General features: G+C 65.6%; 58 protein-coding genes and 2 tRNA genes (1 of these 60 cut by a window edge). 22 read left to right on the plus strand and 38 right to left on the minus strand.

Going from position 1 to position 55,091, the window contains the following annotated elements:
• Positions 1 to 237 precede the first annotated feature (237 nt).
• Positions 238 to 313 (minus strand) — tRNA-Gln (locus ACED67_RS11490).
• A 590-nt stretch (positions 314 to 903) separates the two neighbouring features.
• Here ACED67_RS11490 and ACED67_RS11495 point away from each other — a divergent pair.
• Positions 904 to 1,161 carry a hypothetical protein gene (locus tag ACED67_RS11495; RefSeq protein WP_395541758.1) on the plus strand — a complete coding sequence of 86 codons (258 nt, stop codon included), beginning with the start codon at positions 904 to 906 and terminating at the stop codon, positions 1,159 to 1,161.
• Here ACED67_RS11495 and ACED67_RS11500 read toward each other — a convergent pair.
• The 3 genes from ACED67_RS11500 to ACED67_RS11510 are packed head-to-tail and all read right to left on the minus strand — an operon-like array spanning position 1,158 to position 6,826.
• Entirely contained in the window at positions 1,158 to 2,396 is a 1,239-nt protein-coding gene (locus tag ACED67_RS11500) for a glycoside hydrolase family 3 N-terminal domain-containing protein (RefSeq protein WP_395541759.1), read from the minus strand. The genes ACED67_RS11495 and ACED67_RS11500 overlap by 4 nt on opposite strands.
• A gap of 1 nt (position 2,397) precedes the next feature.
• Entirely contained in the window at positions 2,398 to 6,270 is a 3,873-nt protein-coding gene (locus tag ACED67_RS11505) for an amino acid adenylation domain-containing protein (RefSeq protein ID WP_395541760.1), read from the minus strand.
• Positions 6,263 to 6,826, minus strand: a complete 564-nt coding sequence (locus ACED67_RS11510) for a YdcF family protein (protein WP_395541761.1) — start codon at positions 6,824 to 6,826, stop codon at positions 6,263 to 6,265. Before ACED67_RS11510 ends, ACED67_RS11505 begins: the two co-directional genes overlap by 8 nt.
• A 258-nt stretch (positions 6,827 to 7,084) precedes the next feature.
• Here ACED67_RS11510 and ACED67_RS11515 point away from each other — a divergent pair, with 258 nt between their 5' ends.
• The 9 genes from ACED67_RS11515 (at position 7,085) to ACED67_RS11555 (ending at position 18,404) form a co-directional block, all read left to right on the plus strand.
• Positions 7,085 to 7,423, plus strand: coding sequence for an STAS domain-containing protein (locus ACED67_RS11515; RefSeq protein WP_395541762.1), 339 nt, complete (start codon positions 7,085 to 7,087; stop codon positions 7,421 to 7,423).
• Between the two features lie 16 nt (positions 7,424 to 7,439).
• Entirely contained in the window at positions 7,440 to 9,011 is a 1,572-nt protein-coding gene (locus ACED67_RS11520; protein WP_395541763.1) for a DUF3131 domain-containing protein, read from the plus strand.
• A 5-nt stretch (positions 9,012 to 9,016) separates the two neighbouring features.
• Positions 9,017 to 10,165, plus strand: coding sequence for an acyltransferase (locus tag ACED67_RS11525; RefSeq protein WP_395541764.1), 1,149 nt, complete (start codon positions 9,017 to 9,019; stop codon positions 10,163 to 10,165).
• Positions 10,166 to 10,168: 3 nt separating this feature from the next.
• On the plus strand, positions 10,169 to 11,983 hold the full coding sequence (locus ACED67_RS11530; RefSeq protein ID WP_395541765.1) for a glycosyltransferase family 2 protein: 1,815 nt from the start codon (positions 10,169 to 10,171) through the stop codon (positions 11,981 to 11,983).
• Position 11,984: 1 nt separating this feature from the next.
• Complete coding sequence (locus ACED67_RS11535) at positions 11,985 to 13,319, plus strand: DUF3131 domain-containing protein (RefSeq protein WP_395541766.1); 1,335 nt, start codon at positions 11,985 to 11,987, stop codon at positions 13,317 to 13,319.
• 1 nt (position 13,320) lies between these two features.
• Positions 13,321 to 14,538 (plus strand): peptidoglycan-binding domain-containing protein, encoded by a 1,218-nt coding sequence (locus tag ACED67_RS11540; protein ID WP_395541767.1) that lies wholly within the window; start codon positions 13,321 to 13,323, stop codon positions 14,536 to 14,538.
• 89 nt (positions 14,539 to 14,627) lie between these two features.
• On the plus strand, positions 14,628 to 15,248 hold the full coding sequence (locus tag ACED67_RS11545; RefSeq protein WP_395541768.1) for a response regulator: 621 nt from the start codon (positions 14,628 to 14,630) through the stop codon (positions 15,246 to 15,248).
• Between the two features lie 117 nt (positions 15,249 to 15,365).
• Positions 15,366 to 15,881, plus strand: a complete 516-nt coding sequence (locus tag ACED67_RS11550; protein WP_395541769.1) for a putative pterin-binding protein — start codon at positions 15,366 to 15,368, stop codon at positions 15,879 to 15,881.
• A gap of 9 nt (positions 15,882 to 15,890) precedes the next feature.
• The gene (locus tag ACED67_RS11555) at positions 15,891 to 18,404 is read left to right on the plus strand and encodes an ATP-binding protein (protein WP_395541770.1); all 2,514 of its coding nucleotides are present in this window, start codon (positions 15,891 to 15,893) and stop codon (positions 18,402 to 18,404) included.
• A gap of 138 nt (positions 18,405 to 18,542) precedes the next feature.
• On the opposite strand, the gene ACED67_RS11560 is transcribed toward ACED67_RS11555, so the two are convergent.
• From ACED67_RS11560 to ACED67_RS11575, 4 genes are all read right to left on the minus strand, one after another.
• Positions 18,543 to 18,619: transfer RNA gene (locus ACED67_RS11560), tRNA-Arg, on the minus strand.
• Positions 18,620 to 18,711: 92 nt separating this feature from the next.
• Positions 18,712 to 20,070, minus strand: a complete 1,359-nt coding sequence (locus ACED67_RS11565; RefSeq protein ID WP_395541771.1) for a sensor histidine kinase — start codon at positions 20,068 to 20,070, stop codon at positions 18,712 to 18,714.
• A gap of 100 nt (positions 20,071 to 20,170) precedes the next feature.
• On the minus strand, positions 20,171 to 21,589 hold the full coding sequence (locus ACED67_RS11570) for a dihydrolipoyl dehydrogenase family protein (RefSeq protein ID WP_395541772.1): 1,419 nt from the start codon (positions 21,587 to 21,589) through the stop codon (positions 20,171 to 20,173).
• Positions 21,586 to 22,284: a TVP38/TMEM64 family protein gene (locus ACED67_RS11575; RefSeq protein WP_395541773.1), complete on the minus strand. Its 699-nt coding sequence runs from the start codon at positions 22,282 to 22,284 to the stop codon at positions 21,586 to 21,588. The genes ACED67_RS11570 and ACED67_RS11575 overlap by 4 nt, the downstream gene beginning before the upstream one ends.
• Positions 22,285 to 22,533: 249 nt before the next feature.
• On the opposite strand from ACED67_RS11575, the gene rpmH reads away from it, so the two are divergent.
• The 11 genes from rpmH to ACED67_RS11630 all read left to right on the plus strand — a co-directional run bounded on the left by rpmH (position 22,534) and on the right by ACED67_RS11630 (position 30,882).
• Positions 22,534 to 22,668, plus strand: a complete 135-nt coding sequence (gene rpmH / locus ACED67_RS11580) for a 50S ribosomal protein L34 (protein ID WP_225027814.1) — start codon at positions 22,534 to 22,536, stop codon at positions 22,666 to 22,668.
• A gap of 32 nt (positions 22,669 to 22,700) precedes the next feature.
• On the plus strand, positions 22,701 to 23,150 hold the full coding sequence (gene rnpA, locus ACED67_RS11585; protein ID WP_395541774.1) for a ribonuclease P protein component: 450 nt from the start codon (positions 22,701 to 22,703) through the stop codon (positions 23,148 to 23,150).
• Positions 23,147 to 23,434, plus strand: coding sequence for a membrane protein insertion efficiency factor YidD (yidD, locus tag ACED67_RS11590; RefSeq protein ID WP_395541775.1), 288 nt, complete (start codon positions 23,147 to 23,149; stop codon positions 23,432 to 23,434). Before rnpA ends, yidD begins: the two co-directional genes overlap by 4 nt.
• 31 nt (positions 23,435 to 23,465) lie before the next feature.
• Positions 23,466 to 23,852: a fluoride efflux transporter CrcB gene (gene crcB / locus ACED67_RS11595; RefSeq protein WP_395541776.1), complete on the plus strand. Its 387-nt coding sequence runs from the start codon at positions 23,466 to 23,468 to the stop codon at positions 23,850 to 23,852.
• Positions 23,849 to 24,895, plus strand: a complete 1,047-nt coding sequence (locus ACED67_RS11600; RefSeq protein WP_395541777.1) for an RluA family pseudouridine synthase — start codon at positions 23,849 to 23,851, stop codon at positions 24,893 to 24,895. The genes crcB and ACED67_RS11600 overlap by 4 nt, the downstream gene beginning before the upstream one ends.
• Positions 24,896 to 24,904: 9 nt before the next feature.
• Positions 24,905 to 25,612, plus strand: a complete 708-nt coding sequence (locus ACED67_RS11605; RefSeq protein WP_395541778.1) for an ATP12 family chaperone protein — start codon at positions 24,905 to 24,907, stop codon at positions 25,610 to 25,612.
• A gap of 248 nt (positions 25,613 to 25,860) precedes the next feature.
• A complete protein-coding gene (locus tag ACED67_RS11610; RefSeq protein ID WP_395541779.1) occupies positions 25,861 to 26,877 on the plus strand; it encodes an amino acid ABC transporter substrate-binding protein in 1,017 nt (338 codons plus the stop codon).
• A 147-nt stretch (positions 26,878 to 27,024) separates the two neighbouring features.
• Positions 27,025 to 28,302 carry an amino acid ABC transporter permease gene (locus ACED67_RS11615; RefSeq protein ID WP_395541780.1) on the plus strand — a complete coding sequence of 426 codons (1,278 nt, stop codon included), beginning with the start codon at positions 27,025 to 27,027 and terminating at the stop codon, positions 28,300 to 28,302.
• 1 nt (position 28,303) lies between these two features.
• Entirely contained in the window at positions 28,304 to 29,761 is a 1,458-nt protein-coding gene (locus ACED67_RS11620) for an amino acid ABC transporter permease (RefSeq protein ID WP_395541781.1), read from the plus strand.
• Between the two features lie 9 nt (positions 29,762 to 29,770).
• Positions 29,771 to 30,538 (plus strand): amino acid ABC transporter ATP-binding protein, encoded by a 768-nt coding sequence (locus ACED67_RS11625; RefSeq protein ID WP_395541782.1) that lies wholly within the window; start codon positions 29,771 to 29,773, stop codon positions 30,536 to 30,538.
• A 2-nt stretch (positions 30,539 to 30,540) separates the two neighbouring features.
• Entirely contained in the window at positions 30,541 to 30,882 is a 342-nt protein-coding gene (locus ACED67_RS11630; RefSeq protein ID WP_395541783.1) for a hypothetical protein, read from the plus strand.
• Between the two features lie 85 nt (positions 30,883 to 30,967).
• Here ACED67_RS11630 and ACED67_RS11635 read toward each other — a convergent pair whose 3' ends face one another.
• From ACED67_RS11635 to argB, 3 genes are read right to left on the minus strand one after another with little or no spacing between them, the layout of a single operon-like run.
• Positions 30,968 to 31,471 carry a SixA phosphatase family protein gene (locus ACED67_RS11635; RefSeq protein WP_395541784.1) on the minus strand — a complete coding sequence of 168 codons (504 nt, stop codon included), beginning with the start codon at positions 31,469 to 31,471 and terminating at the stop codon, positions 30,968 to 30,970.
• Positions 31,468 to 32,118, minus strand: coding sequence for a ferredoxin (locus tag ACED67_RS11640; RefSeq protein ID WP_395541785.1), 651 nt, complete (start codon positions 32,116 to 32,118; stop codon positions 31,468 to 31,470). The genes ACED67_RS11635 and ACED67_RS11640 overlap by 4 nt, the downstream gene beginning before the upstream one ends.
• Before the next feature lie 10 nt (positions 32,119 to 32,128).
• Complete coding sequence (argB, locus tag ACED67_RS11645; protein ID WP_395541878.1) at positions 32,129 to 33,007, minus strand: acetylglutamate kinase; 879 nt, start codon at positions 33,005 to 33,007, stop codon at positions 32,129 to 32,131.
• A 129-nt stretch (positions 33,008 to 33,136) separates the two neighbouring features.
• Between argB and ACED67_RS11650 the strand changes: the two genes are divergently transcribed.
• Positions 33,137 to 33,868 carry an SDR family NAD(P)-dependent oxidoreductase gene (locus ACED67_RS11650; protein ID WP_395541786.1) on the plus strand — a complete coding sequence of 244 codons (732 nt, stop codon included), beginning with the start codon at positions 33,137 to 33,139 and terminating at the stop codon, positions 33,866 to 33,868.
• On the opposite strand, the gene ACED67_RS11655 is transcribed toward ACED67_RS11650, so the two are convergent.
• The 27 genes from ACED67_RS11655 to rplN all read right to left on the minus strand — a co-directional run.
• Positions 33,869 to 35,521, minus strand: coding sequence for an MFS transporter (locus ACED67_RS11655; RefSeq protein WP_395541787.1), 1,653 nt, complete (start codon positions 35,519 to 35,521; stop codon positions 33,869 to 33,871).
• Between the two features lie 67 nt (positions 35,522 to 35,588).
• Positions 35,589 to 36,239 (minus strand): ribosome biogenesis GTP-binding protein YihA/YsxC, encoded by a 651-nt coding sequence (yihA, locus tag ACED67_RS11660; protein ID WP_395541788.1) that lies wholly within the window; start codon positions 36,237 to 36,239, stop codon positions 35,589 to 35,591.
• Positions 36,236 to 36,988, minus strand: a complete 753-nt coding sequence (locus ACED67_RS11665) for an MOSC domain-containing protein (RefSeq protein ID WP_395541789.1) — start codon at positions 36,986 to 36,988, stop codon at positions 36,236 to 36,238. Before ACED67_RS11665 ends, yihA begins: the two co-directional genes overlap by 4 nt.
• Entirely contained in the window at positions 36,985 to 38,826 is a 1,842-nt protein-coding gene (gene yidC / locus ACED67_RS11670; RefSeq protein WP_395541790.1) for a membrane protein insertase YidC, read from the minus strand. Before yidC ends, ACED67_RS11665 begins: the two co-directional genes overlap by 4 nt.
• Before the next feature lie 364 nt (positions 38,827 to 39,190).
• Complete coding sequence (locus tag ACED67_RS11675) at positions 39,191 to 40,720, minus strand: putative bifunctional diguanylate cyclase/phosphodiesterase (RefSeq protein WP_395541791.1); 1,530 nt, start codon at positions 40,718 to 40,720, stop codon at positions 39,191 to 39,193.
• Between the two features lie 85 nt (positions 40,721 to 40,805).
• On the minus strand, positions 40,806 to 41,678 hold the full coding sequence (gene ttcA, locus ACED67_RS11680) for a tRNA 2-thiocytidine(32) synthetase TtcA (RefSeq protein ID WP_395541792.1): 873 nt from the start codon (positions 41,676 to 41,678) through the stop codon (positions 40,806 to 40,808).
• 79 nt (positions 41,679 to 41,757) lie between these two features.
• The gene (locus ACED67_RS11685; protein WP_395541793.1) at positions 41,758 to 43,092 is read right to left on the minus strand and encodes a replication-associated recombination protein A; all 1,335 of its coding nucleotides are present in this window, start codon (positions 43,090 to 43,092) and stop codon (positions 41,758 to 41,760) included.
• Positions 43,093 to 43,225: 133 nt separating this feature from the next.
• A complete protein-coding gene (locus ACED67_RS11690; RefSeq protein ID WP_395541794.1) occupies positions 43,226 to 43,813 on the minus strand; it encodes an acyl-homoserine-lactone synthase in 588 nt (195 codons plus the stop codon).
• A gap of 50 nt (positions 43,814 to 43,863) precedes the next feature.
• On the minus strand, positions 43,864 to 44,457 hold the full coding sequence (locus tag ACED67_RS11695) for a helix-turn-helix transcriptional regulator (RefSeq protein ID WP_395541795.1): 594 nt from the start codon (positions 44,455 to 44,457) through the stop codon (positions 43,864 to 43,866).
• 194 nt (positions 44,458 to 44,651) lie between these two features.
• Positions 44,652 to 45,068 (minus strand): 50S ribosomal protein L17, encoded by a 417-nt coding sequence (gene rplQ / locus ACED67_RS11700; protein WP_395541796.1) that lies wholly within the window; start codon positions 45,066 to 45,068, stop codon positions 44,652 to 44,654.
• 133 nt (positions 45,069 to 45,201) lie between these two features.
• Positions 45,202 to 46,218: a DNA-directed RNA polymerase subunit alpha gene (locus tag ACED67_RS11705; RefSeq protein WP_395541797.1), complete on the minus strand. Its 1,017-nt coding sequence runs from the start codon at positions 46,216 to 46,218 to the stop codon at positions 45,202 to 45,204.
• 121 nt (positions 46,219 to 46,339) lie between these two features.
• Entirely contained in the window at positions 46,340 to 46,738 is a 399-nt protein-coding gene (gene rpsK, locus ACED67_RS11710; RefSeq protein ID WP_395541798.1) for a 30S ribosomal protein S11, read from the minus strand.
• Between the two features lie 15 nt (positions 46,739 to 46,753).
• Positions 46,754 to 47,122: a 30S ribosomal protein S13 gene (rpsM, locus tag ACED67_RS11715; protein WP_395541799.1), complete on the minus strand. Its 369-nt coding sequence runs from the start codon at positions 47,120 to 47,122 to the stop codon at positions 46,754 to 46,756.
• Between the two features lie 178 nt (positions 47,123 to 47,300).
• The gene (locus ACED67_RS11720) at positions 47,301 to 47,888 is read right to left on the minus strand and encodes an adenylate kinase (protein WP_395541800.1); all 588 of its coding nucleotides are present in this window, start codon (positions 47,886 to 47,888) and stop codon (positions 47,301 to 47,303) included.
• 5 nt (positions 47,889 to 47,893) lie between these two features.
• Positions 47,894 to 49,252, minus strand: a complete 1,359-nt coding sequence (secY, locus tag ACED67_RS11725; RefSeq protein ID WP_395541801.1) for a preprotein translocase subunit SecY — start codon at positions 49,250 to 49,252, stop codon at positions 47,894 to 47,896.
• Between the two features lie 113 nt (positions 49,253 to 49,365).
• The gene (gene rplO, locus ACED67_RS11730) at positions 49,366 to 49,836 is read right to left on the minus strand and encodes a 50S ribosomal protein L15 (protein ID WP_395541802.1); all 471 of its coding nucleotides are present in this window, start codon (positions 49,834 to 49,836) and stop codon (positions 49,366 to 49,368) included.
• 133 nt (positions 49,837 to 49,969) lie between these two features.
• Complete coding sequence (locus ACED67_RS11735) at positions 49,970 to 50,674, minus strand: hypothetical protein (protein WP_395541803.1); 705 nt, start codon at positions 50,672 to 50,674, stop codon at positions 49,970 to 49,972.
• A 127-nt stretch (positions 50,675 to 50,801) separates the two neighbouring features.
• Positions 50,802 to 51,245: a GFA family protein gene (locus tag ACED67_RS11740; protein WP_395541804.1), complete on the minus strand. Its 444-nt coding sequence runs from the start codon at positions 51,243 to 51,245 to the stop codon at positions 50,802 to 50,804.
• A 203-nt stretch (positions 51,246 to 51,448) separates the two neighbouring features.
• Positions 51,449 to 51,646, minus strand: a complete 198-nt coding sequence (gene rpmD, locus ACED67_RS11745; protein ID WP_395541805.1) for a 50S ribosomal protein L30 — start codon at positions 51,644 to 51,646, stop codon at positions 51,449 to 51,451.
• A 2-nt stretch (positions 51,647 to 51,648) separates the two neighbouring features.
• Positions 51,649 to 52,218 (minus strand): 30S ribosomal protein S5, encoded by a 570-nt coding sequence (gene rpsE / locus ACED67_RS11750; RefSeq protein WP_395541806.1) that lies wholly within the window; start codon positions 52,216 to 52,218, stop codon positions 51,649 to 51,651.
• 123 nt (positions 52,219 to 52,341) lie between these two features.
• Positions 52,342 to 52,701, minus strand: coding sequence for a 50S ribosomal protein L18 (gene rplR / locus ACED67_RS11755; RefSeq protein ID WP_395541807.1), 360 nt, complete (start codon positions 52,699 to 52,701; stop codon positions 52,342 to 52,344).
• An 11-nt stretch (positions 52,702 to 52,712) separates the two neighbouring features.
• The gene (gene rplF, locus ACED67_RS11760; RefSeq protein ID WP_395541808.1) at positions 52,713 to 53,246 is read right to left on the minus strand and encodes a 50S ribosomal protein L6; all 534 of its coding nucleotides are present in this window, start codon (positions 53,244 to 53,246) and stop codon (positions 52,713 to 52,715) included.
• Positions 53,247 to 53,256: 10 nt separating this feature from the next.
• Positions 53,257 to 53,655 (minus strand): 30S ribosomal protein S8, encoded by a 399-nt coding sequence (gene rpsH / locus ACED67_RS11765; RefSeq protein ID WP_395541809.1) that lies wholly within the window; start codon positions 53,653 to 53,655, stop codon positions 53,257 to 53,259.
• A 13-nt stretch (positions 53,656 to 53,668) separates the two neighbouring features.
• A complete protein-coding gene (rpsN, locus tag ACED67_RS11770; protein WP_395541810.1) occupies positions 53,669 to 53,974 on the minus strand; it encodes a 30S ribosomal protein S14 in 306 nt (101 codons plus the stop codon).
• Positions 53,975 to 53,992: 18 nt separating this feature from the next.
• Positions 53,993 to 54,550, minus strand: coding sequence for a 50S ribosomal protein L5 (gene rplE, locus ACED67_RS11775; RefSeq protein ID WP_395541811.1), 558 nt, complete (start codon positions 54,548 to 54,550; stop codon positions 53,993 to 53,995).
• Positions 54,550 to 54,855 carry a 50S ribosomal protein L24 gene (gene rplX / locus ACED67_RS11780; RefSeq protein WP_395541812.1) on the minus strand — a complete coding sequence of 102 codons (306 nt, stop codon included), beginning with the start codon at positions 54,853 to 54,855 and terminating at the stop codon, positions 54,550 to 54,552. The genes rplE and rplX overlap by 1 nt, the downstream gene beginning before the upstream one ends.
• Positions 54,855 to 55,091: the 3' portion of a 50S ribosomal protein L14 gene (gene rplN, locus ACED67_RS11785; protein WP_091302592.1), read on the minus strand. 132 nt of this gene lie beyond the right edge of the window; only the last 237 of its 369 coding nucleotides appear in the window; its start codon lies beyond the right edge, outside the window; the stop codon is at positions 54,855 to 54,857. The genes rplX and rplN overlap by 1 nt, the downstream gene beginning before the upstream one ends.

Consider the following 55,091-nt stretch of genomic DNA (forward strand, 5'->3'; position numbering starts at 1 on the left):
TCATTCACTCACAATCTGGGCCCCGGCGACAAGGGATTGGCGACACGTCGTGCTCTATCCAGCTGAGCTACGCACCCATAGAAGATGGAGGGTGCGGCGGGACTCGAACCCGCGACCACGAGGGTGACAGCCTGTAGTGCCGCACGGCATTCGCCGGGGTGTTTCGGGTCCGGGGGACAAGGACATGGGCAGACAGTTTCACAGACTGTAGTCCACCCGGCATTCCCCAGGGAAATCTGGCTGGAGGGGAAGGGCTCGAACCCTCGACCCGCGGGACCAAAACCCGCTGCTCTACCGACTGAGCTACCCTCCAATGGATCCCGGCGTCGAGGTTGGGCGACACATCTATCTGCTCTACCGGCTGAGCTACGCGCCAGGGGCGCGGCGGGGCTCGAACCCGCGACCAGATCATTGCTGTAGCGCCGCGGGCATTCGCCGGGAATCAGGCGGGGCGACAAGGGGGAAGAGACAACGGGAACCCCGGCCGCACCGATGGCCGCCTGCAAGGTGGGGGCTTGAACCCCACAGGTTATCCCAGGTTTGATGCTGTAGTCCCTTCGGCATTCGCCCTGGTTTTCAGGATCCGGCGACAAAAATTGCGGGCCATGTTCATTGAGCTACCTGCCAGCGCAGGGCGGGGTTTGAACCCGCAGCACGCGGGGCTTACCCCCGCCGCTCTACCAGTATGCCAGACAGCATTCGCCGGAAAATTCTCCTTTCCGTTGCGTCCCGAAGGACAAGAGGGCGACGAGACGCGCCCGGTCCTGAACCGGGGGCCGGAGTCGAACCGGCTAACCCATGTAGTCTCGTCTTGCATTCCTTGCGGGTTCCCCCCGGCGCGGACGCCGGGGGAAGTCTTACAGGGTCACCGGCTCGATCTGGCCGACCCAATGGGCAGGCCCCATGCGACCGGCGGCGCAATCCGACGAGGGCGCGGCGCTGGTCGGGGCTCTGCTGCCCGAAGCGGCCCTGAACGAGTTCGACCTTGCGCAGCTTGCCTGCGTGCTGCGTGCCTGCCGCGAAAGTGCCTCGCTCGCCGCGGCGGGACGGCGGCTGTTCGCGGTGTCGCGGCAGGAAAAGAACAGTCAGAACGACTCGGATCGCCTGAGGAAATACCTTGCACGGTTTGGGCTTGACTGGGCGAAGGTTACGGGCCGCTAGGTGCGCGGGGCGGGCCGTGTCGGCGTTGCGCTGCCGTGCTGGGCGCCGACCCGCCAGGCCTGCCTGCGCGCCCCGCGCACCCGCTCTGCCGCGGCCAGGACCTGCGCCTCGGTCAGGAGGCCGTGGGCGATGGCACGGCGCACCCAGCGCAGGGCGCGGCGGGGCAGCAACGGATCGTAGCCAAAGAGGTTCCTGATCATGATCAGGTCATTGCCGGCGGCGATTGCCCGCACGAATGCCGCCTGTCGCCCCATCGAGAGGCGCAGCGCGTCCATGTCGAGATCGTCGGTGATCACGACGCCTCGATAGCCCAGGCCCTGCCGCAAAAGGCCTGTCACCATCGCTGCCGAGACCGAGGCGGGCTGCCCGTCAGGCGACAGCCCGTCATGGCGCAAATGTCCGGTCATGATCATGGCCGGGCAATGGGGCGAAGCGATCAGGCGGGCAAAGGGTTTCAGCTCTTCGTCGGTCCAGTTTGCAGTGATATCGGCGACGCCGTGATGGCTGTCGCTCTGCGAGCGACCATGGCCCGGGAAGTGCTTTGCGGCGCAGAGAAGGCCCGCATCGGCGAAACCGCGGGCAAAGGCTTCGGCATATGCGGCGATACGGTCGGGGTCCGTGCCAAAGGATCGCATCGGCCGCCCGATCGCTGCATTCGCCGCGTCATCCAGATCGAGAACGGGACCAAGATTCACGTTGAATCCCAGTGCCGCAAGCTCTTGGCCGGCCCGGAAATAGGCCTGCCGCGCCTCCTCGGGCGTCAGGGTCCGGGCCATGTCGCGCGCGGTCGGCAACCGGGTGAAGCCATGTGCCGGGGTCAGGCGTTGGACCACGCCACCCTCATGGTCGATGGCGATCAGCGGCTGCGCTTTGCCCGCACGAAAGAGACGCAGCAGCGCGGCTGCATCGTCGCGCGTGCCGATGTTCTGGGACACAAGGAAGATCCCGCCCACCTCGCCCCGCTGCAGTTGGCGGGCCAGAAGCCGCGCCGAGAAAGAGCGCGTATTCGCGCCGTGGAAACCCAGCATCAACAGCTCTGCCACCGCCGCAGCAAGATCATCGCGCGGGCGCCAAGGGCCAAACCAAGCGGCAGGATAGGCCAGAAGACCGCGCGCCAAGCCAAGGGCGGCGGTTCCGCCGCGTCTGATCCTCAGCCAGTGGCGACGGGCCGCGCTTGGCCCGTGCTTGTCCCGCGCCAACAGGCGCCGCAGGGTTTGAACCTCAGGCAAGGGCATGTCAGATTCTCTGGAGGACGCCCGGCGCGGGATCAGGGGTCGGAGGCAGGCCCGGCAGATCCGGTCGGGCCTGCGGCAGATCGAGATGGCGCAGGATCGCCGCGGCCAGCGCCTCGACATTGCCCGGCGCGAAATACTGGCCATGGGCGCCGGGAATGATCTTGATCGCGTGGCCCGCGGGATAGGCTGTGCGGAACAGCTTCTCCGGGTCCGCGATCTGGCCGTAGGGGTTGAGATAGCTGCCCGCGCCGAAGATCAGCAATGTTTCAGCCGGATAGTGGAAAAACCGCCCCTGTTCCATGAGAATGGTCAGCGCCACCTCGCGCCCCTGCCGCAGCAGTTCAAGCCCCGCCTCGCGGATCACCAGCCCGCCCTGGCAGTTTCCGCCCAGGAAAAGCGGGCCGGACGGGGCGATGGAGGCGATCTCATCGGCGTAAAGCCGGCCCAGCGCCGCCAGCGTCTCGGGCGTGTAGTCCAGCGCGAGATGGCCCGAGCGAAGACCGTAAAGGCAAAGAGCATCTCCCAGAGCCTCGCTCAGTCGCGCCAGTTCCTGCCCGGACTGGAAGACCCAGAACAGGCTGCGCCGCGATGGGGCGGCGTCGCGGGCAAGGCCGCGCATCAGACCCGCCCTGCCAAAGCGATGGCCGGGCCATGAGGCGAGATGGGGCGCCAGCTGCGCCGCCAGGGTCTTGGCCTGATCGCCCCCTGCCGATGCGGGCCGCGCCGCCCTCTGAGCATCGACCATCAGGGCGAGAACCTCTACCGTATCGAAGCCCGCCTCGAACCCTGCATCCAGCGTGATGGCGAAGGCATCCTCGATCGCGAACAGCAGATTTGCCATGGACAGCGAGTCTATTCCCGCATCGCGCAGGCTGTCGCGCGTGCCGGTGACGGTGCCGACGCCTGCATAGTGGTCGACCAGCGCCATGAGCCGGGCTTCTGTTGCCGTGCCGGTGCGCCGGGCGGCGGCAGGTTGCGCCAGTTGCGGCGGCAGGGGCAAGGCGCTTCGGTCGCGCTTGCCATTTGCGTTGCGCGGAATGTCGGGCACGGGCAGGAAATGCTGCGGCACCATGTAGGAGGGCAGGCGCTGGCGCAGCCGGTCGCGCAGCGCGACCGGATCGGGTGCGCCCGCGCCCGGATGGAGGACCAGATGCGCGATCAGCCGGTCGCGCCCGTCCCCGGCGGCGATCAGCGATACGGCGGCCTCGCTGACATCGGGCAGATCGCAGAGCGCGGCCTCGACCTCGCCCGGTTCGACGCGATGGCCATTGACCTTGAGCTGCGCGTCCATGCGGCCCAGATAGACGAAGCCGCCATCCGCCCCGGCCCTGGCCCGGTCGCCACTGCGGTAGATGCGGGTCGGACCGAGACCGGGAAGGAAAACCGTCGGAAAGCGCTGGGCGGTCAGGGCCGGCTGGTCGCGATAGCCGATGGCCAGCCCCGCGCCGAACAGGCACAGCTCGCCCTCCTCGCCCGGTGCCGCAAGACGCAGATCCTCGGTCATCAGGCAGGCGCCCATATTGTCCATCGGCCAGCCGATGCCTACCGGCTGGCCCGGCAGGCAGGGCGACACGAGCACCTCGACCGTGGCTTCGGTAGGACCATAGGCGTTCAGGAAGCGCCGCCCCCTGACCCAGCGGTCGACCAGCGCGGGCGGGCAGGCCTCGCCCGCGACGATGACATGGGTCAGATGCGGCAGGGGCGCGGCGGGAATGATGGCCAGTGCCGATGGCGTCAGCGACAGATGGGTCAGCCGCGCCTCGGCGACGAACCGTCCGACCGGCGGTCCCGGGACCGCCTGCAGATCGGTCGGGCAGACCAGACAGGCCCCGGCCGCCAGCGTCATGGCCATATCGCCGATCGAGACGTCAAAGCCGAAACCGCTGATCAGCGAGACGCGGGCGCCGGGGCCGATCTCGAACCGGCGCGCCGCCGCGACGGCATAATTGGCCAGGGCGCCGCGCGACACCTCGACCGCCTTGGGCTGTCCGGTCGTGCCCGAAGTGAAGATCATATAGGCGGCGGCCTGCCCGTCGGGCTGCTGCTGCGGCTGGCTTGGTGGCAGATCATCCGTCGGGTCCGGCAGCCGTCCGCAGGAGATAAAGGTCAGCCCCGACCCGGGCAGCGCCGGGCTGGCCGCGTTCACGATCACCCGGCGCATCCCGGCCACGGCCAGCATGGCCGCCAGTCGTTCTTCGGGCAGGGCCGGGTCAAGGGGCACATAGACCGCGCCAAGCTGAAGGCAGGCAAGAAAGGCGGTCACGCGATCCATGGAGCGGCCCAGGCAGACGCCCACGCTTTCGCCTGCAGCGACCCCCGTCGCCCGCAGCGCCCGGCACAGCGCATCGGCCCTGCCAAGCAGCGCGGCATAGCTGAGAACGCGATGACCCATTTCAACGGCGGGCGCGGCGGGGATCTGGCGCGCATGCCGGGCGACCAATGTCGCCAGATCGGGCGGCGGCGGCGTCCGGGCGCCCAGCAGAAGGCTGGCAGCCCCGCTTGCGCGCGGGACCAGCGACGCCGCAAGACGCTGTGCGAGACCGGCCCCGCTGGCGCCCGCCATGACGACCAGCGTGTCGTCCTCCTTCACGTCCCCGGCCAGATCGCGCAGCAGCGCCTCGCCATCGGCGATCGGCATGAAATCAAGCCCCTTGGCCCGGCAGGCCCTGGCCAGCGATGCATCGGCCGGGCCGTCCGGGTGGGCCTCGCCCAGTTCCGCCACGGGCAGAATGTAGCTGCGATCCGCCAGCGCCAGCGCCTGGGCGAATTGCGGGGCGAGGCGTCGAACCCGGCTGTGCAATTGCGGTTCAAGGATCGCGATCAGCCGCCCCGGAGCAGAGTGGCGCAGGGTGTGCAAGGCGGCAGTGACCTCGGCAGGGTGATGGGCGAAATCGTCGAAGAGGCGCAGCTTCGCTTGGGCCTGAACCCTCTGAAGGCGACGGGCAATGCTCGAAAACCTGCCCAGCGCCTTGGCCGCCAGATCGAACCCGATCCCCATCTGAAGCGCCATGCCCAGCGCGCCCAGGGCGTTGCGCAGGTTGTGTTGCCCCGGCACGGCGAGCGCAAGTTCCCCGAGCCTCTTGCCCCGCAGATGGACCGTGCCGCGCGCTTGGCCGGTCAGCACGGCGCGCAGATCGTTGCCGTCGTCGAAGCCATAGGTCAGCGCCGCGCCTTTGCCCTGGCGCAGAAGATCGGCGATCACCGGATCGTCGCCGCAGGCAACCAGACCGCCCCGGGCGGGAATACGGGCAAGGAAGGCCGCGAAAGCCTGACGCAGCCCGTCAATGCCGCCGTAGTGATCGGCATGCTCGTCGTCGAGACTGGTCAGAACCGCCCGCCACGGTTGCCAGGCAGTCAGGGCACCATGGGCCTCGCAAGCCTCGAGCACGAAGGGTGCCCCGGCGTCGCCCAGCCGGGCTGGCGGCTGACGGGGATCGGCAAAGTCAGCGCCCACCATATAGCCGACATCGTGGCGACCCGCCGCTTCGAGGACATGAACCAGCATGGCGGTGGTGGTGGATTTGCCATGGCTGCCGGCGACACAGATGGCGGGCCGCCCGGCAATCACAGCGGAAAGCTCTTCGGCGCGGCCGCGCACCACGATGCCGGCGCGCCGCGCGGCGCGCAAACCCGCATGGCTGCGGGGGATGGCCGGACTGGCCACGACGCGATCCGCCGCGCTCGCACCCGCCGGATCGGCGGCAGAGGTCACGATGATCCCCTGTGCCTCCAGCACAGCCAGCCGCCCCGGGCCGCAATGGTCGTCGCTGCCGCTGACAGCATGGCCCGCCTGCCTGAGCAAAAGCGCCAAGGGCAACATGCCGCTGCCCCCTATGCCGAGCAGATGCAGGTGCGGGCGCAGGGGGTCAGACATCACCCAGATCGCCTTTCAGCGCATATTCGCTGATCTTGCCCAATTCGGAGAAGACGCGTTGCCGGCCCTGCGCGCTTTGCCACCAGTTTGTCGCGGACAGGTCGCCCGGTTCCTCGGGCGGCTGCGCGATCAGGCGGATGCCAGGCGGCACATGGCGACGCAGGGTCATCAGCGCCCGGCGCATGTGAAAGGGCTTGGCGCTAACGGCCAGGCTGCGCAGACCGGCCCAGCCGATATCCCGCGCGATCAGCGCCGCGCCCAGCGCCGCGTTTTCCGCCGTGTTTCGGGCGGTCTTTTCCACCAGAAGCGCGGCTTCGGGCAATCCTGCCTCCAGGGCGTGGCGACGGTAGAAGGACCATTCCTCCGACCCGTCGATGGCCGTGCCCGCACCCGTGATCAGAAGGCGCGAGGTCAGGCCCGCGCGATACAAAGCCAGCGCAGGCTGAAGGCTGCTGATCGTCGGGCTGCAAAAGACAAAGGCCAGGTCAACCGGCTCGGGCGGCGATGTCACGAACAGGAAGGTGCTGATGGCCAAGCGGCTTTCGTACAAGTCCATTCGGCATCCAGAGCAATTCGGCGCGGGTCTGAAGATGCGCGCAAGATGAGGCCTTCTGCGGCGCGTGGCAATCGGAAACGGTGAAGGCGCGGCACGGGGGTAGGGGGCCGCGTTCCGTAACCCTTTGGCATGGCAGACTATCCATCGGGATAGGGGATATGCCCCTTTGCCCATTGGCGCGACGGGCCGGTTCGCTGGCAGATTGCGGGCACGGCGCCGAACCTCCGGCCCCGCCACATTCATGCCAGCAGGTTGGAAATGATTACCCTCGACCAGACCGCAGAACGCGTCACCCTGATCGCCGCCGATTGCGCCGAACTTACCGCGACCAATGCGACCCAGTTCCGCCGCAGCATCCTTGACCTGATCGAAGACGGCCACAGCCGCATCGTGATCGATCTGCATCAAGTGACCGAGGTCGACAGCTCGGGCATCGGCGCGCTGGTCAGCCTGCTCAAGCGGATCGGGATGCGCGGCGAGATGATCCTGTGCGGCATGACCGAGAAGGTCGCCCAGATCTTCCGGCTGACGCGGATGGACCGGATCTTCCCGATCCAGCCCGACAGCGCCGCAGCGCTGCGGGCGCTGGCCGCCTGAGCCCGGGGGACAAGCGATGGTGAATTGGGCGCAAAAGGCGGCGCTGGCCTTGGCCCTTCTGGGTTGCGGGGCGGCTCTTCCGGTCACGGCGGGCTGGCTGACCTCGGGTCCGCTGGCGCAGGTGCCCGATGCCACCGCCCCCGCCAATCCGGGCTTCGATCCCGCCATCCCTTTCGGCCGCCATGGCGCGCTGTCGGCGCAGGAGCGCGCCATGGCGGAAACCGCCTGGTCCTATTTCGTCGAGGCTTACCAGCCCGATACCGGGCTTGTGAACGCGGTGGGCAGCTTTCCGTCGGCGACCATGTGGGACACGGCCTCGTATCTTTCGGCGCTGGTCTCGGCGCATGAGCTGGGCGTGATCGACCGGAGCGAGTTCGACCGCCGCGCGACCAAGATCCTTGCCACCCTGCGCGGGCTGAAACTGTCGCAGGGCAAGCTGCCGAACAAGGCCTACAACACCAAGACCGGCGAGCGGGTGGACTACGCCAACAAACCCGGCGAGCTGGGCACCTCCGCGCTGGATATCGGTCGGCTGCTGATCTGGCTGAAGATCATCAAGGAGCGCTATCCCTATCTGTCCAACGAGGTCGACAATGTCGTGCTGCGCTGGAACTTCTGCGATGCGATTTCTGCCGATGGCCAGTTGTTCGGCACCACGGTCGGCCAAGACGGCAAGGTGACGGCTTTTCAGGAAGGCCGTCTTGGCTATGAGGAATATTCGGCCAAGGGGTTTGGCCTATGGGGCTTTGACACCAGCGAAGCGTCGAAAGCCGAACCCTATCAGTTCGTCCCGATCGAGGGCGTCGACGTGCCCGCCGATGGCCGCGACCCACGCGTCTTCCACAGCCAGAACTATGTCGTCAGCGAGGGCTATATCCTGGACGGGCTGGAACTGGGCTGGGACCTGCCCGGCGACCGCAGCGGCCAGCCCGGCATCGCCTCGGATGGCTGGCGCGCTGATTTCGCGAGCCGCATCTATCAGGTGCAGGAGAACCGCTACAGCGACACCGGCATCCTGACCGCGCGCTCCGAGCATCAGGTCGAAGGCGCGCCCTTCTTTGTCTATGACGCGATCTTCGCCGATGGCTATGCCTGGAACACGCTGGACCCGGCGCAGGGCTATGCGCCCGACCGGGCCGCCGTTTCGTCGAAAGCCGCGATCGGGATGTGGGCGCTGTGGAACACGCCCTATAGCCAGATGCTGTTCGACCATGTCGCGAACCAGAGCGAAGCCGGCAAGGGCTTTGACGAAGGCGTCTACGAGAATGGCAGCGGGCCGATCCCGCTGCAGACCGCCAATAACAACGGCATCATTCTGGCCGCCCTGCTGTACAAGGTGCAGGGGCCGATCCTGCAATATCACAATGACCAGCCGCAGATGTGGGATCTTGCCGGTGCGGGCACCGGCCAGCGCAAGGCGCGCTGCCAGCCCGAGCCGCAGGTCGCGGCCCAGGCCGCACCCGCCCTGCCCGCCCCCGCGAAATGCCCCGAAGGCGGTCTCGACCCCGCCCTGGCGGCGACCGCCTATTGCCGCCCCGCCGCCGCGCCCCGCCTGCGCCGCCGGGGTCCCGTTCTTTCCAAGGAGTGAATTCCGTGTCGGTTTCCGTCAAATCCCGCATGACCTGGTTCGACGCCAACCGCGTCTGCGCCGCGATGGGTGTGGTGCTGATCCACAGCACCGCCGATTTCTCGGGCGGGGCCTTCCCGGACGCGAGCGTGCAGGACCGGATCGTTCCGGTCATCGGCCGGGCGATTTCCGAATTTTCCGGCTCGGAAATGTTCTTCCTGTTCTCGCTGTTCCTTCTGGCCTTCAAGCTGGATCGCCGCCGCCCGGAATATGGCCAGACGCTGGCCGATCAGGCCCGCCGCCTGCTGGTGCCCTTTGCCTTCTGGACGCTGTTCTACGCCGTCTTCCGCCTCGTGAAGGCGCAGGAGTTCCACTATGCCGATGCGATCTTGGCCCAGCTTGGCCAGCCGCAAAGCTGGATCGGCTACGTCCTGCTGGGCGATGCGCAATATCATCTGCATTTCCTGCCAACGCTGTTCCTTCTGGTGCTGTTCTACCCGGTGATGCGGCTGGCGCAGCGCTATCCGCTGTTCGGGTTCCTGCTGCCCGTCTGCCTGACGGTGATGCAGGCGACCCAGGGCTGGATCTGGTCGCTGCCGGTCTCCGAGCTGACCCGCGACCTGATGCTGCGTGGCGCCAAGGTCATGGGCTATGTCGGCTATGGCTTCGCCGCCTTCGCGATCTATGGCCTCTGGAAAGACGGCATCCCGCGGGGCGAAAGCCGCCTGCTGCGCCGGGGGGCGCTGTTCCTGGCCGCCACGGCCTGCCTGGCAACCCTGCCGCATTTCTGGGCCGCCCTGCAGACCGGGAGCTGGGGCGGGCGCGAGGGGGCGCAGTTCTGGGGCCATTTCCTGATGCCGCTGGCGATCTTCGCGATCTTCCTGGGCACGCAACATGCCACCTGGTCGCCGCGCTGGTCGCAGCTTGCCCGCTACACGTTCGGTGTCTACCTGATGCATCCGATGGTGATCGACCTGTTCGACGTCGCCATTCATACCCTTGCCCTGCCCCTGTCGCCCGCCGAACTGGTTCTGTCGCGCTACGCGGTGGCGCTGCCTGTCACCGCTGGACTTGCCATTCTCGTCTCGCGTCAGCCGCTGCTGGCCTGGACCATCGGCCTTGGCCCCCTGCCCTGGGCGCGCGGCGCCGGGCGTGCTGTCGCGGCCGAGGCCTGAGCCATGGACGACTATTTCCGCCGTTTCGAGGACCGCCGCCCGCCCGATCCAATCCCCTACTCGCCGGCCCGCGAGGCGCTATGGCAGGCGCTGGCCACCGCCACCATCGTCACCGGCCTGTGGTATCTGCACTGGCGCTGGACCCAGTCGCTAAACACGGACGCGCTGTGGTTCGCGCTGCCGCTGGTTCTGGCCGAGACGCTGGCCTTCATCGGGCTGATCCTGTTCATCGCGAACCTGTGGAAGGACCAGCCGGTCGAGATCAAGTCCGCCCCCGCCCGCTATGGCGAGGTCGCCCCCGGCGTGCCCGACGCCGATCGGCCCATCGCGGTGGACATCTATCTTGCCACTTATAACGAAGACCCCGAGCTGGTGCGGCTGGGCATCGTCGATGCCAAGGCCCTGACCTATCCGCATCCGATCGACATCCGCATCCATGTGCTGGATGACGGCCGCCGCCCGGCCATGCGCGCGGTCTGCGCAGAGGAGAGGGTGAATTATATCACCCGCAGCACGAATGAAGGCTTCAAGGCCGGCAACCTGCGCAATGCGCTGGAGCAGACCTCGGGCGATTTCCTGGTGATCTGCGATGCCGACACAAGGCTGTTCCCCACCTTCCTGACCCATACGTTGGGTCATTTCCGCGATCCGAAAATGGCCTGGGTGCAGACGCCGCAATGGTTCTACGACCTGCCCGAAGGCGAACATCTGGCCGATGTTCTGGGCCGCCGTCTGGGCCGCGCCGGGCGGCTTCTGGGCCGGGGCGCCGAGGCCGTCCTTGGCGAGATCGTTCTGGGCCGCGACCCTTTCGTCAACGATCCCCGCATGTTCTATGACGTGATCCAGCGCCGCCGCAACGCCGCCAATGCCGCCTTCTGCTGCGGCGCAGGATCGGTTCATCGCCGCGAGGCGGTGATGGAATCCGCCCTTCGCAGTTTTGGCACCGCCGTCGAACGCCGCCTGATGGCCGCCGAAGAGGCCTATACGCTGGAAACCCGTGAACGCGACATCGCGCCCGAGCTGATGGATGCGATGCGCCAGGATGCGGTGATGGCCGAAGTGCTGACGCCCTATCGCTTCCATGTCTCGGAGGACATCTACACCTCGATCGTGCTGCATTCCGACCGCGAGCGCGGCTGGAAATCGGCGCTTCAGCCTACGGTGGAAAGCCGGATGCTGTCGCCGCAGGACCTGCAGGCCTGGACGGTGCAACGGTTCAAATATGCCGGTGGCAGCCTGGACATCCTGTGGAACGACAACCCGGTCTTCCGCCCCGGCCTGACGCTTTCGCAGAAGCTGATGTATGGCTCGACCTTCTGGTCCTATCTCGGCGCGCTGTGGAACCCGATCTTCCTGCTGGGGCCGGTGATCTATCTTTTCACCGGCATCTCTCCCGTCGCCGCCTATTCGCCCGCCTTCTTCCTTCATGCCGTGCCCTTCATGGTGCTGATGGAACTGGCGATGATGATCGGCACCTGGGGGGCGGGCGGGTTTGCCGCCAAGGCCAGCTATATCGCCTTCTTCCCGCTGGGCCTGCGCGCCATCGCCACCGTGCTGCGCGGCCGCAAGATCAGTTTTCCCGTCACCCCCAAGGACCGCCAGTCCGGCCGCTTCCTGCACCTGATCCGGCCGCAGCTTGCGGTGATCGCCCTCACGCTGACCGCCGCGCTTTGGGCGATCGGGCAAGAGGTTCTGGGCCTTGGCACCCATTCCGCCTCGGGCATCGCCACGAACCTGGCCTGGGGATGTTTCAACTGCCTCGCCATGGGCTCGATGCTGCGTGCGGCGCTTTGGCAACCGATTGAAAGCGAAATTTGACATGATGAGCGATACCCTCTCCCCCCGCCCCTCGCCCCTTCTGCTGGCGCGCAGCCATATCGCCATGGTGCTTGGCCTTCTGGGCGGCCTGGCACTGGTCTTCTGGCTGGACGGGATCGACCTTTCGCCCCGTGCCCCCGCCGACCCGATGGCGCCTTTCGCCGATGCGGCCCCGCTGCCTCTGGCCCCGCATCGCGCGCCGACCAAGGCCGAGAGGCAGGCCGCAGCAACCGCCTGGCGCTATTTCCAGAACAACATCTCGCCCGAGACCGGCCTGGTCGCCTCGGTCGACAAGTTCCCCTCGACGACGATGTGGGAATCCGGGGCGCTGATCGACGCCATCCTGTCGGCCGAGCGGCTGGGGCTGATCATGCCCGCCGAAGCCGAAACCCGTCTGGCAAAGGCGCTGGACAGCCTGGCGCATCTGCCGCTGACCGCTGCCGGCCTGCCGAACAAGGCCTATGACATCCGCAGCCTCAGGATGGTGACCTACAAGAACGAGGAAACCGAAACCGGGATCGGCTGGTCGGCGGTGGATATCGGGCGGCTGATGGCGGCGCTGGAAGCCGCGCGCAATGCCCATCCCGATCTGGCCGGGCCGGTGCAGGGCCTGATCGCGGGCTGGAAGCTGGATGCGCTGCTGGCCGATGGGGAATTGATCGGCGGCACCATCGCCGACGGCAAGACGATGGCGCATCAGGAAGGCCGCATCGGATATGAGCAATATGCGGCGCGGGCGATGATGGGCTTTGCGCTGGATGCAACGGCGGCGCTGGACGTGACCGGGCAACTGGTTCCGCGCGACGTGATGGGTCTTGCCCTTCCAGGCGACAGCCGTCTGAACAAGAACAACACGCCGTCGATGATCACCAGCGAGCCCTGGCTGCTTGAGGGGCTGGAATTCGGCTTCGACCGCAGCGCGGCCGTACTTGCCGCACAGGTCTACCGCGCGCAGGAGGCCCGTTTCACCGAAACCGGCCATCTGACCGCCGTGACCGAGGGTCACCTCAATGTCGCGCCCTATTTCGCCTATGGCACGGTCTGGGGCGGCGGGCAGGACTGGGCGGTGCTGACGCTGGATGGCACAAGGATGGACAGCAAGCGCGTCCTGTCCACCAAGGCCGCCTTCGGCTGGGACGCGCTTTACGGAACCGACTATACTGCCAAGCTGGTCGCGACGGTGCAGGATCTTGCTGTGGCGGATCGCGGCTGGATGGAGGGCCGGTACGAGGCGGATGGCAGCCCCGACACCTCGATCACCGCCAATACGAATGCCATGGTGCTGGATGCCATCGCCTACCGGCTTGACGGGCCACTGATGCAGGCGGAGCGCTGACATGGTCTGCCGCTTGCTTGCCCTGATGCTCTCGGTTGCGGGCCTTCTGCCCGGCGCGGCGCTGGCAGGTCAGGTCTGCCCTCCTGCCAGTCTGCGCGACCCGCTGCCCGGCGCGAGCGAGGTCAGCCTGTCCCTGGCCGATGTCTCGACCGCTGCCTATGCGGGATCCTGGCAAGAGGGTGTGGTGGGGAAGGAAGGTCTGCATTACCGGCTTTTCGCCGATGGCACGGGCTCGGTCGCGTCCGATCTGCGGATGCGGGGCTGGCATGTCGATTTCACCTGCGATCTCGGCGGGAAATCCTGCCGCTACGAGAGCCATCAATCCGCCCCGAAGAAGGCGCTGGAAGTGGCGAAACAGATCGGCGACTGCCTGATTGCAAACCCGCCAAGGCCCAAGGCCAAACCTGCCGACCAGGGCAAGCGCGCCGCCAAGCCTGAAACTGCCGTGCACGCGCCCTTGGGAAAAACCGGGCATCCGCCTGCTCTGGATCCGGCAAAAGCCCCTGGCGCAGTTCCGGCCAAGACCCCAGTCGTCGCGGCGGCCCTGGCGCCGAAGTCCCCCAAGCTCTCGGCCCCAGTCCCGGACCCGGCGGTCGATGCGCCGCCCCCGGCAGCCCGGGCCGCGACCGAGATCGCTGGTCCGGCGGCAGGACCCGCAGACCGTGCCAAACCGGGCAAAGTCGTGAAGGCGGCCGCGACCCTGCCCGCGAAAGGCGCCGCCCCCCTGCCCGCATCCGCCAAAGAGCCAAAGACACCCAGCGCCATCAGGCCAGCTCCAGGCCCAACCCCAGCCGAGGCCGGGGCAACAAAGGCCAAGGCGGCAGCGCGGGCTGCGGCGAAACTGGCGGAAAAGCTGCCGATCCCGCACGCGATGGCACCTGCGCACCCGACCGGCGCGCCCCTGCCGGACAGCGCGGGCGTGCCAGCCGCGCCTGTGATCGGCGGCAAAAGCTGCGGGGCGCTTCGCCTGCCGGATGAGCCCGCCCCGGCCCGCGTCCAAAGGCTGTTGCTGCTTGCGGGATTTGATCCCGGCCCGATCGACGGCAAATGGGGCGCGAAGACGCGGGCGGCACTGGCGGCGGCGCTGGGGGCCGACCCCAAGGCAGAAGCCTCGGCAGGGGCGATCCTGCGGCTGGAAGAGCTTCTCTGCGCCAAGTCCGCCCCTGCCGCAGACGGGCCTGCATCCACAGGCCAAGGTGGCGCTGGCCGCTGCCCCTGACACTCACTGGTTGCGACAGGCGGCAAGGCTCTGCTAGCCTCGTGATTGTTCAGGCGCCTGCCGTTCCGGCAAGGGCAGGATAGGCGACGATGCGCATTCTTCTTGCAGATGACCACGACCTTGTGCGCGAGACGGTCGCCGCCTTCCTGCGCAGCGAGCCGGACATCCAGGTCGATCTTGCCCGTGACCTGCCTCATGCGGTTGAGACCGCGCGGGCGGCGCCGGCCTATGATCTGATCCTGCTTGACTACATGATGCCGGGCATGGACCGGCTGGCAGGGCTTCAGGTGATGAAGCGGGCCATGCCCGGCGTTCCGGTGGCGATTCTCTCGGGGGCGGCGTCGCAGGTTCTGGCCGAACAGGCGCTGGCCGCCGGGGCGGCAGGGTTCCTGTCGAAATCCATGTCGACGAAATCCCTTCTCGCGGCGATCCGCTTCATGGCCGCCGGAGAGATCTATGCGCCCCGCCCCGCCGCACAGGCATCTGCCGGCACGGCCCCGGCGGGAGAGGCCGGCAAGGCCCCGCTCACCGCACGCGAGATGGACGTGCTGCGACGGCTTTGCCAGGGGCTTGCCAACAAGGAAATCGCCCGCGACCTTGGCTTGCAGGAAGTCACCGTCAAGCTGCATGTGAAGACGCTTTACCGCAAGATCGGTGCACGCAACCGCACCCATGCGGTGCTGATCGCCCGCGACATGGGGCTGTCCTGATCCCGCCTGCAGGGCGGCGCAAGACACTATACTTTCGGAGTAGCCCGATATCCCGAGGTTCCCGCGCCAGGCCGCGCTTGCGGTGATAGAAGAAGGCGCAGCTTTCAGGAGACCCGCATGACCCTTTTCCTCCGTGCCCTTGCCCTGACCTTGGCCCTGACCGCCGCCCCCTTCGGCGCCGCCCGCGCCGAGGAGTTCGCAGCCCCTACCGGTGACGTGCTGCTGACCGTAACGGGCAAGATCGCCAGCACCAATGCCGAGGGCCAGCTTTCGCTGGATGCGGCCCAGCTTGCCGCCCTGCCCCAGACCAGTTTCACCACCACGACGACCTGGACCGACGGGCCACAGACCTTTCAGGGTGTGCTGCTGAAGGATCTGATCGCCGCCAGCGGCGCCACGGGCAAGGCGATCACGCTGACGGCGGCGAATGACTATTCCATCACCATGCCCATAGACGATGTCGCACCGGATGGTCCGCTTCTGGCCTATCTGATGAACGGCAAGCCGATGTCGCTGCGCGACAAGGGGCCGGTCTGGATGGTCTATCCCTATGATACGAACGAGAACTACCGGACCGAGGAGATCTACTCCCGGTCGATCTGGCAACTCACGACCATCGATTTCGGCGGCTGATCCGGGGATATGTCGTCCCTCTCTCCCCGTATCGCCACTTTGGCCAGGACCGTCAGGCCGGTTCTGGCCATCGTGCTGTGCATCGCCCTTGTGATGCTGGTGGTTCTGGGGCTGCGCATCCAGTCGGCCCTTGTCGGGCTGCGCAGCGAAGCGACCGACAACCTGCATTGGAACCTGTCGCAGCTCGAGGTCGATATCGTCCGCCTTTCCGAAGAGATCCGGGTCGCCCAGAACGATCCCGCCGCGCCCCTGAAAGAGCTGCGCAAGCGCCACGACCTGTTCTACAGCCGGGCGCAGAACGCCATTCAGGGCAAGGGGTTCTCCACCCCGGGACTTGAGGATCTTTCGACCGCGCTGTCCGCGATGCTGGCGGAATATCTGGCGGTCGAAACCCCGGCAGTCGATGGGTCGGACGCGGCGCTGCGCGCCGATCTGCCACGAATGGCGGCACATCTCGACGCGCTGCGCGACACGCTGCGCAAGACCTCGATCCAGATCATCGAGCGTCTGGCCAAGATCAGCGACGATCGGCGGGCCGCCCTGTCCCTGCTGGTCAGCCAGGTCGCGCTGGCCACGTTTGTCACCATCGGGATGCTGGCCTGCCTGTTGACCATGGTCCTGATGTCAAGCCGCGCCGCCCTGCGCGAAGCGCGGCACACGGCCCAGGTCTCGCGACAGCTGCGCGCCACGGTGGATTCCGCGCTGGATGCCATCGTCGTGACCGACGACAAGGGCGACATCCTGCAGTTCAACGGCTCGGCCGAAAGCACCTTCGGCTACACGCGCGCCGAGGTTCTGGGGCGCAGGGCGGCCGGTCTGATCCTGCCCCCCGAGATCGCGGCCGAACCGGGAGACCTGGCCCCCTTGCGCCAAGTGGATGCCGGCCGCTTCCAGACCCGGGCGCTGGACCGCGCCGGACGGTCCTTTCCGGTCGAGCTGTCGATCTCTTCCGCCGAGGGCGATGAGGGCCGCATCTACACGGCCTTCCTGCACGACATCTCGGACCGGCTGGCCGCCGAGGCCGAGATGACCCGCGCCCGCGACGAGGCGCTGGCGGCGGAACGTGCCAAGACCGATTTCCTGGCCGTGATGAGCCATGAAATGCGCACCCCCCTGAACGGAGTAATCGCTTCGCTGGAAATTGCCGCGCGCAAGGCGGCAAATCCCGAACAGGCGCATTTCATCGCGCTGGCGCAGGATTCGGCACAGCTTTTGCTGCGTCATGCCGATGACGTGCTGGACATCACCCGGCTGGAAAGCGGCGGCATGAAACTGCTGCCGCAGGATTTCGACCTGGAGACCCATCTGGCGAATCTGGTCGAAGGGCTTGGCCCGGTTTGCACCGAACGCGGCATCGGTCTGCGCTTCGACATGCTGACGCCCAGCGCGCGGCTGAATGGCGATCCGTTCCGCCTTGGTCAGATCGTGCAGAATTTCCTGTCGAACGCGATCAAGTTCGTCGAGACCGGCGGCATCACCGTCGAGGCCGAGGTGACCCCGCTTGAGGGCGCGATGCGGGAGGTGGAAATCCGTGTCATCGACACCGGTCCGGGCATTGCCGCGCAGGATCAGGAGCGCATCTTCCAGGATTTCGCAATGCTCGACCCTTCGTTCCGGCGGTCGGGCGGCGGCGCCGGTCTGGGCCTTGCCATCGCGCGCAGGATTGCCACCGCCATGGGCGGCGAGATCGGGGTGGAAAGCGCGCCGGGCGAAGGCAGTTGCTTCTGGCTGCGCCTGCCGCTTGCCATGGCGAAAGACAGCGGTACAGCGGCAGGGCAACCATCAGCCGCCCCTTCCCTGCCCCTGCTGGATATCCTGGTGGTCGAGGACAATGCCACCAACCGCGCCGTCCTGGATGAGATGCTGCGTCAAAGCGGCCAGCGGGTCGAGATGGCGGTGGATGGCGAGAAAGGGGCCCAGGCGGCCCAGGCGCGGCGCTTCGACGTGATCCTCATGGATATCTCGATGCCCGTAATGGACGGCCTGGCCTCGACCGGGTTGATCCGCGCCCGCGGCGCCTCGCAGCGGGCGCGCATCGTCGCGGTGACCGCGCATTCCCTGCCTGCCGATCTGGACCGGTTCCGGGCTGCGGGTATGGATGACGTGCTGGTCAAGCCGATCTCGTCCGAGGCCCTGGCGCGTGTATTGAAGGGCGACAGCGTCACGGCTGCGCTGGCTCGTCCCGCCGTACTGGACATGACGCGCATCCAGGACATGCAGGAAACCCTTGGCGCAGCGACATTCGCGCGATTGGCGCAGCAAGGCCTGGTCGACATGCACCGGCTGGCGCGCCTGGCCCAGCAGGCCGCAAGTGCGGCAGCGCCGTCCGACGGGCTGGAACCGCTGTGCCATGAGGCCGCAGGCGGGGCCGCCATGATCGGCGCCGAACGGCTGCGCGCGCATTACAGCCAGGCCGAAGCCGAGATCCGTCAGGGCCAGGCCGAAGCGGCGCGGGACCGGATCTTGCGGGACACCGAAAGCTTCTTGGCCGAAGCCGAAACCGCCTTGCGCAACCTCTTGTAGTTTCGAGCACGGCTTGCCGTCGCCCAGCCCCGCGTCATCGGGAAGGGTCCGCAGGTTTGCCCCGGACCACCGGCGAAGATTCCGGCACGCACCGGAAAGCGCGCGAAGCCATGTGGCTGGCAGATATTTCAGGGGAAATGGCGGACCCGGAGCGATTCGAACGCCCGACCCTCAGATTCGTAGTCTGATGCTCTATCCAGCTGAGCTACGGGTCCGTCGTGGGGGGCGATTTAGCGGGGGTGCCGGGGGTTTGCAAGGGCAATCGTCGGGTCAGGCGCAGGGAATTTTCTGCACCCCCCGTTTTGCGTCACCCCGCCTCGGCCAAGCCGCCGCGCGGCAGGTGGATGGCGAATTCCGTGCCGTCGCTGTCGCTGCGCACCAGTTCAAGCCGCCCGCCATGGCCGCGCACCAGTTCGGCCGCGATGGCCAGTCCAAGCCCCGTGCCGCCCTTGCGCGCACCGCCCTGGAAGGCCGCGAACAGATGTTCGCGCGCCTTTACCGGCAGGCCCGGTCCCGTATCGCCAACGCGGATGCGCCATTCGGTGGCATCCTCGCCCGCGCCGATCTCGATCGTGCCCGGCGCGCCCGTCGCTTCGATCGCCTGACGGGCGTTGCGGATCAGGTTCGACAAGACGCGGAACAGCTGCTCACGGTCGGCCCAGATCGTCAGGCCCGGTGTGCAATCGATCAGGCAGGTCACCATGCCCTCGCCCGCCAGCCCCTCGGCCTCGGTCACTTCGGCGGCCAGATCGGCAAAGGCGAAGCGGGTCAGGCGCGGCGGCGGCTCTTCGGCCTTGCCGAAGGCCAGCGTCGCCTCGCAGAGGTTCACCGCCCGGGTGATCGAACCCAGAAGCTTGGGCGCGGCCTTGGCCACGGCCGGGTCTGCCGAGCCTTCGATCCGGTCGGCGAAAAGCTGGGCGGAAGTCAGTATGTTGCGCAGGTCATGGCTGATCCGCGCCACGGCGCCACCAAGCTGCGCCAGCCGTTCCTTCTGTTTCAACGCGCCGGTCAGCTGGGTCTGCATCGAAGCCAGCGCCTCCTCGGCCTGGCGCAATTCGACCACATGCGTGCTGGGGGCGATGACGCGGCGCGCATCTTCGGGCGCTTCGGCATAGAGTTGCATATGGCGCACCACGCGGCGGATCGGCCCGACCATCAGCCGCTGCACCGCAAGGAACAGCAGAACCGCCGTCACCGCCGAGATCAACACCGAAATCCCCAGGATGCGGCTGGCATAGGCCAGCATCGCCTTGCGCAGCGGCTTGGTCGACAGGGTGACTTCGATCAGCTGGCCGCCTTCCTGCACCGGATTGCCGATCACGCGGATGATGCGGTCCTCGGGGGTGATCATGACCTTGATCGCATCCTTGATCAGCGCCCAGGGTCCGGCGGTGCGCAGGTCGAAGTCATCCTCGATCGGTTTTGGCACCGGCGAAGACAGGACAAGCTGGCGCACTTCGTCGCGCCGCAGCACGACGTTGAACACCTCGGCATTGCGCAAAAGCTCGGCCTCAAGCTCGGGGCTGATCATTTCGTCCGAGGCAAGTTGCACCAGCGCGGCGATCTGCGCCTGCTTCAGCTTCTCCAGCAGGAAATCGGCACGGAAGCGGGCGATCGAGGGCACGAAGATCAAGACTTCGGCCAGCAGGACGAAGACAAGAGTCAACAGAAGGAAGCGCCCCGAGAGCGTCCTGAAGAAGGACCCCAAGCCCGCTTGCTGCACCTGTTCCTGCACCGACGCCCTGCCCTGCCTGCGGGGCGGCCGTTCAGGGCAGCAGGCGCTGCACCAGGCGGACCACCCGCTTCACCCATGGATTACCAAAGAGCTGTGGAGAAAAATAGGCACCTGCCGCACGTTTCGAAAGCTCGGACAGGGTTGGATAGGGCAGGACGATGCCTGTTATTACAGAAAGTTTCAGCCCTTTCGTGATCGGCATCGCCCAGAGGCCGATCAGCTCGCCCGCCTGTGGCCCGGTGATCGAGACGCCCACCGCGCGGCCCCGGACCACCATCAGCTTCAAAAGGCCCGCCTTGCGGCCCTGCGCCACGGCGCGGTCATTCTGCGACAGGTCCAGGCGGATCACATGGAGCCGGTCGCCATGGGCTGCCCGCGCCTCGGCTTCGGTCAGGCCGATCTGGGCCAGTTCGGGGTCGGTATAGGTGGCGCGCGGGAAATGGTCGCGGCGCGCTCGGGCGGGCAGGCCCAGCACTGCCTGCCGCACCACGATGCCGGCGTGATAGCCCGCGACATGGGTGAATTGCAGCCCCCCCGCCGCATCGCCCACCGCAAAGACCCGGCGATTGGTGGTCGAGCGGAGACGGTCATCCACCGTCACCCCCTTGCGGTCAAAGGCGATCTTCGCCGCCTCAAGTCCCATTCCGTCCAGCGCGACCTTGCGGCCCACCGCCATCAGGACATGGCTGCCGGCGATGCTGCTGCCATCGGAGAGCGTCACCTCGACCGCGCCTTCACCGCCGGACAGCCGGACCACCGCCTGCCCTTCGCGGATCGTGATCCCCTCGTCGCGCAGCGCGGCCAGCACGGGCGCGGCCATCTCGGGGTCTTCCCGGCCCAGCGCCCGGTCGCCCTCAATCACGGTGACGGCGCAGCCAAGGCGGCGATGCGCCTGCGCCATCTCCATCCCGATCGGCCCGCCGCCGATCACCAGCAGGTGGTCTGGGCGGTCGCGCAGGGCGAAGATGGTTTCATTGGTCAGGTAAGGCACCGTCTCCACGCCCATGATCGGCGGCACGAAGGGGCGGCTGCCGGTCGCGATGACAAAGCGGCGGGCGCGGATCGTGCTGTCGCCCGCCTGCACCGTGTCGGGCGCGGTGAAGCGCGCAAAGGCGCGGATCACGGTACATCCCAGGTCTTCGAACCGCTCTTGGCTGTCGAAGGGCGCGATTTCGGCGATGACATCGGCCACATGGTCCTTCACTGCGGCGAAGTCGATCTGCGGCTTCGCCGCAGCGACGCCGCGAAAGCCGCGCCTTTGGGCCTGCGCGGCGGCGGCGGCGGCGATCAGCGCCTTCGACGGCACGCAGCCCGTGTTCAGGCAATCGCCACCCATATCGCCTGCTTCGACCAGCACCACCCGCGCGCCCATCTGCACTGCCCCGGCCGCGACGGAGAGCCCCCCCGACCCCGCGCCGATGACGCAGATATCCGTATCGATCCGGCTCATGCGGGGCCTCTCTTGCGAAGGGTTTTCAATAGGATCGGCAGCGCAGACAGGGCGGCGAGGCCCAGCAGCGGCAGAAGGACGGGGGGCGAGAAGATGACGCCCAGATCGGGGCTTTCGCCGCGCGCGAAGACCTCGGACAGCCCGGCACCGACCGAAGTATAGACCAGCGCGCCGGGAATGATGCCCAGGAAGGTCGAGATCACGAAACGGTCCAGCCTTGCGCCGGTGGCGGCGGCGGCGAGATTCGCCAGAAAGAAGGGCACGGCGGGGACAAGCCGCATCAGCAACAGGAATGACCATTCATTCTCGCGCAGCCCCTGCATCAGCCTTGCGGGCTTGCCGCCCTTTTCCTCGGCCCGGCGCGCCAGATCGGCCCCGAATCCGGCGCGGGCGGCCAGGAAGACGATCACCGCCCCGATGGTTGCGGCGGAGATGTTGTAAAGCGTGCCGGGGAAAAGGCCAAAAAGAAAGCCGCCGGTCAGCGTCGCCACCAGAGCGCCAGGCAGGGACAAGGCGACAAGGGCGGCATAGGTGGCGATGAAAGCAAGGGGGGCTGCCAGCGGATGCGCGTCGCGAAAGGCCAAAAGCACCTCGCGGTGCCGGGCCAGCGCGGCGAAGGACAGATGGTCGCGCAGGAAAAAGGCGCCCAGCGCCGCAGCCAGCAGGATCAGAAGGATGGGCAGGCGGCGCAGCATGGGGCGGGTCCGGTAACAGGGGCTTATCTGGGTTTCGGCCAGAATGAGCGAAACCTTACACCGGACAAGGCGATGGTCACGCCGGATTGACCGCGCGGCGCTATCTCGCGACGCAGGCGCGATTTCTTCGCCGCTTTCCCCGCCAGATGCGTTGACACTTCTCTGCCTTGCCCCTAAAGGGCGGGCTTCAAGTTCCGTAGCCTTCGAATCCTTCACCGGGTTCGGGCCCCGATCCGATGGAGAGCCGCGATGAAGCGCACCTACCAACCTTCGAACCTGGTCCGCAAGCGTCGCCACGGGTTCCGCGCCCGCATGGCCACCAAGGGCGGCCGTCTGGTGCTGGCCGCGCGCCGCGCCAAGGGCCGCAAGGTCCTGTCGGCCTGATCTCTTTTCCCCCTCCGGGGGAGGAGTTGCGCATGACGCCGCCGGTGGCACAGGGTGACAGGCACATCGCCGAAGCGCCCGACGCGCCCCCGGCGGTTTCCGTTTGTCCGGCGCCCGCCGGGCCGCTTGTGCTGGAAACCCTGCAGAATCGCCCCGATTTCCTGAAGGCCGCCTCGGCGCGGCGTCAGGGCACGGCCTCCTGTCTTGTCCAGGCGCGCGACCGCCGGGATGAGACGACGCTGGTGCGGGTGGGCTTCACCGCGTCAAAGAAGATCGGCAATGCCGTGGCCCGCAACCGCGCCAAGCGGCGCTTGCGGGCGGCCGCGCGCGAGGTTCTGGCGCGCGCGGCAAGGCCGGGCTGGGACTATGTTCTGATCGCCCGGCCCAAAGCCACCATCGCCCGGCCCTTCGCCGAGCTTCTGCGCGACATCGAAGAGGCGCTGCGCTCGGTCCATGCCCCTGCAAAGGGGCCGCGCAAATGACCCCCCTTGCCCAGATCGTCGCCCTGCCGGTGCGGGCCTATCGCCTGTTCCTGAGCCCTTGGGTCGGTCATGGCTGCCGCTATCAGCCGACCTGTTCGGCCTATGCGATGGAGGCGCTGCAGCGGCATGGCGGGCTGAAGGGCGGCTGGCTGGCCGCGCATAGGATCTGCCGCTGCCACCCCTGGGGCGGACATGGCTATGATCCGGTGCCGGGGGCCGATCCGGCGCATGACCTGAGCCGGCACCCGCCAGACCATCCTTGCGACGACAAGCCCGCCGGTTGACTCCCCCTTCCCCGCGCGCCAAGAGACATCCATGTCCCTGAGCCTTCCCACTCTCTTGCAGGTCGCCGCCGGCGGCGCCATCGGCGCTTCGTCGCGCTATCTGGTGAATATCGGCCTTGGCCGCTGGCTTGGCACGGGCTTCCCCTGGGCCACGCTGACGGTGAATGTGGTCGGGTCCTTCCTCATGGGCCTTCTGGTCGTCGTTCTGGCCCACAAGGACGCAACCCGCCTTGCCCCCTTCCTGATGACCGGCATCTTGGGCGGCTTCACCACGTTCTCGGCCTTCTCGCTGGACGCGATCACCCTGTGGGAGCGCGGCCAGACCCTTCTTGCCGCCGCCTATGTCGCGGGTTCTTTCGTCCTTTCCCTCGCGGCCATCGTCGCCGCGCTTCACCTGTTTCGCGGGGTCTTCGCATGAGCGGCGTCCAGCTTCTGACCATCACCGAGGATGAGGGCGAACAGCGCCTTGACCGCTGGCTGAAACGCCGCTTCCCGCAGATTACTCAAGGCGCCGTCGAAAAGATGTGCCGCACCGGGCAATTGCGGGTCGAGGGCGGCCGCGCCAAGGCCAGCGACCGCGTGGCGCCGGGCCAGACCGTGCGCGTGCCGCCTCTGCCCGATGCCGAGGCGCCCGAACGACCCCGGGTCGAGGGCGTGAACGCGGCGGATGCCAAGATGATCCAGGCGGCCGTCCTGTGGAAGGACGAGCATATGATCGTCCTGAACAAGCCGCCCGGCCTGCCGTCGCAAGGCGGATCGGGCCTGGGCGAGCGTCATGTCGACGGGCTGACCGAGGCGCTGAAATTCGGCTACAAGGACCGGCCCAAGCTGGTGCACCGGCTGGACAAGGACACTTCGGGCATCCTGCTCTTGGCCCGCACCGACCGGGTGGCCCGCGCCCTGTCGGAAAGCCTGCGCCACCGCGCGGCGCGCAAGATCTACTGGGCGGTCGTCGCGGGCGTGCCGCATCCGCGCAAGGGCTCGATCAAGTTCTTCCTTGAGAAAGCCGCAGGCCGGGGACGCGGCGGCGAGGGCGAGAAGATGGTCTGCATCCATCCCGCCAAGGCCAAGGACCACCCCGACGCCAAGCGGGCGCAGACCGATTACTTCACCCTCTGGTTCCTGGGCAGCCGCCTGTCCTGGATGGCGCTTGAACCGGTGACCGGCCGCACCCACCAGCTTCGCGCCCATATGGCCGAGATCGGCCACCCGATCCTGGGCGATGGCAAGTATGGCGGTGGCGAGGCCGACAATCAGGGCGATGGCTGGGGCGCGGGGATCGGCGGCGATCTGTCGAAGAAGCTGCATCTCCATGCGCGCTCGATTGCGATCGAACATCCGATCCTGAAGAAGGTGATGACCTTCACTGCACCCTTGCCCGAACATATGCAGCGGACCTGGAAGGCGCTGGACTGGAAGGAAGACGATGTTCCCGCCGATCCGTTCGAAGTGTTCAAGTAAGGCAAGGTCATGAGCGGCTGGACAGCGAAGCGGTTCTGGAAAGCGGCCACGGTCGAAGGTGTTGAGGGCGGTTTCACCGTCCGGCTGGACGGGCGGGCGGTGAAAACCCCGGCCAAAGCGCCACTCATCCTGCCGACGCTGGCGATGGCCCAGGCCGTCGCCGCCGAATGGGACGCGCAGGAAGGCGCGATCCGGCCCGAAACCATGCCCGCCGCCCGCGCCGCCCATTCGGCGATCGACAAGATCGGTCCGCAGCGCGCCGAAGTGCAGGCGCTGATCGTGGCCTATGGCGGGTCGGATCTGCTGTGTTATCGCGCCGAGGCGCCCGAGGCGCTGGTCGCCCGCGAAACCGCCGCCTGGGACCCGCTGATCACCTGGGCGGCGACCGATCTTGGCGCCGCGCTGACAGTGACAAAAGGGGTGCAGCCGATCGCCCAACCCGAGACGAGCCTTACGCGGCTGGCCGGGCATGTTGACACGCTGACCGACTTTGAACTGGCGGCTTTTCATGACCTTGTCGCCATTTCAGGCTCGCTGGTCCTGGCGCTTGCCGTGCTGAAGGGCAGGCTGGATCCAGAGGCCGCCTGGGCCGCCTCGCGAATCGATGAAGACTGGCAGGCCGAGCTCTGGGGCCAGGACGAAGAAGCCGCCGAAACCACCGCCCGGCGCAAGGCTGCCTTCCTCGAGGCGCACCGATTCTGGGCATTGTGCCGGTAACAATCTTGCGTCCCCTCACGGCAGGGTGAAACAAGGCTTTCGCCAAACCTGCCCAATTTGCGGACTTTGCTGCGAAATTGGGCGTTTTCCCTTCTTGCCCCGATCCGCTCTTGACCACTCAAAGCGCTTTCGCGGAGACTGCCCGATAGTGGGGGAGGCGAACTTTCCAACCACCCCTGCCTTTTGGCAGGCAAAACCAACACCGCCGGACGGCAAAGTCGCGGCGGAAAACTCAGGAAGAGGTAAGAATGAAAAAATCCGCATTCCTCGGCGCCCTTGCGGCCACGACGCTGCTCGCGGGTGCCGCCTCGGCAGGCACGCTTGATGACGTGAAGGCTCGGGGCGAGCTGATCTGCGGCTCGAACACTGGCCTGACCGGCTTCGGCACCCCCGACGCGAATGGCAACTGGACCGGCTTCGACGTCGACCTCTGCCGCGCCCTTGCTGCCGCGATCTTCGGCGACCCGACCAAGGTGAAATTCGTCCCGACCACCGGCGAGACCCGTTTCACCGCGCTGCAATCGGGCGAAGTGGACGTTCTGATCCGCAACTCGACCTGGACCTTCTCGCGCGATACCGAGCTGGCGCTCGATTTCGTGGCGGTGAACTACTATGACGGCCAGGGCTTCATGGTGAAGAAGGACCTCGGCGTCTCTTCGGCCAAGGAACTCGATGGCGCCACCGTCTGCATCCAGACCGGCACCACGACCGAACTGAACCTTGCCGACTTCTTCAAGCAGAACAACATCAGCTACCAGCCCGTCACCGTGGCCGACGACTCGGAAGCCCAGCGCCAATATCTGGCCGGCGCTTGCGACGCCTACACGACCGACGCTTCGGGCCTGGCCGCCAGCCGCGCGACCATGCCGGATGCCGACAACCACGTCATCCTGCCCGAGATCATCTCGAAAGAGCCGCTCGGGCCGGTGGTCCGTCATGGCGACAACAACTGGGGCGATGTGGTCCGCTGGACCTATTACGCCCTGCTGATCGCCGAAGAGAAGGGTGTGACCAAGGCCAATGTGGCCGAAGTCGCCGCGTCCTCGGCCGATGAAGAAGTGAAGCGCCTTCTGGGTGTGTCGGGCGACATGGGCGCCAAGATCGGCCTGCCGAATGATGCCTTCAAGAACGCCATCGCCGCCGTCGGCAACTATGGCGAAATCTTCTCGGCCAATATCGGCGAAGGCACCACGATCAACCTGGCCCGCGGCCTGAACGCGCTGTGGACCCAGGGCGGCCTGCAATACGCCCCGCCCTTCCGCTGATCGAATGACCGGGGGCGCCTGAACGGGCGCCCCCTTTTCCATCCCGCGGGGTGAAGGCCCGTGGACCGATGACCGGGAAACCCGGCATCCAACAAGACGACCAGCGCGAAACCATAACAAAGACGCGCAGATGACAGGGGAATGCACATGGCCTTGGCCGCAGATGTGCCGAAAGACACCTTTCGGCTCTCAATGCTCATTTACGATACCCGCTACCGGGCGATCACCATTCAGGTCTTCGTCCTGATCCTGTTCGGGTTGTTCATCGCCTGGCTGTTGAACAACACCGCCCAGAACCTTGCGGCGCGGGGGAAAGAGTTCAACTTCGGCTTCCTCTGGCAGCGCGCTGGCTATGACATCGGCCAGCAGCTTATCCCCTATACCAATGACAGCACGCATTTCCGCGCCCTTCTCGTCGGGCTGATCAACACGCTGGTCGTCGCGATCCTGGGCTGCATCCTCGCCACGATCATCGGCGTCTTCGTGGGCATCCTGCGCCTGTCGAACAACTGGCTCGTCAGCCGGATCATGACCGTCTATGTCGAGATGTTCCGCAACATACCCCTCTTGCTGTGGATCCTTCTTTCCTATGTCATCCTGTCCGAGACCACGCCGCAGCCGCGCGATTTCCGGGTAACGGATGAGATGACCGCCGCAGGCGAGGCCCCCGCCGCCTCAATGATCCTGTTCGACACGGTGGCGGTGACCAATCGCGGCACCAACGTGCCCTCGCCCCTTTTCGTGCGCGGGCTCGGCACGGTCGATCTGGGGCCCTTCTCGCTCAACCTCACCCTCCTCGCCTATGTGCTGGTCGTCGGCGGGTCGATCTGGGCCTGGCGCCGCATCAAGGCCGACGCCACCGCCAAACAGCAAGCAACCGGCCTGCGCCCGACCACCTGGTGGAAATCGCTGGCGGTCCTGTTCCTGCCGGTGATCCTTTTGTCCACCGCCCTGGGCCTGCACTGGGAAATCCCCGAGCTGAAGGGCTTCAACTTCGCGGGCGGCATTCTGGTCGCGCACAGTTTCACCGCGCTTCTGATCGCGCTCTCGCTCTACACGGCCGCCTTCATCGCCGAGATCGTCCGCGCCGGCATCCTTGCCATCAGCCGCGGCCAGACCGAGGCCTCCTATGCCCTGGGCCTGCGTCCGGGCCGCACGATGAATCTGGTGATCCTGCCGCAGGCGCTGCGGGTCATCATCCCGCCGCTGATCAGCCAGTATCTGAACCTGACCAAGAACACCTCGCTGGGGATCGCAGTCAGCTATCTTGACCTGCGCGGCACGCTGGGCGGCATCACGCTGAACCAGACCGGACGAGAGCTGGAATGCATGCTCCTGATGATGCTCATCTACCTGACCATCAGCCTGCTGATCTCGTCGGTGATGAACTTCTACAACAAGTCCGTCCAGTTGAAGGCGCGTTGAGATGAGCGATACACACGCCCAGACCGTCACCTTCGTCCGCGACACCATGCTGCCGCCGATCGCGCCGCCCGCGCGCGAATCCGGGGCGGTGAAATGGTTGCGCGAAAACCTGTTCTCTACCTGGCTCAACACCGTCCTGACCGTGCTTGGCCTTCTGGTAATCTACTATCTGGTCTCTTCGGCCCTGCCCTGGTGGCTGAACTCGGTCTGGAACGCCAATTCCCTGTCGGAATGCCGCGCGATCGTCGCCGAGAATGCGGGGCCAGGGGCCACAGGCGCCTGCTGGGCCGTGGTGCATCAGCGCTGGTATCAATGGATTTTCGGCTTCTACCCGCCCGCGCTGTGGTGGCGGCCGATCCTGACGCTGGGCCTGCTGTTCGCGGCCTTGGCGCCGGTGCTGTTCGCCGGGCAGAAGGGCAAGCTGCGCAACATCCTGGCGGCTGTGCTGATCTATGTGGTGATCACGCTGTGGCTGGCGCAGGCGCCTGCGGTGCCATTCGCGCTGGCGGTGCTGCTCGTGGCGGGGCTTCTGGCCCTGTCGCAGGTACAACCGGGCAAGCTGCTGTGGTTCACCGTGCTGTTCCCGGCGCTGTGCTTCTGGCTGCTGTGGGGCGGCCCGATCTGGACACCGATCAGCGCGATCCTGGGGTTCGTGATCGGTGCGCTGGTGTTCCGGGCGCTGTCGGGCCTCGCCGGACCAGCGGTCGCCGTGGGCATCGGCATCGTGGCGGCGATCCTGTGGTGGCTCTTCGTCGCCGGTCCGGTGATGGGCAGTGTGGGCCGCGCCCTGCCCTGGGGCCTGACTGCCGTTGCCTCGGATCAGTTCGGCGGGCTGCTGCTGGCGATCACCATCGGCGTCACCGCGATCACCTTCTCCTTGCCGATCGGCATCCTGCTGGCGCTCGGCCGTCAGTCGGACATGCTGATCGTCAAGACGCTCTGCGTGGGCTTCATCGAGTTCATCCGCGGCGTGCCGCTGATCACGCTGCTCTTCACCGCCTCGCTTCTCTTGCAGTACTTCCTGCCGCCGGGGACGAATTTCGACATCATCCTGCGCGTCATCATCCTGGTCACGCTGTTCGCCGCCGCCTATCTGGCCGAGGTGATCCGGGGCGGCCTCGCGGCCCTGCCGCGCGGACAGTATGAGGCGGCGGATGCGCTGGGGCTGGATTACTGGCGGGCGCAGCGGCTGATCATCCTGCCGCAGGCGCTGAAGATCAGTATCCCCTCGATCGTGTCCACCTTCATCGGCCTGTTCAAGGACACGACGCTCGTCGCCTTCGTGGGCCTTATGGACCCGCTGAAGGGCATCACCCAGATCGTTCGCGCCGATATCGCGTGGAAGGGCATCTATTGGGAGCCCTACATCTTTGTCGGCGCCATCTTCTTCATCATCTGCTTCAGCATGTCGCGCTACTCGATGTATCTCGAGCGCAAGCTGAAGACCGACCACCGCTAGGGGCACATCATGGCAGAAGCAGCAAAAATGCAGGTCTCGGACGAGGTCGCGATCCAGATCACGGGCATGAACAAGTGGTACGGCACGTTCCACGTTCTGCGCGACATCAACATGACCGTCATGCGCGGCGAACGCATCGTCATCTGCGGCCCCTCGGGCTCGGGAAAATCGACGCTGATCCGCTGCATCAACCGGCTCGAGGAACATCAGCAGGGCCAGATCATCGTCGATGGCACGGAACTGACCAATGACATCAAGAACATCGACAAGGTCCGCTCCGAAGTCGGGATGGTGTTCCAGCACTTCAATCTCTTTCCGCATCTGACCATCCTGGAAAACTGCACCCTCGCGCCGATCTGGGTGCGCAAGGTGCCGAAGAAGGAAGCCGAGGAAACGGCCATGCACTTCCTGCGCAAGGTCAAGATCCCGGAACAGGCCAACAAATATCCCGGCCAACTGTCGGGCGGCCAGCAGCAGCGCGTCGCCATCGCGCGGTCCCTGTGCATGAAGCCGCGGATCATGCTCTTCGACGAACCGACCTCGGCCCTTGACCCCGAGATGATCAAGGAAGTGCTCGACACCATGATCGAGCTGGCCGAGGAAGGCATGACCATGCTTTGCGTCACCCATGAAATGGGCTTTGCCCAGGCGGTGGCGAACCGGGTGATCTTCATGGATCAGGGCCAGATCGTCGAACAGAACGCGCCCAAGGAGTTCTTCTCGAACCCGCAGAGCGAACGGACCAAGCTGTTCCTGTCGCAGATCCTCGGGCATTGACCTTGCGGCGGGGGCTGGCTGTCACGCTGGCCCTCGCGGCCCTCGCCCCGGCGGCGCGGGCCGAGATTGACGTGCCGCGCCCGGCCGAGTGCCTGCTAATCGTGGGCGACCAAAAGCTGATCGGCGGGCGCTGCACCTTCACGCCGCTGGATGCCGACGGCTCTTTCACCATCGCCGGGCTGGACGGGCAGTTCTTCGCCTATGTGCTGGTGACCGGCAGGGGAGAGGCCGATGGCTACTGGAACGGCACGCCCGGCGCCCAGCACGCGCATGACCCGCTGGGCAAACTGCGCCGCGACGATGCATGCTGGGTCAATGACAGCGCCTCGGTCTGCGCCTGGTAGGAGCCCAGGTTAACAAAACGTTAACTCGTGCTGGTCAAGTCCTTGAAATTGTTTATTCGCCGCGCCTGTCCCTGCGTGGGACAGGTCAGGCGGCAATCTCGCGCGGGACGACGAAATCCACCGTCACGCCCTGACCAAAGGCCACATCGGCCCAGCTTTCGATGGCGAAATCCACCACCAGCGTCGCCCCGGTGGGATAGCGGGTGAATTCGCCGGTCATCGGGGTCTTTGAGACCAGACGATGGGCAAATTCGGCGATGCCCGGGTTGTGGCCGATCATCATCACCGTATCGGCCTTGGCATGGCGCAGCACGGCCATCATCACATCCGGCCCGGCATGATAAAGCGCGGGCTTCAGCTCCAGGGCCGGCGCGCCGGTCAGCGCGGGGGCGATCCCCGAAAAGGTCTTGCGGGTGCGCAGGCTGTCAGAGCAGAGCACCTCTTCCGGCACATAGCCGCGGCTGGCCAGCCATTGCCCCAGATCGGCGGCGGCGGCCTTGCCGCGATCGTTCAGCGGCCTGTCATGGTCCGGCGTCATCGGATCGTCCCATGAGGATTTCGCGTGCCGGGTGAGGATCAAACGCTTCATCTGTGGAACAGCCCCATGTGATAGGCGGATTGTTCCGGCATCCTTGCATAGGAGGCCGAGACCGGGCAAGCGCGGCGCACAAGACAGCCGCCGGTCAGGCAATCGCCCCCTTCCTCGCGATTCAGGAAAGCGTGGCAGGCCGGCACATCATAGCCCGCCGCCCCCAGCGCGCCCGGCGGGCAGGCGGTCAGGCAGGGCTTCGCGGCGCAGCTTTCACAAGGGTTGGGCGCAGAGGGCAGATCCAGCACCGTGCGCAGCGCGAGCGCCCCGCGAAAGCTGATCCACAATCCCTGCCGGTCATGCACCAAAAGCCGCACCGGGCTTTGCCAGCAGCGCCCCGAGCGCAGCGCCCAAGAGAAGAAGGGCCGGTGCGGCGGCCCGCCAAAGGGGAACAGCGCCTTGCCGCCCAGATCACAGGCCAGCCGCCCGATCACCCGGCGCGACCAGCGGTCAACCGGATCAGGCGCGCCGTCCCATTCCGACTGCGCCTTCAGATGCGGCCAATAGCCGGGGCCGCCCGGACCGATCAGCAGCAGCGTCCGCGTGCCGCTGGGAAAGTCCTCGTCGCCCGGATCGACGGCAAAGCCGCCCAACAACGCCAGATGATGCGCGGCAAGGGCGGCTTCGATCTCGGGCAGGGCGACCAAGGTTGCGGGGCTAGCGGCGGATGCGCGGCTTGACCCGCGGCTCGGTGGTGCGGATCTGGCTGCCCGCGCCGTGATCGGTGAAGAGCTCAATCAGGCAGGCATTGGGGATCCGGCCATCCAGGATTGTCACGGCGCGGGTGCCCGCTTCGATCGCGGCCAGAGCGGTTTCGGTCTTGGGGATCATACCCCCCGAGATCACGCCCGATTCGGTCATGGCGCGGATCTCGTCAGGGGTCAGCTGGGTCATCACCTCTCCCGCGGCATTCTTTACCCCGGGCACATCGGTCAAAAGCAGCAGGCGGTCAGCCTGCAAGGCCCCGGCGATGGCGCCCGCCGCCGTGTCGCCATTGACGTTGAAGGTCTCATTGTCCTTCATGCCCGTCGCGACCGGCGCGACGACCGGGATGATCCCCGCATTGTAAAGGTCGCGCAGCACCTGGACGTTCATCTCGATCGGGCGGCCGACATAACCCAGTTCCGGGTCATCGGCCTCGCAGACCATCAGGTCGTCATCCTTGCCCGAAATGCCCACGGCGCGGCCGCCGGCATCCATGATCGCCTGCACGATGCGCTTGTTGACAAGGCCCGAGAGCACCATCTCGACCACTTCCACGGTGGCCTTGTCGGTCACCCGCTTGCCGCGCACGAATTCCGACTTGATCCCCAGCTTGACCAGCATCTCGTTGATCATCGGCCCGCCGCCATGCACCACCACCGGATGCACGCCGACCTGCTTCATCAGCACGATGTCGCGGGCGAATTCCGCCATGGCGGCATCGTCGCCCATGGCATTGCCACCGAACTTGACCACCACCACCGCACCCGAGAAGCGTTGCAGATAGGGAAGGGCTTCGGAAAGCATCTTGGCGGTGTTCTGGGCGTTCTGCATGGTCAGGGTCTGCTGCTTCATCGGGTCCTCCGAACGTATTTGCCGCATAAGGCTTTTCTCCCCACCTGCCAAGCCTTGCCTTCGGTCTGGCGCGGTTTAGGCTGCGCCCCGCCAAGCCGGAGATGCGCGATGAGCGAGACAAAGACTCTAGTCCTGACCGGCGCCTCGCGCGGGATCGGCCATGCCACCGTCAAACGCTTTTCCGCCGAGGGCTGGCGGGTGCTGACCTGTTCGCGCCAGCCCTTTGACCCGCGCTGTCCCTGGCCGGGAGGAGAGGCGAACCATATCCAGATCGACCTCGCCGATCCGAACCGCACCATCGCGGCCATCGCCACGATCAAGGACAAGGTGCAGGGGCGGCTGCATGCGCTGGTCAACAATGCGGGAATCAGCCCCAAGGGTCCGGGCGGGGCGCGGCTGAACACGCTGGAGACCGACCTGCGGACCTGGGGCCATGTCTTTCATGTCAACTTTTTCTCGAGCGTGATTCTTGCCCGCGGGCTGAAGGATGAGCTGGCGGCGGCGAAGGGCAGCGTGGTGAATGTCACCTCGATCGCCGGATCGCGGGTGCATCCTTTCGCGGGGGCGGCCTATGCCACCTCAAAGGCGGCGCTCGCGGCGCTGACGCGCGAGATGGCGCATGATTTCGGCCCGCTGGGCGTGCGGGTCAATGCCATTGCGCCGGGCGAGGTGGAGACGGCGATCCTGTCGCCCGGCACCGACAAGATCGTCGAGAAGCTGCCATTGCAGCGGCTGGGCCAGCCGCGTGAAGTGGCGGATGTGATCTGGTTCCTGTGTTCGGACCAGTCGAGCTACATCTCGGGCGCCGAGATCGAGGTCAACGGCGCCCAGCATGTCTGATCACTCGGCGGGCGGGTCGAGAGGCGGCAGGTCATCGCGCAGCGGCACGGCATGGCGTTCGATCATGCGGTGAACATGCGGGCGACCGGGGCCGCGATGCAGTTTCATCAATTCATCGGTGTTGGCGGCATCATTCTCGGTGCGGCGGTGATTGTGCCGCAGATATTCGGTCCAGGTCGCGACATGATAGCTTTCGACCCAGATGTCGGGGTTTTCCAGGTCGCGCATCAGCACCCATTGCCGGGCCCCGTCGCGCCGCCGGAAACTGCGGCGTGACGCCATCAGCCGCAGGAAGGCCTGGGTGTTCTCGGGCGGGATATCCCAGTCGATCATCACCATGATCGGGCCAGATCGCGCCCGCAGGTCCAGCCGGAGGGCCGGGGCATTGAATCGGTTGGCGGGGTCGAGGTTCACGTCGTTGAGGTTGGGCATCGGCAAGACCAGCCCGACAATTGCGGTGACCAAAAGCATCACGGCCGCCGCATAGAGCGCCGTCGGAATTGACGCCTGCTCAGAGACGAAGCCCCAGACCCAGGCACCGACCGCCATGCCCCCGAAGGCCATGGTCTGATAGATGGCCAAGGCCCGCCCCACCACCCAACGCGGCGCGGCAAGCTGGGTCGAGACGTTGAAATGCGACAGCACCAGAACCCAGGCCGCACCGGACAGCATCAGCCCCGGCACAGCGGCAAGAAGGCTGGTCGCCAGGCCCAGAAGCGCGGTCCCGGCGGCAAAGCACAGGCAGCCGCCTGCGACGATCTTCTCGATGGTCAAAGCGCGGCGGACGGTGGGGCTGACCAGCGCGCCGCCAAGGGCGCCCAGACCGAACGCCCCCAGGGTCAGGCCGAAGGTCGTGGCGTCGCCGCCCAATTGGTCGCGGGTGATGACCGGCAGAAGCGCCATCACCGCCACGGCGGCAAAGCCGAACATCAGTGCGCGCGCCATGACCCGGACCAGGTTGGGCGAGAGGCTGACATAGCGCAGCCCGGCCCAGATCGCGGGGCCAAGCGCCTCGGCCGGCAAGAGGCGTTCCTCATATGCGGGACGCCAGCGGATCAGGGCATAGATCACCGCAAGATAGCTGATCGCATTCAGGCCAAAGGCCGCCGCCGCGCCCAGCGAGGCGACGATGATCCCGCCCAGCGCCGGTCCGACCGAGCGCATCAGGTTGAAGCTCATCGAGTTCAGCGTGATCGCTGCGGGCAGGTCGTCGCGTGGCACCAGATCGCGCATCGAGGCCTGCCAAGAAGGCAGGTTCAACGCCCCGCCCAGACCCAGGCAGAAGGTGAAGGCCAGAAGGCTGATCGGGTTCAGAAGGTCGAACCAGGCGGCCAGCGACAGCGCGACCGAGACGACCAGCATGAAGCATTGCGCAATCAGCATGACCTTGCGGCGGTCGAAATTGTCGGCGATGGCCCCGGCGGCGATGGCCAGCACCATGATCGGCAGCGTGGTCGAGGCCTGCACCAGCGCGACCATCGCCTCAGACGGCGTCAGTTCCGCCATTTTCCACGAGGCGCCGACACCCTGGATCAGCGATCCAAGGTTCGAGACAGTGGTCGCGGTCCAGATCAGCCGGAAATTCGGATGGCGCAGCGGGGCGAGCGGGGATTGCGCGGGCTGGGTAACATTGTGCTGCGCGGTCTGTGGCATCGGCGGCTCCTTGGCGGCAATCTGCCGCAGGTCGCGCCGGGATGCCAGCCCCGATCCGGGTCGGCGGTCAGACCAGAGCGGCGATCAGCGCCCGCAGCGTCTCGATCCCCTCGCCCTTTTCCGACGAGGTGACGACCAGTTCCGGGAAAGCGGCCGGGTGTTTTTTCAGCGCCTCGATGGTCTGGGCGATATTGGCGTCGCGCGTGGCCTTGTTGACCTTGTCGGCCTTGGTCATCACCACCTGGAAGGTGACGGCAGATCGGTCGAGAAGCGTCAGGATTTCCTCATCGACCGCCTTCACGCCATGGCGCGTGTCGATCAGCACGAAGGCGCGGCGCAGGGTCGCGCGGCCCGAGAGATATTGCTTCAGAAGCGCCTGCCATTTTGCCACGACGGCCACCGGCGCTTCGGCATAGCCATAGCCCGGCAGGTCGACCATGTAGCGGCTGTCGCCCAGCGCGAAATAGTTGATCTCTTGCGTCCGGCCCGGCGTGTTGGAGCTGCGCGCAAGGTTCTTGCGGGTGGTCAGCGCGTTGATCAGGCTGGATTTGCCCACGTTCGAGCGGCCCGCGAAACAGATCTCGATCCGGTCGGCCGGCGGCAGCGCCGCCATCGCGGTGACGCCCTTCACGAAATCGACCGGGCCCGCGAAAAGGAGCCGGCCGGCCTCGCGTTCGGCATCCTCGGGTTCTGGGGCAAGGGTGAAGGCAAGGGTCATGCGGTGACCCCATCGCCCAGCGCCACATCCCCCGAGCGGATCACCCGGGCGAAAACGCCAAAATCGTGATGGCCATACGCCGTCTCAAGCGCGGCGAGCGTATCAGCATCCTGCACGCCAGTCTGGGGGTCGGCGCCGGTGGCGCGGCAGCGACCGATCGGCGCTTCCACGCGCAGCACGGCCGTGCCAATGGTGATCTCGCGCCCGATGAGGCCCAGCTCGGCCAGGGGCGCCCAGCCTTCGACCCAGATATTGCCGCGGAAGCGATGCGGCGAGAGGGCAAGCCCCATGCGTTCCGACAACTCGGCCAGAGACGCGGTGGAGTTGATCGAGATCAGCGGCTCGGACTGATCGGTCAATGCCTGCCCCGGCACGCGGATCACGCGTGCGGGCTCGGGGCGGTTTTCCGGCCAGAGCGGGCACAGCCAATCGATCAGCCGCGCGGCATCGGCGGGATCATCGGGGCGGAAGCTCTCGGTCGGGCGCTGGGGATGCGACAGGGTGATCCGGCCCGCTTCCGTATCCGACTTGCAGGAGATCGCCATCAGCGCGGGAGAGGCCCAGCCGCGCAGGAATTGCAGCTTGGGCGCCCAAGCCAGCGGATCGGGCAGGCGCGCGGCGGCATGCGCCACGGCCCAGAGCCGGTCGAAGGGGAAGGCCGCGCCCGCGGTCAGGCGGGCGGCAGGCAGCATCTCATAGCCGGCCGACTTGACCGGGTGCCGCACCAGATGGGCGACCTGCGCGCTCACTTGCCCTTGCCTTTGGGGGCGGCGTCGCTGTTGGCGGCGACCGCGGCAGGCTTTTTCTTGAACCCCGATTTGATATTGCCGAAGAGGTCGGGCTTGTGGCCGTGGCTGCGCATGATCAGGTACTGCTGAACGAAGGTGATCGTGTTGTTGGTGATCCAGTAGACAACCAGACCCGAGGCGAAGCCGCCCAGCATGAACATGAACACCCAGGGCATCCAGGCGAAGATCGAGGCCTGCACCGGATCGGTGGGCGCCGGGTTCAGCTTTTGCTGCAACCACATGGTGATGCCCAAGAGGATCGGCAGCACGCCGATGAAGATCAGATGCAAGAGCGTGCCGGCTGCGGGCGCATCCCAGGGCAGCAGACCGAAGAGGTTGTACAGCGAGGACGGGTCGGGCTGCGACAGATCCTTGAGCCAGCCGAAGAACGGCGCCTGACGCAGCTCCAGCGTGACGAAGATGACCTTGTAGAGCGAGAAGAAGATCGGGATCTGGATCAGGATCGGCAGACAGCCGGCTGCCGGATTGACCTTCTTGTCCTTGTAAAGCTGCATCATCTCGCGTTGCAGCTTTTGCTTATCCTCGCCCGCGCGTTCCTTGAGCGCTTCCATCTCGGGTTGCAGTTCCTTCATCCGCGCCATCGAGACGTAGGATTTATAGGCCAGCGGCAGAACCAGGACCTTGAGCACGAAAGTCAGCGCGATGATGGCGAGGCCCATATTGCCGATCAATCCGTGCAGCCAGTGCAGGACCGAGAAGATCGGCTTGGTCAGGAAGTAGAACCAGCCCCAGTCGATCGAATCGATGAACCCCGGGATGCCCGCGTCATTCTGGTAGTTGCGGATCGTCTCCCATTCCTTGGCGCCCGCGAAGACGCGGGTCGTGGTCGAGGACGATTGGCCGGGGGCCACGGTCACGGTCGGATGACGGACCTCTGTCTGGAAGATGTCGCCATTCGGGACGTGCTTCAGCACTTCGGTATAGGGCTTGCCCTGTTCCGGCACCAGGATCGACATCCAGTAATGGTCAGTAAAGCCGATCCAGCCATCGTTGGCGGCTTCGACCTTCTCGCCCGGATGGCCCTCGCCCTCGATCGGGTCGAGGCCCATGATGTCCTTGTATTTGATCTCGGTCAGCTTGCCATCGGCGCGGCCAACCACACCCTCATGCACCACGAAGATGTGCTGAAGGTTCGACGGCGTGCCGTGGCGGGCGATCAGGCCGTAGGGGCGCAGGGTCACGTCGCCGGTGCCGGTGTTTTCGACCTTGTCGGTGACAGTGAACATGAACTTGTCATCGACCGAGATCTCACGCGTGAAGCGTTGACCCTTGCCATTGTCCCAGGCCAGCGTCACCGGCTCGCCGGGGCGCAGGGTTGCGCCCTTGGCGATCTGCCATTCGGTGTTCGGGCCCGGCACGTCCTCGGCCGTCAGGCTGCCCGAAGGCGCCCAGCCGAACAGGGCGTAATAGGCCTGGCCCTGGCCGACCGGGGTGAAGACCCGGACGTCCGGCGAATTGGCGGCAAGTGTCTCGTGATAGGATTTCAGCGACAGGTCGTCGAGACGGCCACCGCGCATCGAGATCGAGCCGGTGAGTTCCGGCGTGTCGATGGTCAGCCTTGCGGCCTCGGGGACCGGAGCGACCTCTTGCGTGGTTGCAGCGGCCTCGCCCGCGGGCGGCGCCGTGGTCTGGCCGGAACCGGCTGTCGCCTCGGCCGGGGTCTGGGTCAGATCGGGGGCAGCAGGTTCCGGCGGGGGGAAGAGAATGAACCAGACCGTGATGACAAGAAAGCTGAGCACAGTGGCAAGGATCAGGTTCTTGTTGTTGTTCTCGTCCATCAGGACCACCGCCGCGGCTAGGAAAGGATCAGCGGTCTTCAACAGAACGGGCTGGGAAAGGTCAAGCGGATTCCCCCGCTGCGGCCGCAAAGCGCTGCGGGAAGACCGCGCGGGCGAGACTTGAGAGCGGCCCGGCGCGACGCCGCGGGCGGTGTCACCCGCGGAGGGTCCCTGCCCCAAAGGACGGGGCAAGGAGCCTTGCCGGGCCAGGACGCCGCCCCCCAGAACGCGGCGGAGGCTGACGGTCGGGCCAGAGCGTCACCTTGGCAGGTCAAAAGACGATCCGGCGTGCCAGGGGCCGCGCGGGCGGCGGGCGGCGGTGGCCGATAGGCCGGTCGCGGCGCGGCCCCGCCAAGAGGGCCGCTCAGCGCCGGGCGCCGATGCGCGGGATTCGATCCTGCCGGTTCGCGTGGCGGCGCGCCCAGTCGGTTGCGATGTCGAGCGGCATGGGCCGGGCAAAGCCGTAGCCCTGGACATGGCCGCACCCCAGTTGCGACAGCATCGCGTGCTCGGCCGCCGTCTCGACCCCTTCGGCCAGCGTGTCGAGGCCCAGCCTTTCGGCCAGCGAGACGATGGCGGAGACCATTTTCTGCTGCTCACGATCCTGGTCGACGCGGGTGACGAAGCTGCGATCAATCTTGAGGCGGCGCACGGCGAAGCGGCGGATCGTGGCGATCGAGGCATGGCCGGTGCCGAAATCGTCAAGATCGACACCGCAGCCCATGCCGGCAAGCTGGGCGATGTTCGACACAACCACGTCATTCTCGGCGCTGGCCACCACGGTTTCCAAGATCTCGATGGTCAGACGGTCGGGCTTAAGTTCAAAGCGGTCCAGTTCCCATTTGATGCGCTCTGGCAGGCGCGGATTGCGCAACTCCGCGCTGGAAAAATTGACCGAGACCGACGGCACCTTCAGCCCTTCCCGGTCCCAGCCGACCAATGCGGAGAGCGCGTGGAACAACATCACCTCGCCCAGCCGTTCGGAAAGATCGCTGCCTTCGACGGCGGGAAGGAATTCCGAAGGGGTCAGGCAGCCACGGACCGGGTGGTTCCAGCGTGCCAGCGCCTCGAAGCCCGAAATCTCGCCCGTATCGGTGGAAATCTGCGGCTGGAAATGCGGGCGGATGTCGCCCTTGTCCAGCGCCTCTTCCAGGCTGTCGCGCAGCGCGTCGCGCTCGGCCCGTTTCTGCGCCATATCGAGCGAGAAGGCGCGGATCGCCGCCGGACCGTGGCGCAGAGCCTCATCCGAGGCTGTCTGCGCGGCATCGAGCATCGAGCGTCCGGTCGGTTCGGGCGCGCGGCCGCCGATGCAGAACCCGATCGAGCAGGTGATGTACAGCTGCGCCCCGCCCAGGGCGATCGGGGCGGTGACAGCTTCCTGGAGGCGGGCTCCCATCTGGATCATGGTTTCGAGATCCAGCCGCCGCACCGGCGCCAGCACGACCGCCACGCTTCCCCCCTGTAAGTTCACCACGCAATCGCCCACCCGCAACGCACCGCGAATACGGTCGGTGGCGCGGGTGATCACTTCGGTCAGCGCCGAGCGGCCATGGCGTTCCAGCACCGCCTGCAAATCGTCGAACTGCACGACAAGGCAGGCGGTGGTGCGCCCGGTTTCGGCGGCCAGGGGCAGGATCGCATCCATCAGCGCCAGCGCGCGGGTGACGGCAGACCCTTCCTCGCCCTGGCCTATCTGGCCTGCCAGCAGGGGCTGGCCGATGATCGCGAAGAGAAGCGGCAAGCCAACGGCCAGAAGGATCAGCATCTTTTCCCCGCCGATCCAGAAGCCGGCCAACGTGATGGCCGGCAGGAAGACCAGAAATTCCGGCGCGCGCATCCAGGCCATAGCCCGCTGAACCCTTTGCGCGGTTTCGGCGAGCATGGCCTTGGGCATGGGGCGGACCTTTCACGGCGGGACCGGGGCCGCGTACGGCGCGACCCATCCCCCGAGACCTAGGCCCCAAGCCGTGTTGGCTTCGTTAATCGGGCAAGCGAAGTTGCTTAGACTTTTCCTCAATTGCGCCGGGCTGGCCCAGTGCCAGTGCCGCGAAATCGAACAGGGCCGGATCCGCAAGATGCGATGGCCGCGCGTTCATAAGAGCGCGGAACATGATCTGGCGACGCCCCGGGCTGCGCGACTCCCATTCGTCCAAAAGTTTCTTCACCTGGGCGCGCTGCAAGCCTTCCTGGCTGCCGCAAAGATCGCAGGGGATGATAGGGTAATTCATCGCCCGGGCGAACCGGTCGCAATCGGCCTCGGCCACGAAGGCGAGCGGCCGGGCCAGGAACAGGTCGCCCTCTTCATTCACCAGCCGCGGCGGCATTGTCGCCAGCCGCCCGCCATGGAAGAGGTTCATGAAGAAGGTTTCCAGAATATCGTCGCGGTGATGGCCAAGAACGACAGTGGAGCAGCCCTCTTCGCGCGCAATGCGATACAGGTTGCCGCGCCGCAACCGCGAGCAGAGGCTGCACATCGTGCCGCCCGGCGCGATCTTCGAGGTCACGATGGAATAGGTGTCCTGATACTCGATACGGTGTTCCACGCCCATGCGGGTCAGGAATTCGGGCAGGACTGTCGCCGGAAAGCCGGGCTGGCCCTGGTCCAGGTTGCAGGCCAAGAGGTCAACCGGCAGCAGACCGCGCCATTTCAGTTCGGTCAGCGCCGCAAGAAGCGTATAGCTGTCCTTGCCTCCCGAAAGGCAGACCAGCCAGCGATCGCCGCGCTGCGCCATGCCATAGGTCTCGATCGCCTCGCGCGTCTCGCGCACGATGCGTTTGCGCAGCTTCTTGAACTCGGTCGAGGACGGCGCGCCGTGAAACAGCGGGTGGATGTCGTCGAGATCGTCCAGCATGGGCACCTCCAGATGAGCGGGGATATGACAGAAGCCTGTCTGGCGGGGAACACGAATTTTCGACGAAAATTCGTGGCGCTCAACTGCCCTGCCGCTTGATGCGCAATTTCGAGAAATACTCGACCCGCTTCTTCAACTCGCGCTCGAAGCCGCGTTCGGGCGGGGCATACCAGACCGGGCGGCGCATGCCTTCGGGGAAATAGTCCTGGCCGGAAAACCCGTCTTCGGCATCATGGTCATAGGCGTAGCCCGCACCATAGCCCACGTCCTTCATCAGCCGCGTCGGCGCGTTCAGAATATGCTTCGGCGGCATCAGGCTGCCGGTCTCCTTGGCCGAGGCCCGCGCCGCCTTGTAGGCGACATAGACAGCGTTCGACTTGGGGGCGAGCGCCAGATAGACGACCGCATTCGCCAGCGCCAGCTCTCCCTCGGGGCTGCCCAGCCGCTCATAGGTCTGCCAGGCTGCGAGACAGACCTGCTGCGCCTCGGGATCGGCCAGGCCGATATCCTCGACCGCCATGCGCACGAAGCGCCGGGCCAGGAAGCGCGGGTCCTCGCCCCCTTCCAGCATGCGGGCGAACCAGTAAAGCGCGGCATCCGGGTCGCTGCCGCGCACCGATTTGTGCAGGGCCGAGATCAGGTTGTAATGCTCGTCTCCCGCCTTGTCATAGCGTGCGGCGCGGCGCATCAGGCGGCGCGCCAGCGCGTCGCGGTCCAGAGGGGCATCGATCTTCCAGGCGGCGACCTGTTCGATCAGGTTCAGAAGGGCGCGGCCATCGCCATCGGCCATCTCGAGCATCGCCTCGCGCGCTTCGCCCTTCAAGGGCAGGGCACGGCCCAATTCCTTCTCGGCCCGTTGGGCCATGCGCTCCAGATCGGCCAGCGACAGGCGTTGCAGGATGATGACCTGCGCCCGGCTGAGGACGGCGGCGTTCAGTTCGAAACTCGGGTTCTCGGTCGTGGCGCCGACCAGAAGGATGGTGCCATCCTCCATATGCGGCAGGAAACTGTCTTGCTGGGCCTTGTTGAACCGGTGGATCTCATCGACGAACAAAAGCGTCCCCTGCCCCGTCTGCCGACGCACCTTCGCCGCCTCGAAGACCTTCTTCAGATCGGGCACGCCGGTGAAGATCGCCGAGATCTGGACGAAGGCCAGATCGGTCTCGGCCGCAAGCAGCCGGGCGATCGTGGTCTTGCCCACGCCGGGCGGGCCCCAGAGGATCAAAGAAGACAGAGAACGCGCCTTGAGCATGGCACCAAGCGGACCCTCGGGCGAGAGGACCGCTTCCTGACCGATCACCTCGGACAGGTGGCGCGGGCGCAGCCGGTCGGCCAGCGGACGCGTAGCCTCGCGCGCGGGATCACGCGGGGCGGCAAAGCCCGGGTCGGGCGGCGTGTCGAACAGATCGGCCATGCCGCAACCATATTGCGGCGGCCGGGAAAGCAAAAGCACCCACCGGCAACGGGCGTCACCTCTGTGCGCCCGGCCGGAGGCGGGGTCTTCCCTGGCTGGAAGACCCCTGGCCTGGACCCCACCTGCACCACCCCTAGTGCAGCTTCGTTGCCATGCTGATCGTGACGCAGACGCAGTCGAGCCCGTCGAAATTAAGGATAGGCCCGGCCGGTTCACATTCCAGCCCGACGCGCCGCCCAATGCGCCGCGTGGCATCGGGGATCAGCCCAAGTACCATCGACGCACCGAGCATACGGGCCGAGTTCACCATCTCCTGCCGCAGCTGCAACTGCACCCGCAGGCGCATGGAGGCGGGCACGGCTTCGGAAACGAAGACCCGGCTCGATTCCCAGACGTGAGCGGCGACCGGGGCGGGCGTGTAGAGCAGGTTCGACGGGATCGTGTCGAGAAGGCCAAGCTGCGCATCGCGGATCATGTAGGAATAGATGCCGCAGCGATGGGTCGTGGGTGTCAGCCTGATGCCGGCCAGCACCTGCCCCCCCTCATGCACGGCAACCCAGCGGCTTGCGGGGGTATCGTATTGGTCGAACTCCATCCCGTTCGCCTGGGGCAGGTCCCACTTGTTCTTGTCGATGAACGCCCGGTGCCGCGCGCGGAACATGTTTGCAAACAGCTCACCGTGGTTGTGGATGTTCTCGAACGAAAGGGTAGTGACTTCCATGGTTAGTCTCCTTCTGGGGTTAAAAACCGGGCAGAGGGAAACCGTTGCGCCTAGAGCATGCGATACTCGCGCGCCTTTCTTACCGCTTCGGACGTCGTCCGGGCTTCTAGCCGGATCCGTGCCGAGTTGAGCCGCGCCTTGAAGGCGCTTTCAGAAATCCCAAGCTTCGCTGCGGCAGCAGAGTGACGGTCCCCATTTGCAATGCATTGCAGCGCCTCTATCTGCGCTTTCGTCAGCTCTGACGGTGGTTTCGCCGCGATGTGCAGGCGTTCGGTGATATCGGCCAGGACGTCCATTTCGGCATCCGTGAATTCACGCGTCGAAGAGCAGATCCCCGCCATAGAGCGCGAGGTAATGGGGCCATAGGAAGAGACCGCGCCGAATTTCATACCGTAGGCGGCGGCCTTCTTGAGCAGCCCGAACGGATCGGGCAGCGGGATCTCGCTCCAGCGACGGGTACCGGTCGTGCCAATGCCCCAGAAGACCAGGGGGTCACGCAGATAATAGGAATGGGCGTTGTAATGCTCGACCCAGTCCGCCGGATAGCGGCTGTGATAGACAAGCGGGGTGGCAAAACGGATGTGCAGGCCGACAGCATAGCCATCGGGCGCGAGACTTTGCAATTCGTTGTAAAGCTCGGACAAGCGTTTGACCTGTGTCATCTAGGTGGAAGGCCTCGCGGCGATTCTCCTTGTGATTGATTGTCCTCTGAAGCACTTTAGTTTCAAGGATAAAACCATGTCGTTGTTCAAGGTAACCCGGCGTCAACAGCAGAGACACCAAGGGCCCGCCGTTGCTGGCGAGCCCCCGATATCTGTCCGATCGTGCGGCGCACGACTTATTCCGCAGCGTCCTCAGCTTCGAGGCGGGCGAGGTCGGCGGCACCCTTGGCCGAGGGATCGCGGTCGACGAATTCGATGATCGCCATCGGGGCCATGTCGCCATAGCGGAAGCCGGCCTTCAGGACGCGGACATAGCCACCCTGACGATCCTTGTAGCGCGGGCCGAGGATCTCGAACAGGCGGGCAACGTGCTTGTCCTGCTTGAGCTGGGCAGCCGCCTGGCGGCGGGCATGAAGATCACCGCGCTTGGCCAGCGTGATCAGCTTTTCCACCACGGGGCGCAGTTCCTTGGCCTTGGGCAGGGTCGTCTTGATCTGCTCATGCTCGATCAGCGAGCCGGCCATGTTGGCCCAGAGCGCCTTGCGGTGCTCGGCGGTACGGTTCAGGCGGCGATAGCCGCGGGCGTGACGCATTTCAAACTCCTAACGTCTCGTTTTGCTTTGTGTTGCGGCCCGTGCGTTGCGGGCCGCGTCGTTGGGCTTTCGCCAGTTGGTCCCCGCCTGCGCGGGCATTTCAGGCAGGGAGCGCTTGGCGCGCACCCATTTCTCAGAACTGGTCTTCGAAGCGCTTGGCGAGGTCTTCGATATTCTCCGGCGGCCAGTCCTCGACATCCATGCCAAGGTGCAGACCCATGCCCGAGAGCACTTCCTTGATCTCGTTCAGCGACTTGCGGCCGAAGTTCGGGGTGCGCAGCATCTCGGCTTCGGTCTTCTGGATCAGATCGCCGATATAGACGATGTTGTCGTTCTTCAGGCAGTTTGCCGAACGGACCGACAGTTCCAGCTCGTCCACCTTCTTCAGCAGCAGCGGGTTGAACTCGAGACCCGAGTCGATCTCGCCAGCCTTGGCCGATTCCGGTTCTTCGAAGTTGACGAAGATCGACAGCTGATCCTGAAGGATGCGGGCAGCATAGGCGACGGCATCATCCGGGGTCAGCGAACCGTCGGTTTCCACCTTCATCGTCAGCTTGTCATAGTCCAACACCTGGCCCTCGCGGGTGGGTTGCACTTCGTAGCTGACCTTGCGGACCGGCGAATAGATCGCGTCGATCGGGATCAGGCCGATCGGCGCATCTTCCGGGCGGTTCTTGTCGGCCGAAACATAGCCCTTGCCGGTGTTGACGGTCAGTTCCATGAACACATCCGCCCCGTCGTCGAGGTGGCAGATCACATGGTCCTTGTTCAGCACTTCGATGCCGGCGGTCTCTGCGATGGCGGCCGCGGTGACGACGCCCGGCCCCTTGGCCGAGATCGACAGACGCTTCGGTCCTTCGACATCCATCCGCAGGGCGACACCCTTGAGGTTCAGCACGATGTCGGTGACGTCTTCACGGACGCCAGCGACCGAGGAGAACTCATGCAGGACGTTGTCGATCTGCACCGAGGTGATCGCGGCGCCCTGCAACGAGGACAGAAGCACACGGCGCAGCGCATTGCCCAGCGTCAGGCCAAAGCCCCGCTCCAACGGCTCTGCGATGACGGTGGCGACGCGCGATGCATCGGCCCCCGGCTTCACGACAAGCTGGGTCGGCTTGATAAGTTCCTGCCAGTTCTTGTGGATCATTCACTTGCCTCCATTCTTGCCGCCGCTTCCAATGTCCGAAAGAAGCGTGGCGCCCGAGGGTCTTCCCAAATGCGAGAACCGGGCCATGCGGAAGGCATGACCCGGTCGTATTTCCCGTGCCTCAGACGCGGCGGCGCTTCGGCGGACGGCAGCCGTTATGGGCCAGCGGCGTGACATCGCGGATCGAGGTGATGGTGAAGCCCACGGCGGCCAGCGCGCGGAGCGCCGATTCGCGGCCCGAACCCGGACCCTGGACTTCGACTTCGATCGTCTTCACGCCATGTTCCTGCGCCTTGCGGCCAGCGTCTTCGGCAGCCATCTGGGCGGCATAGGGGGTCGACTTGCGCGAGCCCTTGAAGCCCATGGTCCCGGCCGACGACCAGGAGATGGCGTTGCCCTGAACGTCCGAGATCAGGATCTTGGTGTTGTTGAACGACGAGTTCACATGCGCCACGCCAGCGGCGATGTTCTTGCGTTCCTTGCGCTTGGTGCGCGCGGCGGATTTCGGATCACGTGCCATATCTGTGCGCTCCCCTTACTTCTTCTTGCCGGCGATCGGCTTGGCCGGGCCCTTGCGGGTGCGGGCGTTGGTGTGGGTGCGCTGGCCGCGGACCGGAAGGCCCTTGCGGTGACGCAGGCCGCGATAGCAGCCCAGGTCCATCAGCCGTTTGATGTTCATCGAGACTTCACGACGCAGGTCGCCCTCGACGGTCACATTCGCGTCGATATATTCGCGGATCGCCAGAACTTCGGCATCCGAAAGCTGGTTGACGCGACGGGCGCGGTCAATCTTCAGGGCTTCACAGATATCCTCGGCCACTTTCGCGCCGATGCCATGGATATACTGCAGAGAGATCGGAACCCGCTTTTGGGTCGGGATGTTGACGCCAGCAATACGTGCCACGCGTATGTCCTTTTCTGTTGCGGCTCCGTAGCGCCAGAGCCTTTTTTCACAACCGCAGCAGGGCCATGGACCCGATGCGACTTCCCGCTGATGGGAACCCCGGCGCAGGCGATTCCCTGCCGGGACGCCGTGCTTTATGGGCTTTTCCGCGCCCCGTCAAGGGCGCGGGATCAGCAATTCAGGTTCTGTCAAGAACTTTCGCAATGGCCGTGGCAACATCGTCCATCGGGGCCATGCCATCCACTTGGGTCAGACCGCCCTTGGCATAATAATAGCCTAGCAGAGGCGCGGTTTGCTTGTAATAGGCGCGCAGACGGTCGGCGAAGACCTCGGGCGTATCATCGGCGCGGACGGGCTGACCCGCGGCCTTAGCCTCTTCCGCCCGCTTGACGATCCGGCCGACAAGGGCGGCGTCGTCGACCACCAGCTCGATCACCGCATCAAGCTTTCGGCCCATGCGGGACAGAAGCTCTCCCAACGCATCCGCCTGTTTCAGCGTGCGCGGGAAGCCGTCGAAGATAAAGCCGCCCGGCGCACCGGCCTTCAGCTTCTCTTCGATCAGGCCGATGACGATCTCATCCGTCACCAGCTGACCCTTGTCCATGATCTCGGCCACCCGCTTGCCCATCTCGGTGCCGCTCGTCTTGGCCGCGCGCAGCATGTCACCGGTCGAGAGCTGCACCATGCCGCGGCTGTCGACCAGCCTCTGCGCCTGCGTTCCCTTTCCCGCACCCGGCGGGCCCAGAAGAATGATATTCGCCGCCATAGGGTTCAGCGCCGCGCCGGTGCACGGGTGCCCGTGCGCTTCTTGCCGCGAAGCTGCGACTTCTCGATCAGCGCCTCATATTGATGTGCCAGAAGATGCGACTGGACCTGGTTGATCGTGTCCATCGTGACCGAGACCACGATCAGCACCGAGGTGCCGCCGAAGTAGAAGGGGATGCCGATCTCCGAGATCAGGATTTCCGGCAGAAGGCAGACCGCCGCCAGATAGGCCGAGCCCAGCACCAGAATGCGGTTCAGCACATATTCCAGGTATTCCTCGGTCTTCTTGCCCGGGCGGATGCCGGGGATGAAGCCGTTCTGGTTCTTCAGGTTGTCGGCCACATCATCGACTTTGAACGAGACGTTCGCAGTGTAGAAGTAGCTGAAGAACACGATCAGTGCGGCCAGGAACACAAGGTGGAGCGGCTGACCATAGCCCAGATAGGCGGTGATCACCGACAGGACCGGGTTGGTCGAGGCGCCCGAAAAGGTCGAGATCGTGGTCGGCAAAAGCAGGATCGACGAGGCGAAGATCGCCGGGATGACGCCCGCCGGGTTGACCTTGACCGGCAGATGCGACGATCCGCCGTCATAGACCTTCATGCCCACCTGACGGCGGGGATACTGGATGTGGATCTTGCGCAGCGCGCGTTCCATGAAGACGACGAAAGTGATCACGGCGATGACCATGACGATCACGCCCAGGATGACCGGAGTCGAGATCGCGCCCGAGCGGCCCTGCGCCAGGAATTGCGCGATGGCGGCGGGAATTTCCGCCACGATGCCGACGAAAATGATCAGCGAGATACCGTTGCCGATGCCGCGGCTCGTGATCTGTTCGCCCAGCCACATGAGAAACATGGTGCCGCCGACCAGGGTGATAACGCAGGAGGCGGTAAAGAAGAAGCCCGGCGTATGCGCAAGATCGCCCGCCTGGATAGACATGGCGATGCCATAGGACTGGAACAGCGCCAGCGCCACGGTGCCGTAGCGCGTGTACTGATTCAGCTTCTTGCGCCCGATCTCACCCTCTTTCTTCAGGTGCTGCCAGGGCTGATACATCGTGGCCAGAAGCTGCACGATGATCGAGGCCGAGATATAGGGCATGATGCCAAGCGCGAAAATGCCCATGCGCTTGATGGCGCCGCCGGTGAACATGTTCAACATGCCCCCGATCCCCTGCCCCGCCTTGTCCATGAACTCGCGAAGCGCGCCCGCGTCGATCCCCGGCACCGGAATATAGGTGCCAAGACGGTAGACGATCAGAAGACCGATGGTGAAGAAGATGCGTTGACGAAGATCGGTCGCCTTGCCGAGCGCGCCCCAGCTAAGGTTCGCGGCCATCTGTTCTGCGGCGGATGCCATGCCTTGCCCTTTTCATGGACAGCGCCGCCGAACCGGTTTCCGGTCGGCGGCGCGGGAAAACCTGTGCTGATGTAAGCGAGCTTGCGCCCGCTCACAACCGCTAAATCGGCGGATCACTCGGCCGCTTCGGTCGCCACGGTGATGCTGCCGCCTGCGGCCTTGATCGCTTCGATCGCCGAAGCCGAGGCGCCGGTCACTTTCAGCGTGACCTTCGAGGCGATGGCGCCCTTGCCGAGGATACGGATGCCGTCGCGCTTGTTCGAGGTCAGACCAGCCGCGACCAGCGCGTCCTCGTCGATCTCGGACTTGATGTCCAGCTTGCCAAGGCCGATGAATTTTTCGATCAGGCCCAGGTTGACGACCGCAAATTCCTTGCGGTTCGGCTTGGAGAAGCCGCGCTTCGGCAGGCGGCGATAGAGCGGCATCTGGCCGCCTTCATACCCGCCGATGGCCACGCCCGAACGGGACTTCTGCCCCTTGATACCACGGCCAGCGGTCTTGCCCTTGCCCGAGCCCGGGCCGCGCGCAACGCGCTTCTGCTTCTTGGCCGCGCCTTCGTTGTCGCGCAGTTCATTCAATTTCATGTCGCATACTCCTTGGCCGGAACGCCCCCGCCTGCGACGGATGGGGGCAACACGGCATTTCTTGTTGATTCTTGCAGCCGCAACGGCCACCGCGGGCGTATAGCCGCGCAACCCCGCCGGATCAAGCCCCCGCTCAGTTCTCGAAGGCGTTCAGCGGCGGCGTGTCGATGGCGGGCGTCTCGCCCTGGAACTGCATCAGATAGCCCAGGCTCTTGTTCAGCCCGATGCGGTTCAACTTCAACTCTCCGTTCACGAAGAACAGATCGGCCACGTCATATTGCCGCCGGATGCCGTCCTGGGGATCCCAGATCTCGGCCACGGCCGCCTTCTTGCGCGCCGCGCCCAGCTGAAGCTGGAACAGCCGCGGATCCGCCGTTTCGGCCACGACCGAGAGAACGGCGAGGACTTCGTAATAGTCGGTGATGCGCTCGTCCTGAAAGCGGCAGACACCCTCCAGCCCCACCATCCCCAGCGCCGCAAGGCCCGAGGCTGTGCCGATGGCCGGACTGTTGATGATGGTGCCGCCCATGCCCAGCCCCTCGGCCAGGTCCTTGACGCCGCCCGCGACTTTGGCCGCCCGGCTGCCCTTCAGCACTGCCCCAAGCGCGGTGAGGCCACCGCCATCGACAAGGGTGAAGAAATCCTTGGCCTCGCCGCTGACCCGGCCCAGTTCGCGCAGTTTTCCCAGCGTGCTGTCATCGGCCGTGTCGCTGGCCAGCGCGGGGGCACGCTTGGCGATCATCTCGCTCAGGCGGAAGTCGCAGAGCTTCGCCTGCGCCGTGCCTGCAAGCACCGCAATCCAGACCGCGACCAGCGGCGCCAGTTTCCAATCGGACATGTCTCGAACCTGCTCAGTCTTTTGCCGCCAGTCTAACGCAGAACGGCGCCAAGGGGCAGGTCGGCAATGCCCCCGCCAGGATCACGAATGCGCAAACCGGCAGGGGAGTGGCAGAAAGACCGCAGGGTCAGGCGGCGCTGGCCGGCCATTTGAAGTCGGGACGCAGGCTGTCATAGACTGGGCGGCCATCGTTCGGCTTGGCATAGCCCTTCGTCTCGTCCCAGAAAGCGTGATAGGTCGCCTTGGGGAAGGCGGCATCGTCATAGCCCATGACATTCGGGACGGCGACGCGGATGCGCTTCTGCTTGTCATCCAGCATCAGGGCCGCGCCGCATTCGGTGCAAAGGCAAATTTCCAGCGGGCCACCAGGATTGTCCTTGTTGAAGGGCACGCGTTTCATCTTTTCGGGATGGTCGACATGCAAGTCGCCATAGTTGAAGAAGGCGACATGGGTGTGCTGCTGGCCGGTCACGCCCTTGCAGACATTGCAGTGGCATTCGTGATTGTCGATAGGCTCGGCGCTTGCGGTCACATGCACATGGGCGCAGCCGCCGGCATATTTCGTGGCCATCTTCTCATCCTCCCTGATGAAGCTCGTGGTCAGGCCCGCTCCGGCCCCGTCCCCCGGGACCGTCTTAGGGTCAGGCGCAGGCTAGCACCGTTTTTGAGTCGCGAGCGATTCAGCCTTTGGGTGGAGGACGCCGGACCAAAGAAAAACGCCCCCGCGTTTCAGCAGGGGCGTTTCAGTTCGGTCGAGGCTGGCCCAACGAAACCTTAGCCGCGCTCTTCGATGATCTCGACGAGGTGGCTGATCGAATTCACCATTCCGCGCACGGAAGGGGTATCTTCCAGCTCGCGGGTGCGGTTCATCTTGTTCAGGCCCAAGCCTTTCAGCGTGGCGGTCTGCACCGCCGGACGGCGGGCGGCCGAACGGATCTGCTTGACGACGATGGTCTTTTTCTTGTCAGCCATGATCAAGCCTCCGTGGTTTCGGCTTCGGGCTTGCGCAGGATCTCGGCCACTTTCTTGTTGCGGCGGGCCGCAACGGAACGGGGCGAGGTTTCCTTCTTGAGACCGTCGATGGTGGCGCGAACCATGTTATAGGGGTTCTGCGTGCCGATCGACTTGGCCACGACGTCCTGGATGCCCAGCATTTCGAACACGGCGCGCATCGGACCGCCGGCGATGATGCCGGTACCGGCCACGGCGGTGCGCATCACGACCTTGCCGGCGCCATGACGGCCCTCGATGTCGTGGTGCAGCGTGCGCGCGTCTTTCAGCGCGACGCGGATCATGCTGCGCTTGGCCTGCTCGGTCGCCTTGCGGACGGCTTCCGGCACTTCCTTGGCCTTGCCCTTGCCAAAGCCGACACGGCCGCGCTGGTCACCCACCACGACCAGAGCCGCAAAGCCGAAACGCTTGCCGCCCTTCACGGTCTTCGACACCCGGTTGATCGCGACCAGACGGTCGGCGAATTCCGGGGTTTCCTCGCGCCGGTCGTCCCGACGATCGCCGCGGTCGCGGCGGTTTTCACGTTCTGCCATGAGGCAAACCTTTCCGTGGTGGCGCGATCTGGCGCGCCGATTGGTGCCGATCCTGGTGGGCCTGCGGCCCCCGGATCATCGGGGGGGCGGTCCGGAACGAATCCCGGACACCCCCCACAGGGATCAGAACTTCAGACCACCTTCACGGGCAGCATCGGCCAAAGCCTTGATCTTGCCGTGGAAGATGAAGCCGCCGCGGTCGAAATAGCATTCGTCCACGCCGGCCTTCTTGGCCCGCTCGGCGATGGCCGCGCCAATCTTGGCGGCAGCCTCGACGTTGTTCTTGCCGACCACGCCCAGGTCCTTTTCCAAGGACGAGGCCGCAGCCACCGTCACGCCCTTCACATCGTCGATCAGCTGGACCGAGATGTTCTTGGACGAACGATGCACGGACAGCCGCATCCGGCCAGCCGACATCGACTTCAGTTTGTTCCGCACGCGCAGGCGGCGCTTGAGGAACAGCTCGCGTTTGTTCAAAGCCATTTTTGCGCCCCTTACTTCTTCTTGCCTTCCTTGCGGAAGATGAACTCACCCTTGTAGCGGATACCCTTGCCCTTGTAGGGCTCGGGCTGACGCCATTCGCGGATGTTCGCTGCAACCTGGCCGACCTGTTGCTGGTCGATGCCCTCGACGACGATTTCGGTCGGCTTCGGCGAGGTGATGGTCACCCCCTTCGGCACGTCGAAATTCACTTCATGCGAGAAGCCGAGCGACAGCTTCAGGACATTGCCGGCCATGGCGGCGCGGAAACCGACGCCCTGGATTTCCAGCTCTTTCTTGAAGCCGGTCGACACGCCTGTAACAAGGTTGTCGACCATCGAGCGGGTCATGCCCCACTGCTGACGCGCACGCTTGGACAGGCCGCGCGGAGTGACCTTGACGGCATCGCCTTCGATCGAAAGCGTGACATCGTCGCCCGCGGTGAAGCTGCGGGTGCCTTTCGGCCCCTTCACTTCGATGGTCTGACCCGAGATCGAGGCGGTGACGCCTTTGGTCAGGGTGACGGGTTTCTTGCCGATACGAGACATGGAACCCTCCTCAGAACACGGTGCAAAGCACTTCGCCGCCAACATTGGCAGCGCGCGCATTCGCATCCGACATGACGCCCTTCGGCGTGGAGACGATCGACACGCCCAGGCCGTTGCGGACCGACGGGATGTCCTTGACGCCCATGTACACGCGGCGGCCCGGCTTGGACACGCGCTTGAGTTCACGGATGACGGGTTCGCCTTCGTAGTACTTCAGCGAGATGGTGAACTCGCCCTGGCCGTTGGTCGTGTCGGCCTTTTCGTAACCGCGAATATAGCCTTCCGACAGCAGCACATCCAGAACCCGGCCACGCAGGGTCGAGGCGGGCGTCGCCACCGTCGACTTGCCACGCAGCTGGGCGTTGCGAATGCGGGTCAGCATATCGCCGATCGGATCGTTCATCGACATGATCCGCTCTCCCTTACCAGCTCGACTTCACCATGCCGGGGATCTGGCCGAAGGAGGCCAGTTCCCGCAGCATGATGCGCGAGAGTTTCAACTTGCGATAGAACGCGTGCGGACGGCCGGTCAGCTGGCAGCGGTTGTGCATGCGGACAGCGGCGCTGTTGCGCGGCATCTCGGCCAGCTTCAGCGTGGCCTTGAAACGCTCTTCCATCGGTTTGGACTGGTCGTAGATCACCGCCTTCAGCGCGGCGCGCTTGGAAGCATGCTGCTTCACCAGCGCGGCGCGTTTCACTTCGCGGTTCACCATGGATTTCTTTGCCATATCTGTGGTTCCTCGCGATCAGGCGTTGAAGGGCATGTTGAAGTGCTTCAACAGCGCCTTGGCTTCGGCATCGGTCTGCGCAGTGGTGCAGATGATGATGTCCATGCCCAGGATCTCGTCGACCTTGTCGAAGTCGATTTCCGGGAAGACGATGTGCTCTTTCAGGCCCATGGCAAAGTTGCCACGGCCATCGAACGAGGGCTTTACGCCGCGGAAGTCGCGGACGCGCGGCAGAGCGACGTTCACCAGACGGTCGAGGAATTCGTACATGCGGTCGCCGCGCAGCGTGACCTTGCAGCCCAGCGGCATCTCTTCGCGGACCCGGAAAGTCGCGATCGACTTGCGGGCCTTGGTGATCACAGCCTTCTGACCGGCGATCTGGCCAAGTTCCTCGGCGGCCTGCTTCACCTTCTTGGTGTCCTTGACCGCTTCGCCGACGCCCATGTTCAGGACGATCTTGTCCAGACGCGGGATCTGCATGTCGTTCTTGTAGGAGAACTCTTCCTTCAGCGCGGCGCGGGTCTTGGCCTTGTACTGGGCCTTGAGGCGCGGCGTGTATTGCTGAGCGTCAAGCATCAGAGCGCCTCCCCGGTGGTCTTGGCGTAGCGGACCTTCTTGTCGCCTTCCATGCGGAAGCCGACGCGGGTCGCCTTGCCGTTCTTGTCCAGAAGCGACAGGTTCGACAGGTCGATCGGCATCGCCTGCGGCACGCGGCCGCCCTGCGACTGGGCCGATTGCTTGGTGTGGCGGATCGCGACGTTCACGCCATCGACAACAGCCTTGTTGTCCTTGGGCGAGACGGCGGTGATTTCGCCCTTCTTGCCCTTGTCCTTGCCGGTCAGCACGACGACGGTGTCACCCTTGCGGAGCTTGGCAGCCATCACAGCACCTCCGGCGCAAGCGAGATGATCTTCATGAAGTTCTTGGCACGCAGCTCGCGCACGACCGGCCCGAAGATACGGGTGCCGACCGGCTCGCCCTGGTTGTTCAGGATGACGGCGGCGTTGCGGTCGAAACGGATCGTGGTGCCGTCTTCACGGCGAACTTCCTTGGCGGTGCGAACGACAACGGCCTTGCGGACGTCGCCCTTCTTCACGCGACCTTTCGGAATCGCTTC

Origin of the sequence: Neotabrizicola paludis (assembly GCF_044142105.1) — a bacterium.
Classification (GTDB): Bacteria; Pseudomonadota; Alphaproteobacteria; order Rhodobacterales; family Rhodobacteraceae; genus Pseudogemmobacter.

Bases quoted from the DNA above. Each gene is read 5' to 3' on its own strand.
- ACED67_RS11570 (WP_395541772.1), bottom strand. From the start codon at position 21,589: ATGAGCCGGATCGATACGGATATCTGCGTCATCGGCGCGGGGTCGGGG.
- rplO (WP_395541802.1), bottom strand. From the start codon at position 49,836: ATGAAATTGAATGAACTGCGCGACAACGAAGGCGCGGCCAAGAAGCAG.
- ACED67_RS11735 (WP_395541803.1), bottom strand. From the start codon at position 50,674: ATGTCCGATTGGAAACTGGCGCCGCTGGTCGCGGTCTGGATTGCGGTG.
- ACED67_RS11740 (WP_395541804.1), bottom strand. From the start codon at position 51,245: ATGGCCACGAAATATGCCGGCGGCTGCGCCCATGTGCATGTGACCGCA.
- ACED67_RS11520 (WP_395541763.1), top strand. From the start codon at position 7,440: ATGGTGAATTGGGCGCAAAAGGCGGCGCTGGCCTTGGCCCTTCTGGGT.
- ACED67_RS11655 (WP_395541787.1), bottom strand. From the start codon at position 35,521: ATGCCACAGACCGCGCAGCACAATGTTACCCAGCCCGCGCAATCCCCG.
- rpsN (WP_395541810.1), bottom strand. From the start codon at position 53,974: ATGGCAAAGAAATCCATGGTGAACCGCGAAGTGAAACGCGCCGCGCTG.
- ACED67_RS11685 (WP_395541793.1), bottom strand. From the start codon at position 43,092: ATGGCCGATCTGTTCGACACGCCGCCCGACCCGGGCTTTGCCGCCCCG.
- ACED67_RS11515 (WP_395541762.1), top strand. From the start codon at position 7,085: ATGATTACCCTCGACCAGACCGCAGAACGCGTCACCCTGATCGCCGCC.
- rnpA (WP_395541774.1), top strand. From the start codon at position 22,701: ATGACGCCGCCGGTGGCACAGGGTGACAGGCACATCGCCGAAGCGCCC.
- ACED67_RS11720 (WP_395541800.1), bottom strand. From the start codon at position 47,888: ATGGCGGCGAATATCATTCTTCTGGGCCCGCCGGGTGCGGGAAAGGGA.
- secY (WP_395541801.1), bottom strand. From the start codon at position 49,252: ATGGCATCCGCCGCAGAACAGATGGCCGCGAACCTTAGCTGGGGCGCG.
- yidC (WP_395541790.1), bottom strand. From the start codon at position 38,826: ATGGACGAGAACAACAACAAGAACCTGATCCTTGCCACTGTGCTCAGC.
- rplX (WP_395541812.1), bottom strand. From the start codon at position 54,855: ATGGCTGCCAAGCTCCGCAAGGGTGACACCGTCGTCGTGCTGACCGGC.
- ACED67_RS11535 (WP_395541766.1), top strand. From the start codon at position 11,985: ATGATGAGCGATACCCTCTCCCCCCGCCCCTCGCCCCTTCTGCTGGCG.
- ACED67_RS11530 (WP_395541765.1), top strand. From the start codon at position 10,169: ATGGACGACTATTTCCGCCGTTTCGAGGACCGCCGCCCGCCCGATCCA.
- crcB (WP_395541776.1), top strand. From the start codon at position 23,466: ATGTCCCTGAGCCTTCCCACTCTCTTGCAGGTCGCCGCCGGCGGCGCC.
- rplE (WP_395541811.1), bottom strand. From the start codon at position 54,550: ATGCTTGACGCTCAGCAATACACGCCGCGCCTCAAGGCCCAGTACAAG.
- rpsE (WP_395541806.1), bottom strand. From the start codon at position 52,218: ATGGCAGAACGTGAAAACCGCCGCGACCGCGGCGATCGTCGGGACGAC.
- ACED67_RS11650 (WP_395541786.1), top strand. From the start codon at position 33,137: ATGAGCGAGACAAAGACTCTAGTCCTGACCGGCGCCTCGCGCGGGATC.
- ttcA (WP_395541792.1), bottom strand. From the start codon at position 41,678: ATGCTGGACGATCTCGACGACATCCACCCGCTGTTTCACGGCGCGCCG.
- ACED67_RS11605 (WP_395541778.1), top strand. From the start codon at position 24,905: ATGAGCGGCTGGACAGCGAAGCGGTTCTGGAAAGCGGCCACGGTCGAA.
- ACED67_RS11635 (WP_395541784.1), bottom strand. From the start codon at position 31,471: ATGAAGCGTTTGATCCTCACCCGGCACGCGAAATCCTCATGGGACGAT.
- yidD (WP_395541775.1), top strand. From the start codon at position 23,147: ATGACCCCCCTTGCCCAGATCGTCGCCCTGCCGGTGCGGGCCTATCGC.
- ACED67_RS11690 (WP_395541794.1), bottom strand. From the start codon at position 43,813: ATGGAAGTCACTACCCTTTCGTTCGAGAACATCCACAACCACGGTGAG.
- ACED67_RS11505 (WP_395541760.1), bottom strand. From the start codon at position 6,270: ATGTCTGACCCCCTGCGCCCGCACCTGCATCTGCTCGGCATAGGGGGC.
- ACED67_RS11625 (WP_395541782.1), top strand. From the start codon at position 29,771: ATGGCAGAAGCAGCAAAAATGCAGGTCTCGGACGAGGTCGCGATCCAG.
- rpsH (WP_395541809.1), bottom strand. From the start codon at position 53,655: ATGTCGATGAACGATCCGATCGGCGATATGCTGACCCGCATTCGCAAC.
- ACED67_RS11620 (WP_395541781.1), top strand. From the start codon at position 28,304: ATGAGCGATACACACGCCCAGACCGTCACCTTCGTCCGCGACACCATG.
- ACED67_RS11675 (WP_395541791.1), bottom strand. From the start codon at position 40,720: ATGCCCAAGGCCATGCTCGCCGAAACCGCGCAAAGGGTTCAGCGGGCT.
- ACED67_RS11705 (WP_395541797.1), bottom strand. From the start codon at position 46,218: ATGATCCACAAGAACTGGCAGGAACTTATCAAGCCGACCCAGCTTGTC.
- rpsK (WP_395541798.1), bottom strand. From the start codon at position 46,738: ATGGCACGTGATCCGAAATCCGCCGCGCGCACCAAGCGCAAGGAACGC.
- ACED67_RS11600 (WP_395541777.1), top strand. From the start codon at position 23,849: ATGAGCGGCGTCCAGCTTCTGACCATCACCGAGGATGAGGGCGAACAG.
- ACED67_RS11555 (WP_395541770.1), top strand. From the start codon at position 15,891: ATGTCGTCCCTCTCTCCCCGTATCGCCACTTTGGCCAGGACCGTCAGG.
- ACED67_RS11540 (WP_395541767.1), top strand. From the start codon at position 13,321: ATGGTCTGCCGCTTGCTTGCCCTGATGCTCTCGGTTGCGGGCCTTCTG.
- ACED67_RS11510 (WP_395541761.1), bottom strand. From the start codon at position 6,826: ATGGACTTGTACGAAAGCCGCTTGGCCATCAGCACCTTCCTGTTCGTG.
- yihA (WP_395541788.1), bottom strand. From the start codon at position 36,239: ATGACCCTTGCCTTCACCCTTGCCCCAGAACCCGAGGATGCCGAACGC.
- ACED67_RS11545 (WP_395541768.1), top strand. From the start codon at position 14,628: ATGCGCATTCTTCTTGCAGATGACCACGACCTTGTGCGCGAGACGGTC.
- ACED67_RS11615 (WP_395541780.1), top strand. From the start codon at position 27,025: ATGGCCTTGGCCGCAGATGTGCCGAAAGACACCTTTCGGCTCTCAATG.
- argB (WP_395541878.1), bottom strand. From the start codon at position 33,007: ATGCAGAACGCCCAGAACACCGCCAAGATGCTTTCCGAAGCCCTTCCC.
- rplF (WP_395541808.1), bottom strand. From the start codon at position 53,246: ATGTCTCGTATCGGCAAGAAACCCGTCACCCTGACCAAAGGCGTCACC.
- rplQ (WP_395541796.1), bottom strand. From the start codon at position 45,068: ATGCGTCACGCCCGCGGCTATCGCCGCCTGAACCGTACCGCCGAGCAC.
- rpmH (WP_225027814.1), top strand. From the start codon at position 22,534: ATGAAGCGCACCTACCAACCTTCGAACCTGGTCCGCAAGCGTCGCCAC.
- rplR (WP_395541807.1), bottom strand. From the start codon at position 52,701: ATGGCTTTGAACAAACGCGAGCTGTTCCTCAAGCGCCGCCTGCGCGTG.
- rpmD (WP_395541805.1), bottom strand. From the start codon at position 51,646: ATGGCTGACAAGAAAAAGACCATCGTCGTCAAGCAGATCCGTTCGGCC.
- ACED67_RS11610 (WP_395541779.1), top strand. From the start codon at position 25,861: ATGAAAAAATCCGCATTCCTCGGCGCCCTTGCGGCCACGACGCTGCTC.
- ACED67_RS11495 (WP_395541758.1), top strand. From the start codon at position 904: ATGCGACCGGCGGCGCAATCCGACGAGGGCGCGGCGCTGGTCGGGGCT.
- ACED67_RS11575 (WP_395541773.1), bottom strand. From the start codon at position 22,284: ATGCTGCGCCGCCTGCCCATCCTTCTGATCCTGCTGGCTGCGGCGCTG.
- ACED67_RS11500 (WP_395541759.1), bottom strand. From the start codon at position 2,396: ATGCCCTTGCCTGAGGTTCAAACCCTGCGGCGCCTGTTGGCGCGGGAC.
- ACED67_RS11550 (WP_395541769.1), top strand. From the start codon at position 15,366: ATGACCCTTTTCCTCCGTGCCCTTGCCCTGACCTTGGCCCTGACCGCC.